Here is a 56169-nt window from a genome sequence, read left to right on the forward strand (position 1 = left end):
ACCTCACTGGCCACCACGGCGAAGCCCCGGCCCTGCTCGCCGGCGCGGGCGGCTTCCACCGCCGCGTTCAGCGCCAGGATGTTGGTCTGGAAGGCGATGGAATCGATCACACCGGTGATGTCGGCGATCTTGCGCGAGCTGTCGGTGATCTGCCCCATGGTGCTGACCACCTGCGACACCACGGCGCCGCCGCGCGCGGCCACCTCGGCCGCGGTGGTGGCGAATTCGCTCGCCTGGCGCGCGGACTGCGCGCTCTGCTGCACGGTGCTGGTGAGCAGCTCCATGGACGACGCGGTTTCTTCCAGGTTGGCCGCCGTCTGCTCGGTGCGCTGGCTCAGGTCGTGGTTGCCCGAGGCGATCTCGGTGCTGGCCGTGGAGATGCTGCCCGACGCTTCCTGCACCTGGCGCACCAGGCCGCGCAGCGAATCCTGCATGCGGCCCATGGCGGTCACCAGCTGGCCCACCTCGTCCTGCTGCGTGGCATGCACCTCGTGCGACAGATCGCCGCTGGCGATGCGCTCGGCCAGATCGCGTGCCTGGGCCAGCGATTGCGTGATGGAGCGCACGCTGAAGAAGGTCAGCGGAATGAGCACCGCCAGCCCCAGCAGGAGCCCGCCGCCGATCGCGGCCGACATGAAGGCCGTGCGCGCTTCCACGCCCTGGCGCGCCTCCTCCATCTGCTGTCGGGCGGTGGTGGCCAGGCTGGCGAACAGCTGGTCGGTGGCCTCCATGTGCTGCTTGAGGCGGTCGGCATAGGCGCCGCCGCCGGCCCCGTCGATCTGCGCGCGCTCGATCTGCTCGAAAATGGGCGAGATGCCGGTCTCGTACTGCTTGATCTCGGCGAGCGACTTGTCGATGCCTTCGACGAAGGCGGCATCCCCGGCCTGGGCCTGCCGCACGTCGGCCAGGCTCTTGCGCAGCGCGGCGAGCGTCTTGCCCCAGCTGTCGCGCAGGGCCGACACCTCGACCGAGTTGTTGAAGTTGATGATGATGTCCTTCTCGGCCCGGCGCAGATTCCCCAACGTGGTGCGCAGTTCGGCCATGTCGGTCAGGGTCTGCACGCGCTGCGAAAACAGCACCTGCAACGTGTCCCGCGTGCGGTCCAGGGCCAGATAGCCCATGGCACCGATGACGACGAGGAGCACCAAGGAAAAGATCGTCCCGAAATACAGGCGGGTGCGAATCGACAGGCGGCCCAGAGCGTTCATGGCTCTCCTCTACAAAATGTTACTTGAGCGTTAGCAATAACCACGCCACCGAAAAAACCGGCCTCGTGGGCCGGATGGGCGATCACTATATGCGGCGCCCTGCCAATAGCCGACGGGGTATTCACCGAGGTGCCAACCCAGGGTGCCATGCCCTCACGTGATGCGATGGAAAACAAATTGTCACATGTGGAGGGCACAGTCACCCCATCGCGAATGCGCCGGCCCGCGCCTTCCGGCCCCGCCCTGGCGCCCTCCACACCTCTGCACTCCACATGGCACACCCCTTCACTGCTTCCCCTGCCTCCACCGCCGCCCGTCCGGGCACCGGCTCGCTGAGCCAGCGCCTGCTGACCGTCTTTCTCGCCGTGCTGGCGCTGAGCCTGGTGGGCTCGGCCATCGGCATCTGGTCGCTGCACCACATCGGCCGCGCCACGGACGCCATGGTGCAGCGCAGCGTCGCGACCGAGCGCCTGGTGGCCGATGCGTACCGGCTGCAGGCCATCAACGCCGAGCGCTACAAGGCCGTGGCGCTGAGTTCCGAACCCGAGGTGGGCGAGATCCTCGGCGCAGACATCGCGCGCACACAGCAGCAGTACGACGCGCTGGTCGCCCAACTGGCCCGGCGGCTCGAAGGCACCGAGGACATGCAGCAAGTGACGCAGGTGCGCACCATGGGCGCCACCTTCCTGGCCGCGCGGACGGAGCTGGTGGCCGCGCGCGATTCGGGCCTCACCGAACGCATCCGCAAGGTCTATGGCGAACGCTTCCTGCCCTCGGCCACGGCGCTGCTCCAGGCGCTCGAAGCGCTCTCGCAATCGCAGCGGCAGGACATCGACGAAGCGGCAGCGCAGGTCGCCCGCCTGAGCGGCATGGCGCGCTGGGCGCTGGTGGCCTTCGGCGCGCTGTCGCTGGCCCTGGGCACCCTGCTGGCGCTGTGGCTGGTGCGCAGCATCACCCGCCCGATCGCCATCGCCAGCGCCACGGCCGACCGCGTGGCGGGGCTGGACCTGCGCCAGGACATCGCCGGCCACGAACGCGACGAGACCGGCCGCATGCTCACCTCGCTGTCGGTGATGCAGGGCGCGCTGCGCAGCCTGGTGCACCGCGTGCAGACCCTGGGGCAGAGCATCAGCGCCGCCTCGACCGACATCGCGGGCGGCAACGCCGACCTGTCCAACCGCACCGAGGAAGCCGCCGCGCGGCTGCAGGAAACCGCGGCCTCGCTGGAGCAGGTCACCCGCCGCGTGGCGGATGCGGCGGCGTCCGCCGAGCGCACGGAAGCCCTGGCTTCGCAGGCCGCCAGCGTGGCGCAGGAAGGCAGCGGCGTGGTCACGCAGGTCGTGGACACCATGGACCGCATCGCCACGGGCTCGCGCCGCATCGCCGACATCACCGGCGTGATCGACTCCATCGCCTTCCAGACCAACATCCTGGCGCTGAACGCCGCCGTGGAGGCCGCCCGCGCCGGCGACCAGGGCCGGGGCTTCGCCGTGGTGGCGTCCGAAGTGCGCAGCCTGGCCAACCGCTCGGCCGAGGCCGCGAAGGAGATCAAGGCGCTGATCGCCGATTCCGTGCAGCAGGTGGCCTCGGGCGCCAGCCTGGCCGGGCACGCCGGCCGCACGATGGAGCGCGTGGTCTCCACGATCCAGCACACGGCGCAGACCATGGGCGAGATCCGCAGCCACACCCGGTCGCAGAACCAGGACATCGCGGCCATCCACGCCGCCATGTCGCGGCTGGACGAGATGACGCAGCAGAACGCGGCGCTGGTGGAACAATCCGCCGCCGCGGCGGAAAGCCTGCGCGGGCAGGCCCACGATCTGTCGGCGGTGATCAGCCGCTTCGCGCTGCCGCATTCCACGGCGGCGGGCGAGGTAGCGGGCCTTCTCTCCGTGCCCGCGCCGGCAACGGTCCCGGGGGCGCGGGCCCTGCGCCTGGGCCACGCCTGAGGTTCGCGCCGCGGCACGCCGCCTTGCCAGGCGGCGTGCCCTGCACCCATACAGGGCCGATCAGCCCACCGGCTGGATCGGCACGTACAGCTCGCCGCCCGTGCCGCGGAACTCCACCGCCTTTTCCTTCAGGCCCTTGGCGGCGAACTCGCGCACCTCCTGCGTGATCTTCATCGAGCAGAACTTGGGGCCGCACATCGAGCAGAAGTGGGCGACCTTGGCGCTGTCTTTCGGCAGCGTTTCGTCGTGGTATTCCTGGGCCGTCTCGGGGTCGAGGCCCAGGTTGAACTGGTCCTGCCAGCGGAAATCGAAACGCGCCTGGCTCAGCGCGTCGTCGCGCGCGCGGGCGCCGGGGTGGCCCTTGGCCACGTCGGCGGCGTGCGCGGCGATCTTGTAGGCGATGATGCCCTGCTTGACGTCGTCGCGGTCGGGCAGGCCCAGGTGCTCCTTGGGCGTCACGTAGCACAGCATGGCCGTGCCCATCCAGCCGATCATGGCCGCGCCGATGGCGCTGGCGATGTGGTCGTAGCCCGGGGCGATGTCGATGGTCAGCGGGCCCAGCGTGTAGAACGGCGCTTCGTGGCAGGTCTTGAGCTGCTCGGTCATGTTGGCCTGGATCATGTGCATGGGCACGTGGCCGGGGCCTTCGATCATGGTCTGCACATCGTGCTTCCAGGCGGTCTGGGTGAGCTCGCCCAGCGTGTGCAGTTCGGCGAACTGCGCCTCGTCGTTGGCATCGGACGCGCAGCCGGGCCGCAGGCCATCGCCCAGGCTGAACGACACGTCGTACGCCTTCATGATGTCGCAGATGTCCTCGAAGTGCTCGTACAGGAAGCTCTCCCGGTGGTGCGCCATGCACCACTTGGCCATGATGGAGCCGCCGCGCGAGACGATGCCGGTGCGGCGCTGGGCCGTGAGGTGGATGTAGGCCAGCCGCACGCCCGCGTGGATGGTGAAGTAGTCCACGCCCTGCTCGGCCTGCTCGATGAGCGTGTCGCGGAAGATGGCCCAGGTCAGGTCTTCGGCCACGCCGCCGACCTTCTCCAGCGCCTGGTAGATGGGCACCGTGCCGATCGGCACCGGCGAGTTGCGCACGATCCAGTCCCGCGTGGTGTGGATGGCCTTGCCGGTGGACAAATCCATCACGTTGTCGGCGCCCCAGCGGATGGCCCACACCAGCTTTTCCACTTCTTCCTCGATGCTGGAGGTGACGGCCGAGTTGCCGATGTTTGCGTTGATCTTGACCTTGAAGTTGCGCCCGATCGCCATCGGCTCCACCTCGGGGTGGTTGATGTTGGCGGGAATGATCGCGCGGCCGCGGGCCACTTCATCGCGCACGAACTCGGGCGTGATGATCTTCGGGATGCTCGCGCCCATGGGTTTGCCCATCAGGCGCTGCTCGCGGCCCGCATCCTGCATGTACTGCGCCATCCATTCGCGGCGGCCGTTCTCGCGGATGGCCACGTATTCCATCTCGGGCGTGACGATGCCGCGGCGCGCGTAGTGCATCTGCGTCACGTTGGCGCCGCTCTTGGCGCGCAGCGGCTGGCGCTGCAGCGCGGCGGCCTCGGCCCGGAGCTGGGCCAGGCGGGCGGCGTCTTCGCTCTTTTGGCCATCGTCCAGCGCCACGGGTGGGCGGCCTTCGTAGTGCTCCACATCGCCGCGCGCCGTGATCCAGCCGCCGCGCACGCTGGCCAGGCCCTGGCGCACGTCGATCACGGCCTCGGGGTCGGTGTAGGGGCCGGAGGTGTCGTACACGCTGACCTGCTCGCCGTTGGTGAGCGCGATGTCGCGCACCGGCACGCGCAGATCCGCGTGCGTGTGGCCGGGCAGATAGGCCTTGCGCGATGCGGGAAAGGGCGCGCGGGTGAGCGCGAGCAGTTCGGCGAATTTTTCGCGGGCGAGGGGTTCGGGTGCGTTCATGGGGCAGGTCTCCTGTTTCCGGGGGCGGTGGGGCTGCTCCGGAAATGGACCTGTGCCTGGAACGCAGGCGCATGGCGCCTGGTGAAGCGGTGCGTGCCACGCGGGTGCGGGCACGGTCACGGGAGGTCGGCTCTTCTTCCGCCGGTATGAACCGGATCAAGTTCGTCGGGTTCGCAAGCCAGCCTGACATTCGTCAGGCCGCCCGCATCTCAGCGCATCAGCACACCCCGGAGCAGGCGCCAGTATAGGCCAGCCCCCTCGCCCGCCACCATCCCTCCCTGTCGGTCAGGCGATGCGCCCCAGGATGAGCACGGCGAAGAACACGAAGCCGGCGATCACCGTCCACTTCAGGATGATGAGCCCCCAGCGCTTGTAGCGCGCCTGCCCCGTGCCCACGTAGAACGCGAACGACACCGCTGCCATGAGCAGCAGCAGGGTGGCGATCCAGCGAAAGATCAGCATGCCGCGCGCCCCTTGCGCCGCCCTACCACGCGGCGACCGGCTGCGCGAAGCCGGCGGGCGCCTGGCGCTCGTTGTCGAACGTGGCGATTTCCCAGGCATCTTCCTGCGCGAGCAGTTCGCGCAGCAGCAGGTTGTTCATCGCGTGGCCCGAGCGGAATGCGCTGTAGGCCGCCAGCAGCGGCTTGCCGACGAGGTACAGGTCGCCGATGGCATCGAGGATCTTGTGCTTCACGAACTCGTCGTCGTAGCGCAGGCCGTCGCTGTTGAGTACCTTGTAGTCGTCCATGACGATGGCGTTGTCCAGCCCGCCACCCAGCGCCAGGCCGCTGGCGCGCATCATCTCGACGTCCTTGGTGAAGCCGAACGTGCGCGCGCGCGCGATGTCGCGGGTGTAGTTGCCGGAGCCGAGGTCGAACTCCACGCTCTGTCCGGTGGAATCGACCGCCGGGTGGGCGAAGTCGATCTCGAAGCGCAGCTTGTAGCCGTGGTACGGGTCGAGCCGCGCCCACTTCGTGCTCGGGCCCGTGCCCTCGCGCACCTCGACCGGGCGCGTCACGCGGATGAAGCGCTTGGGCGCCTTCTGCAACTCCACACCGGCACTTTGCAGCAGGAACACGAACGAGGCGGAGGAACCGTCGAGGATGGGCACCTCTTCAGCCGTGATGTCGATGTACAGGTTGTCCAGCCCCAGGCCCGCGCAAGCCGACATCAGGTGCTCGACCGTGTGCACCTTCGCGCCGCCCACGCCGATGGTGGAGGCCATGCGCGTGTCCACCACGGCCATGGCGGTGATGGGAATGTCCACCGGCTCGGGCAGGTCCACCCGGCGGAACACGATGCCCGTGTCGGGCTGGGCGGGGCGCAGCGTCAATTCGACGCGCTGGCCGCTGTGCAGGCCCACGCCGACGGCGCGGGTCAGGGTCTTGATCGTGCGTTGCTGGATCATCGGTCGATTTTAGAGGGGGAGGCCCCATCATGGGGCATCGCTGCCGCTATGGGGGCAATAGGCCCACGCGCGCAAGAAAAAACCGCCAGCCCCTTGCGGAACATGGCGGTGTTGTGAACAAGAAAGGCCCGGCGGGCCTTCCCCGTCAGTCGGCCTGCTTGCGCAGGAACGCGGGGATTTCCAGGTCGTCCATGCCGCCCGAGGACAGCGCGTCCACGCGGGCTGCTGCCTGCGTGCGGTTGGTGCGCCACACGCTGGGCACGGACATGTTGCCGTAGTCCGCCTGGGCGGTGCCGCCACCGACGAGGCCCGCGCCCAGCGTCGCGCCGGACATGGGCATCTGGTAGGCCACGTTGTCCGTACCGGTGCGCAGGCCGCCCTGCACCACCGAGATGGGCTGGCGGCGTGCGTTCTGGCGCGACAGGCCGGTGGCCACCACGGTGACGCGGATCTCTTCGCCCAGGCTGTCGTCGTAGGCGGCGCCGTAGATCACGTGCGCGTCCGGCGAGGCGTAGGCATTGATGGTGCTCATGGCCAGGCGCGACTCGGACAGCTTCAGGCTGCCCTTGGCGGCCGTCACCAGCACCAGCACGCCCTTGGCGCCCGACAGGTCGATGCCTTCCAGCAGCGGGCAGGCCACGGCCTGCTCGGCGGCGATGCGGGCGCGGTCGGGGCCGGCCGCCGTGGCCGTGCCCATCATGGCCTTGCCGGGCTCGCCCATCACGGTGCGCACGTCTTCGAAGTCGACGTTGACGTGGCCGTATTCATTGATGATTTCGGCGATGCCGCCCACGGCGTTCTTGAGCACGTCGTTGGCGTGTGCGAAGGCCTCGTCCTGGGTGATGTCGTCGCCCAGCACTTCCAGCAGCTTCTCGTTGAGCACGACGATCAGCGAATCGACGTTGGCTTCCAGCTCGGCCAGGCCGTTGTCGGCATTGGCCATGCGGCGGCCGCCTTCCCAGTCGAAGGGCTTGGTGACGACGCCCACGGTGAGGATGCCCATCTCCTTGGCCACGCGCGCGATCACGGGGGCCGCGCCGGTGCCCGTGCCGCCGCCCATGCCGGCGGTGATGAACAGCATGTGCGCGCCGGTGATGGCGCTGCGGATGTCTTCCACGGCCGCTTCGGCGGCGTCGCGGCCCTTGTCGGGCTTGCTGCCCGCGCCCAGGCCGCTGCCGCCCAGCTGGATGGTGCGGTGCGCGGGGCTGCGCGTGAGGGCCTGCGCGTCGGTGTTGGCGCAGACGAACTCCACGCCCTGCACATTGCGCGCGATCATGTGGGCGACGGCATTGCCGCCGCCGCCGCCGACACCGATCACCTTGATCTGGGTGCCCTGATTGAATTCTTCGGCTTCGATCATTTCGATGGTCATGGTGGGTGCTCCTAGTCTTTCACGTGAATTGCATGGGGCCAAAACGGCTGGATGGTTGGAATCGGGTGGGACGCGGCCCGGGGCACGAAAGGGGGGCCGGTGCCCCGCCATCGTTGCCAGAACAGCGCATCGGGGCCGGCGCGAGCGAGCCAGTGCTGAGGGGACAACATGTCAGAAGTTCCCCACGATGAAATCTTTGAAGCGGCCGAACGCGGTCTTCACCGAGCCGCTCTTTTGCGCCACCTTGAAGCCGCGCAGGCGCGCCAGGCGCGCCTCTTCCAGCAGGCCCATGACGGTGGCGGCGCGCGGCTGGGCGATCATGTCGGCCAGCGCGCTCGAATACTTGGGAATGCCCCGTCGCACGGGCTTCAGAAAGATGTCCTCGCCCAGCTCGACCATGCCCGGCATGATGGCGCTGCCGCCCGTGAGCACGATGCCCGAGGACAGCACCTCCTCGTAGCCCGACTCGCGGATGACCTGCTGCACGAGCGAGAAGATCTCTTCCACGCGCGGCTCGATCACGCCGGCCAGCGCCTGCTTGCTGAGCATGCGCGGGCTGCGGTCGCCCAGGCCGGGCACCTCCACCTGCGCCTCGGGGTCGGCCAGCAGCTGCTTGGCATAGCCGCTTTCGACCTTGATGTCCTCGGCGTCCTTGGTGGGCGTGCGCAGCGCCATGGCGATGTCGCTGGTGATGAGGTCGCCCGCGATCGGGATCACGGCCGTATGGCGGATCGCGCCGCCGGTGAAGATCGCCACGTCGGTCGTACCCGCGCCGATGTCCACCACGGCCACGCCCAGCTCGCGCTCGTCGTCGGTCAGCACGGCCTGGCTGGAGGCGAGCGGATTCAGCATGAGCTGCTCCACCTCGAGACCGCAGCGGCGCACGCACTTGATGATGTTCTCGGCCGCGCTCTGCGCGCCGGTCACGATGTGGATCTTGGCCTCCAGGCGGATGCCGCTCATGCCGATGGGCTCCTTCACATCCTGCCCGTCGATCACGAATTCCTGCGGCTCCACCAGCAGCAGGCGCTGGTCGCTGGAGATGTTGATGGCCTTGGCCGTCTCCACCACGCGCGCCACGTCGGCCTGGGTGACTTCCTTGTCCTTGACGGCCACCATGCCGCTCGAATTGAGCCCGCGGATGTGGCTGCCGGTGATGCCGGTGTACACGCGCTGGATCTTGCAGTCGGCCATCAGCTCCGCCTCTTTCAACGCCTGCTGGATGCTCTGCACGGTGGCGTCGATGTTCACCACCACGCCGCGCTTGAGGCCGTTGCTGGGCGCCACGCCCAGCCCGGCCAGCTTGAGTTCGCCATTGGGCAGCACCTCGGCCACCACCGCCATCACCTTGGCGGTGCCGATGTCCAGCCCCACGACCACGTCTTTGTATTCTCTTGCCATATTCTGTGTCCTGCCCTCAGTGGTTCTGCCCTGTTGTTCTGGCGGGGCGCGCGCGCTGCGGTGCAGTGCGCGCGGGCGCCCGGGCGGCCGCCTTGGGGGCGTCGCCATTGACCGTGGTCACCCCGCGCAGCCGCAGCGCATAGCCGTCGGCGTGGCGCAGGTCGGCCGATTCGAGTGCATCCGCGCGCCGCCCGTACTGGCCCGCCACGCGCGCCAGCGTGCGCACGAAGCGCTGCGTGCGCTGCACCACGTCCTGCGGCGTGCCGCCGCCCAGCTCCACCACGGCGCCGCTGTCCAGCGTGGCGCGCCAGCCGCCGCGGCCGGTGAGCTCCAGTGCATCGACCTTGGTGTCCAGCGGCTCGAAGACGGGCTGCAGACGGTGGTACATCTGCAGCACCTCCAGCGACTGGCCCTGCGGGCCCTGCAGGCGGGGCAGGTCGTCCGCGTCCAGGTCGTCGCCGTTGGCCTCGAACACCTCGCCCTGGCTGTTGACCAGGGTGGAGCCCTCTTCGGCGCCCCAGTAGGCCGCAGCGTCGTGCTCCTGCAGCTCCACGCGCAGGCTGTTGGGAAACTCGCGCCGCACCATCGCGTGGCGCACCCAGGGCACCTGCTCGAACGCCTCGCGCACGGCGCGCAGGTCCACGGTGAAGAAATTGCCCACCAGGTGCGGCCCGACGTTGGCCCGCAGCGTGACGGCGTTGTTGTGCACCAGCTCGCCCTGCACCACGATGCGCCTGATCGCGAACGCCGGATGGCGCAGCATCCACGAGCCGCCCACCACCAGCACGAACGCGGCGCAGCCCACGAACAGGACCGTGGCGGTCAGGTTCATGAGCTTGACGTCAAGCGGTGCGGGCAGCGAGGCGGTCATGCGGCTCCCGGGGTTCCCGTGGGGGTGGCGTGGACGGTGACGCCGGCATGCCCCTGCAGCCCGTCGAGCGAGGCGCTCGCCAGGATGCGCAGGCACAGCGCCTCGTAGCTCACGCCGCTGGCGCGGGCCGACATGGGCACCAGCGAATGGCCGGTCATGCCGGGCGAGGTATTGATCTCCAGCAGGAAGGGCTTGCGGTCGCTGGCGCGGATCATGATGTCGGCGCGCGCCCAGCCCCGGCACTGGAGCGTGCGGAAGGCCTCGACCACCAGGCGCTGGATCTCGCGCTCCTCGGCCTCGGGCAGGCCGCTCGGGCAGTGGTACTGCGTGACGTCGGTGAAATACTTGTTCTGGTAGTCGTAGTTGCCGGCCGGCGCCACGATGCGGATCACCGGCAGCGCATGCGCATCCGCCCCCTGGCCCAGCACCGGGCAGGTGGTCTCGTCGCCCTCGATGAATTCCTCGCACAGCACTTCGGGGTCGTAGCGGGAGGCCAGCAGGTAGGCCTGTTCGCACTGCCCGGGCGAGGTCACCTTGGTCAGGCCGATGGTGGAGCCCTCGCGCGAGGGCTTGACGATCATCGGCGCGCCCAGCGCCTGCAGCGCCTGCGCGGTCTCGGCGGCGCTCGACACCAGGCGCCAGTCCGGCGTGGGCAGCCCCTCGAAGCGCCAGATGCGCTTGGTCATGATCTTGTCCATCGCGATGCTGGACGCCATCACGCCGGGGCCGGTGTACGGAATGCCGAGCAGCTCGAGCGCGCCCTGCACCGTGCCGTCCTCGCCATGGCGGCCGTGCAGGGCGATGAAGCAGCGCGCATAGCCGCCGTGCCGCAGCTCGGACAGGTCGGTCTGCGACGGGTCGAACGCATGCGCGTCCACGCCGCGGGCGCGCAGCGCCTGCAGCACGCCGCCGCCGGACATCAGCGAGACCTCGCGCTCGGCGGACGAGCCGCCCATCAGCACCGCGACCTTGCCCAGGGCGCGCACGTCGATGGCAGGGGTGTCTTCGTGGCTCATCGCGCGACCTCCGCCAACGCTGGCGCTTCTTCTTTCTGCAGCATTTCCACCACCTTCGCCGGCACGGCGCCGATGGAGCCCGCGCCCATGCACAGCACCACGTCGCCGTCCCGGGCGTTGTCCACGATCGCCTGCGCGAGCAGGGCCACGTCGTCCACGAACACCGGCTCGACCTTGCCCGCCACGCGCAGGGCGCGCGTGAGCGAGCGGCCGTCGGCGGCGACGATGGGCGCCTCGCCGGCGGCATACACCTCGGTCAGCAGCACGGCGTCCGCACTGCCCATGACCTTCACGAAATCCTCGAAGCAGTCGCGCGTGCGGCTGTAGCGGTGCGGCTGGAATGCCAGCACCAGGCGCCGGCCCGGGAAGGCACCGCGCGCCGCGGCCAGCGTGGCCGTCATCTCGACCGGGTGGTGGCCGTAGTCCTCGATCAGCGCGAACCTGCCGCCGCCCGGCGCGGCGATGTCGCCGTAGCGCTGAAAGCGCCGGCCCACGCCCTTGAACTGGGCCAGGGCACGCAGCAGCGCGTCGTCGGGAATGTTCAACTCCACCGCCACCGCGATGGCCGACAGGGCGTTCAGCACGTTGTGCTCGCCCGCCAGGTTCAGCACCACGTCGATGTCGGGCAGCGTGACGCCGTTGCGCCGCTGCACGCGAAAGCGCATCTGGCCCGCATCGGCCCGCACATCCACCGCGCGCACCTGGGCGTCTTCGGAGAAGCCGTAGCTCGTCACCGGGCAGGTCACGTCGGCCAGGATGTCGCGGATGGCCGGGTTGTCCACGCACAGGATCGCCGTGCCGTAGAACGGCATGCGGTGCAGGAACTCGACGAACGCGCCCTTGAGGCGGCCGAAGTCGTGCCCGTAGGTTTCCATGTGGTCGGCGTCGATGTTCGTCACCACCGCCATCACGGGCAGCAGGTTGAGGAACGAGGCGTCGGACTCGTCCGCCTCCACCACGATGTAGTCGCCGCTGCCCAGCTTGGCATTGGCGCCCGCGCTGTTGAGCCGCCCGCCGATCACGAAGGTCGGGTCGAGCCCGGCCTCGGCCAGAACGCTGGTCACCAGGCTGGTGGTGGTGGTTTTGCCGTGCGTGCCGGCGATGGCGATGCCGCGCTTCAGGCGCATCAGCTCGGCCAGCATCAGCGCGCGCGGCACCACGGGAATCTTTTTTTCGCGGGCGGCCAGCACCTCGGGGTTGTCGGCCTGCACCGCCGTGGAGGTGACCACTGCATCCGCCCCCTCGATGTGCGCGGCCGCATGGCCCACGCAGGTACGGATGCCCAGCGCCTGCAGGCGGCGCAGGGTGGCGCTGTCGGACAGGTCCGAGCCCGAAATGCCGTAGCCCAGGTTGAACAGCACCTCGGCGATGCCGCACATGCCGGCGCCGCCCAGGCCGACGAAATGGATGTGGCGAATGGCGTGCTTCATGCCAGCTCCTCGCAGGCAGTCGCCACTTCGCGGGTGGCGTTGATCTTTTGCATGTTTTTGGCCTTCCGAGCAATATCCACTAGGGCATCTCGCTCTGAATTTTGTAGCAACTGTGCCAACCACTCGGGGGTGAGGTCGCGTTGCGGCACGAGCCACCCGCCACCGGCGTCCACGAGGAAGCGGGCATTGGCGGTCTGGTGGTCGTCCACCGCATGGGGGAACGGCACGAACACCGCCGCCGCGCCCACGGCGGCGATCTCGGTGACGGTGCTGGCGCCCGCACGGCAGACGATGAGGTCCGCGTCGGCGAACGCCGCCGCGGTGTCGTCGATGAACGGCGTGAGCGTGGCCTGCACGCCCGCCTTCGCGTAGTGCTCGCGCAGCGCATCGATCTGCGCTGCGCCGCTCTGGTGGGTGACGACGGGCCGGCGGTCCGCCGGAATCAGCGCCAGGGCCTGCGGCACGATCTCGTTGAGCGCGCGGGCGCCAAGGCTGCCGCCCACGACCAGGAGGCGCAGCGGCCCCGTGCGGCCGGCGAAGCGCTCGGCCGGCGCGGGCTGCTGCGTGAAGGGGGTGCGCAGCGGGTTGCCCACCCACTGGGCCTTCTTGAGCACCCCGGGAAAGGCCGTGAAGATACGGTCGGCCACGCCGGCCAGCACCTTGTTCACGAGGCCGGCCACCGAGTTCTGTTCGTGCAGCACCAGCGGCTTGCCCAGCAGCACGGCCATCATCCCGCCCGGAAACGTGACATAGCCGCCCAGGCCCACGACCACGTCGGGGCGCACGCGGCGCACCACGGCCAGCGACTGCCAGAAGGCGCGCAGCAGGCGCAACGGCAGCAAGACCAGCGTGAGCAGCCCCTTGCCGCGCACGCCGGAAAAATCGATGGGCTCGAACGCGAACCCGCGTGGCGGCACCAGGCGCGATTCCATGCTGCCGGGCGTGCCCAGCCAGTGCACGCGCCAGCCGCGCGTGCGCAGCTCCTCGGCCACGGCCAGGCCCGGGAAGATGTGGCCGCCGGTGCCGCCGGCCATGATGAGCGCGGTTTTGGGTGCACTCATACGCGTCCACCCCTCATCGTGCGCTGCGCGCCCGGCATGGCTGGCGCCATGCGGTGCCTGTTTTGTTGAAACAAGCACCTCATACGCGGCCTCCGCGCATCGTGCGCTGCGCGCCCGGCATGGCTGACGCCATGCGGTGCCCGTTTTGTTGAAACAAGCACCTCATACGCGGCCTCCGCGCATGAGGTGCTTGTTTTCATAGTCAACCCGAAGCACCACGGCGATGGCCACCAGATTCATCAGGATGGCGGAGCCCCCGAAGCTCATCAGCGGCAGCGTCAGCCCCTTGGTCGGCAGTGCGCCCAGGTTCACGCCCATGTTGATGAAGGCCTGAAAGCCCATCCAGATGGCCACGCCCTGCGCCACCAGGCCGGCAAACACGCGGTCCAGCGCGATGGCCTGGCGGCCGATGTGCATGATGCGGCGGGTCATCCACAGGAAGAGCACGATGAGGATGAGCACGCCGACCAGGCCGAACTCCTCGCCGATCACCGCGAGCAGGAAGTCGGTGTGCGCCTCGGGCAGCCAGTGCAGCTTTTCCACGCTGCCGCCCAGCCCGACGCCGAAGATCTCGCCGCGGCCGATGGCGATCAGCGAGTGCGACAGCTGGTAGCCCTTGCCCAGCGCGTGCTTTTCGCTCCAGGGATCGAGGTACGCGAAGATGCGCTCGCGCCGCCAGTCGCTCATCATCACCATGAGCGCGAAGGCGCCCACCAGCACGGCGGCGATCAGGAAGAACATGCGGGCGTTCACGCCGCCCAGGAACAGGATGCCCATGGCGATCACGGCGATCACCATAAAGGCGCCCATGTCGGGCTCGGCCAGCAGCAGCGCGCCCACCACGGCCACGGCCGCGCCCATGGGCAGCACGGCGCGGAAGAAGCGCTCCTTGACCTCCATCTTGCGCACCATGTAGTCCGAGGCGTAGATGAGCACGGCGAACTTCGCCAGCTCCGACGGCTGGAAGTTCATGACCCCCAGCGAGAGCCAGCGCCGCGCGCCGTTGACCACCGTGCCCACGTGCGGGATCAGCACCGCGATGAGCAGGGCGATGGACAGCACGAACAGCCACGGCGCCACGCGCTCCCAGGTGGACATGGGAATCTGGAACGCCAGCAGGGCCGCGACGAAGGCCATCACCAGCGCCATGATGTGGCGCACCAGGAAATGGGTGGGAGCGATCTTGCCGAAGCGCGGGTTGTCCGGCATGGCGATGGACGCGGAATACACCATCACCAGTCCCCAGGCGAGCAGCGCCACCACGACCCACAGGAGGGCCTGGTCGAAGCCGAGCACGCTGGCCGGCGTGGTCGTGGTCTGGCGGTATTCGGTGCCGCCCACGCGCACCGGCAGCACGTCGGCGGGCTTGGCGGGCAGGCCACCGAACCAGCCGCCGAACTTTCCGCCGAATCTGGTGGACAGGCGCTGCAGCAGGCCGGGGGATGCGGGTGCGGTGCTCATGCGGAGCCCTCCAGGTCCTGGCCGCGATCGTTCGCAAGCGCTTGCACGGCTTCGCAAAACACGCGCGCGCGGTGCTCGTAATCGTTGAACATATCGAAACTGGCACAGGCGGGCGACATCAGCACCGCATCGCCGGCATGGGCGCGCTGCGTGGCCAGGTCCACCGCCTGCGGCAGCGTCGGTGCGTCCAGCAGGGCCACGCCCGCGTCTTTCAGCGCGGCGCGGATCTGGGGTGCGTCGCGGCCGATCAGCACCACGGCGCGGGCGTAGCGCGACACGGGCGCGGCCAGCGGCGAGAAGTCCTGCCCCTTGCCGTCGCCGCCCAGGATGACGACCAGCCGGCGCTCCGCGCCCAGGCCGGTGAGCGCCGCCACGGTGGCGCCCACGTTCGTGCCCTTGCTGTCGTCGAAATATTCCACATCGCCGATGAGCCCCACGGGCTCCACGCGGTGCGGCTCGCCGCGGTAATCGCGCAGGCCGTACAGCATGGGGCCCAGCGCGCAGCCGGCGGCCTGTGCGAGCGCCAGCGCGGCGAGCGCGTTCACGGCGTTGTGGCGGCCGCGGATGCGCAGCGCATCGGCGGGCATCAGGCGCTGGATGTGCAGCTCTTCTTCCTGCGCACGCGAACGGCGCGCGGTTTCGTCGGCCTCCTGCGCCCGCACGAGCCAGGCCATGCCGTTGACGATCTCCAGGCCGAAATCGCCCGGGCGCTGGGGCATGTCGCCGCCGAACGTGACATGGGGACGCACCTGCACCTTCGGGGCCTTCGCGCGCCCGGTCGCCGGCCTGGCCGCGCTGCGCGCCAGCCCGGCCTCGGGCAACATGCCCATGACCTCGGGGTCTTCGCGGTTGAGCACCATCAGGCCGCTCTCGCCGAAGATGCGCGCCTTGGCGGCCGCATAGGCGGCCAGGCTGCCGTGCCAGTCCAGGTGGTCCTGGCTGATATTGAGGACGGCCGCGGCCGTGGGCTCGAAGCCCGCCACGCCGTCGAGCTGGAAGCTGGACAGCTCCAGCACCCAGACCTCGGGCAGGGTGCCCGCATCGATGTGCTGGCCCAGTGTGTCCAGCAGGGTCGGGCCGATATTGCCGGCCACGGCCACGGTCTTGCCGGCGCAGTCCACGAGCCGGCCGGTGAGCGAAGTCACCGTGGTCTTGCCGTTGGTGCCGCTCACGGCCACCACCGCCGGGGCGTAGCCGTGCGCGGCGCGCAACTCGCGCAGCGCCATGGCGTACAGGGCGAGTTCACCCTCCATGCGGATGCCGCGCGCCCGGGCCTCGGACGACAGGGCGGCCAGCGTGTCGGGACGCAGGCCGGGCGAGCGGTAGATGGCCTGCGGCGTGCGCCCTTCGAGCAGGGAGGCGTCGAACGCACCGGCCACGAAGCGCACCTGGGGCAGCTCAGCATGCAGCGTGCCGCGCTGCGGAGGCGCCTCGCGCGTGTCGGCCACGGTCACCTGCGCGCCGCAGCGCACGCACCAGCGGGCCATGGCCAGCCCGGAAGCGCCCAGGCCGAGAATGAGAATGTCCTGGCCTTGCAGCAGCGCAGCGCCCTCGCCCGGCCAGCCGGCCGGCACCGGCGTGGGGCCGGCCACCGGGCCGATGGCGCCGTCGGCCGGGGGCGCGTCATCGGAGGATGGCGCCGCGCCCGGATCGCGCGGACCGGCCGCGGTGGCGGACTCGGGCGAGCCCACGTCCGCGAAGATCTGCGCCACGAACGCCGCAGCGGCCGCAGCGGCCGAGACTGCGGGCGCGGTCATGCCGGCGAGCGTCTGCGCCATCGCGTCGTTCGCGGGGGCCGGTGCTGCCTGCGGGGTCGGTGCGGAGGATGCGTCCTCATCCTGCGGCGCCAGCGCCACGCTTTCGGGCATGCAGGGCACGTCGGGCGAATCGGGAGCGCCGGATGCGTCGGAGCGCGGCGGCATGGCGTCCATGCCCTGCACCGGCACAACCCCGGACGGCGAAACCCTGGGCGCGCTCTCCCCCTCGCCGGGGCCATCGGCACCCTGCGGCAGGCCTGGCGCCTCGCCAGGAAGAAGGGGGTCGTGCGGGTTCATCGCAGTTTCAGCGTGGTCAGGCCGATCAGGCACAGCAGCATGGTGATGATCCAGAAGCGCACGACCACCTGCGTCTCCTTCCAGCCGCTTTTCTCGAAATGGTGGTGCAGCGGCGCCATCTTGAGCAGCCGCCGGCCCTGGCCGTAGCGCTTCTTGGTGTACTTGAACCAGGCCACCTGCAGCATCACCGAAAGCGCCTCGACCACGAAGATGCCGCCCATGATGGCCAGCACGATCTCCTGGCGCACGATGACGGCGATGGTGCCCAAAGCGCCGCCCAGCGCCAGCGCGCCCACGTCGCCCATGAACACCTGGGCCGGGTGGGTGTTGAACCACAGGAAGGCCAGGCCCGCGCCGGCCATGGCCGAGCAGAAGATCAGCAATTCGCCCGCGCCCGCGATGTGCGGGAACAGCAGGTACTTGGAGTACACCGTGCTGCCGGCCACGTAGGCGAACAGCCCCAGCGCTGATCCCACCATGACGACCGGCATGATCGCCAGGCCATCGAGGCCGTCGGTCAGGTTGACCGCATTGCTCGATCCCACGATCACGAGGTAGGTCAGGATCACGAAGCCCAGCACGCCCAGCGGGTAGCTCACCTCCTTGAAGAACGGCACCAGCAGTCCGGCCTGCGGCGGCAGGTCCAGCGAGAAGCCGGACTGCACCCAGGTGATGAACAGCTCGAACACGCGCGAATTGGAGTTCTCAGAAATGCTGAACACCAGGTAGAGCGCCGCCAGCAGGCCGATGACGGACTGCCAGAAATACTTCTCGCGCGAGCGCATGCCTTCCGGGTCCTTGCGCACCACCTTGCGCCAGTCGTCCACCCAGCCGATGGCACCGAAGCCCAGGGTCACGGCCAGCACGATCCACACGAAACGGTTGGACAGGTCGAACCACAACAGCGTGGAGATCGCGATCGAACCCAGGATCAATACGCCCCCCATGGTGGGCGTGCCGCTCTTGGACAGGTGCGATTCCATCGCGTAGCCACGGATGGGCTGGCCGATCTTGAGCGAGGTGAGCATGCGGATCACCTTCGGCCCCGCCGCCAGCCCGATCACCAGCGCCGTGAGCGCCGCCATCACCGCACGGAACGTGAGGTACTGGAAGACGCGGAAGAACCCGAACTCCGGCGACAGGCCCTGCAGCCATTGCGACAGTATCAGCAGCATGTGGCGCCCCCGCGTGCGTTCTTCGTCGTGTCCGCACGGGCTTCCAGCACCTGTACCACCTGCTCCATCTTCATGAACCGAGATCCCTTCACCAGCACGCTGCCCACCTGGGGCAGGGCTTGCTGCACCGCTGCGAGCAGCGATGCCATGTCGTCGAAATGCCGCGCATCCGGCCCGTAGGCCTGCGCGGCGTGAGTGCTGAGCGCGCCCAGCGCGAACAGCCTGCCGATGCCGCTGGCGCGCGCCTGGGCGCCCGCCTCGGCGTGGAACTGCGGCCCCTGCTCCCCCACCTCGCCCATGTCGCCCAGCACCAGCAGTTGCGGGCCGGGCAGGCCGGACAGCACGTCGATGGCGGCGCGCATGGAGTCGGGGTTGGCGTTGTAGGTGTCGTCCACCGCCGTGACCACGCGCCCGTCCTGCGGCACGCTGAAGGCGCGCGAGCGCCCCTTGACCGGAATGAAGGCCGAGAGCCCACGAGCGACGGCGTCGAGCGGCGCACCGGCCGCCAACGCGCAGGCCGTGGCGGCCAGGGCGTTGGTCACGTTGTGCATGCCGGCAATGCGCAGCGTGGCATCGAAGCCGCCCTGCGGTGTGTCGATACGGATGCGCCAGGCGCTGCCCTCCCACTGTGCGGCGGTGCAGTGCACGTCGGCACCGTCCGCGCCGAAGGTGATGCAGCGGCGCCCCGCAGCCAGTTGCCGCCACAGCGCGGTGTAGGCATCGCCTGCCGGGAACACGGCCACGCCATCGGCAGGCAGGGCCGAGAGGCAGGAGCCGTTCTCTTCGGCCACGGCCTGCACCGTGTGCATGAACTCCAGGTGCTCGCGCTGCGCGTTGTTGACGAGGGCCACCGTGGGGCGGGCCAGGTCGGCCAGGTACGCGATCTCGCCCGGATGGTTCATGCCCAGCTCGATCACCGCCGCCTCGTGCGCCGCGTTGAGCCGCAGCAGCATCAGCGGCACGCCGATGTCGTTGTTGAAGTTGCCTTGCGTCGCAAAGGCCGCAGGGCCCTTCCAGGCCTGCAGCACCGCCGCGATCATCTGCGTGACGGTGGTCTTGCCGTTGCTGCCGGTCACCCCGATCAGCGGCAGCCGGAACTGGGCACGCCAGCCAGCGGCCAGGGCGCCGAGCGCCGCGAGCGTATCAGGCACCTCGACGCCGGGCAGGCCAGCGGCCTCCAGGCCACCGTGGGCCACGGCCGCAACGGCGCCGGCCGTGCGCGCATCGGCCAGAAAGGCATTGGCGTCGTAGCGCTCGCCCTTGAGCGCCACGAACAAATCGCCCGCCTGCAGCGTGCGCGTGTCGGTGTGCACGCGGAACAGCGGCAGCGCGCCCTCGCCCACCAGCCGGGCCGTGGGCACGCGCGCCTGGATGAACCCCAGCGCCTGCTGCAGCGTCATCATGCGCGGCCTCCCCGGGCGGCCAGGCCGGCCTGGGCGTGGGCCATGTCGGAGAACGGCCGGCGCTCGCCCGCCACCTCCTGGTAGTCCTCGTGGCCCTTGCCGGCGATCAGCACCACGTCGCGCGGCCCGGCCTCGGACAGCGCCAGCGCGATCGCCGCGGCGCGGTCCACCTCGGCGCGCACGGTGCGCCCGGCCACGGTGCCCTGCAGGATTTCGTGAAGGATGTCCGCCGGCACTTCGCCGCGCGGGTTGTCGCTGGTGATGATGACCGCATCGGCCCGCTGCTGCGCGACCGCGCCCATCAGGGGCCGCTTGGTGCGGTCACGGCTGCCGCCGCAGCCGAACACGCACCACAGCCGACCGCCGCGCTCCGCCGCGATGGGGCGCAGCGCCTGCAGCGCCTGGTCGAGCGCATCGGGCGTATGGGCGTAGTCCACGGCGACCAGGGGCTGGTGCGGCACATGGATCTGCTCCATGCGGCCCGGCACCGGCGACAGCTGCGCGCAGGCGTAGAGCGCATGCTCCAGCGGCACGCCCAGCGCCCGCAGCGTGGCCATCACGAGCAGCAGGTTGCCCACGTTGTATTGGCCGATGAGCCGCGTCTGCAGCACATGGCTTTGCGCGCCTTCGGCCACGGTGAACGACAGGCCGCCATCGCCCCAGGCGATGTCCCGGGCCTGGAGCCGTGCGGGCCCCTGCAGGGAGACGCTCCACAGGTCCAGCGGCTGGTGGGACAGCGTCTCGTGCAGTTCGGCGCCGCGCCGGTCGTCGATGTTGACCACGGCGATCTGCAGCCCGGGCCAGTCGAACAAGGTGCTCTTGGCCTGCCAGTAGGCGGCCATGCTCGGGTGGTAGTCCAGGTGGTCCTGGGTGAAATTGGTGAACAGGGCCGCCCGCACCCGCGTGCCGGTCAGGCGGTGCTCCGCCAACCCGATGGACGAAGCCTCGATCGCGCAGGCCACATGGCCTTCTTTGGCGAAATGGGCGAAGGCGCGCTGCAGGCGCACCGGGTCCGGCGTCGTGAGGCCGGTGGACTCGAGCGCGGGCGGCACGCCGGCGCCCAGCGTACCGATCAGCGCGCAGCCGCCGGGCGCCGCCAGTTCGTTGCGCGCCAGCAGGTTGAGCGCATCGGCCAGCCACCAGCTGACGCTGGTCTTGCCGTTGGTGCCGGTCACCGCCAGCACGTCGATCGACTGCGTGGGGTGGCCGAACCACTCGGCCGCCAGCGTTCCGGTGATGGCCTTGAGCCCGCGCAGCGCGGCCACGGGCGCGTCCGCGAAATGGAAGGCCTCGATGCCTTCGTGCTCGACCAGGCAGGCCATGGCGCCACGCGCCAGTGCGTCGCCCACATGGGGGCGGCCATCGGTGGCGGCGCCCGGCCAGGCGATGAAGCCGTCGCCAGGCTGGATCAGCCGGCTGTCGGTCTGCAGCGTACCGGTCACCCGGGCGGCCAGCCATTGCACGGCGTCGTGCACCGAAGTGAGCAGCGGGGTCGTCGTCATAGCGATTCCTCCACGGTGTTGGCCACGATCTGGGGCTTGACGGCCATGTCGGGCTGCACGCCCATCATGCGAAGGGTCTGCTGCACCACGGCGCTGAACACCGGCGCGGCCACCGCGCCGCCGTAGAACACGCCGTTGCTGGGCTCGTCGATCATCACCGCGACGATGATGCGCGGCTTGTCGATCGGGGCCATGCCGGTGAACCACGCCCGGTACTTGCCCGAGGCATAGCTCTTGCCCACCTGCTTGCGCGCGGTGCCGGATTTTCCGCCCACCGAGTAGCCCACGGTCTGCGCCTGCTGGCCCGTGCCGCCGGGGCCCGCGGCCATCTGCAGCATCTTGCGGATCTGGTCGGCCGTGCGCTCGGAGAACACGGGCACGCCGACCGCCGGCTCATGGCTCTTGAGCATGGTGGCCGGAATGATCTTGCCGCCGTTGGAGAACACGGTGTACGAGCGCGCCATCTGGAACAGGCTGGCCGAAAGCCCGTAGCCGTACGACATGGTGGCCTGCTCCACAGGGCGCCAAGTCTTGTAGGGACGCAGCCGTCCGGTGACCACGCCAGGGAAGTGGATCTGCGGCTTCTGCCCGAAGCCGGCCGCAGAGAACGTCTCCCACATCTCCTTGGCGGGCATCTGCATGGCGATCTTGGTGGTGCCCACGTTGCTGGACTTCTGGATCACGCCTTCGACCGTCAGCACGCCGTGGTTGCTCGTGTCGGAGATCGTGGAGCCGGTGATGGTGACACGACCTGGGTTGGTGTCGATGATGGTGTCCGGCCGCACGCGGCCGGTTTCCAGCGCCAGTCCAATGGTGAACGGTTTCATCGTCGAGCCGGGCTCGAATACGTCGGTGAGGGCGCGGTTACGCAATTGCTCGCCCGTCAGGTTTTGCCGCTTGTCGGGCACGTAGCTCGGGTAATTGGCCAACGCCAGCAACTCGCCGGTGTGCGCATCCAGCACCACCACGCTACCGGCCTTGGCTTTGTGCAGCGCCACCTGGTCACGCAGCTTCTGGTAGGCGAAGAATTGCACCTTGCTGTCGATGGACAGCTGCATGTCCTGGCCATCCACGGGCGGCACCTCGGCGCCGATGCCCTCCACCACCCGGCCCAGGCGGTCCTTGATGACGCGGCGCGAACCGGCCTTGCCGGCCAGCTGCTGGTCGAAGGCCAGCTCCATGCCCTCCTGGCCATGGTCTTCCACGTTGGTGAAGCCCACCACGTGCGCGGCCGATTCGCCTTCGGGGTACTGGCGCTTGTATTCCTTGCGCTGGTAGATGCCCTTGATGTCGAGGGCGGCGATCTGCTGGCCGACCTCCCAGTCGAGCTGGCGCTTGATCCAGACGAAGGTCTTGTCCTCGTCCGCGAGCTTGGTCTTGAGCGCGGGCAGCGGCATCTCCAGCAGCTTGGCCAGTTGCTGGAGTTTTTCGCGCACCTCGGGCTTGTCCTGCTCCACGTCTTCCGGAATGGCCCAGATGCTGGCCGCCGGCACGCTGGAGGCCAGGATCAGCCCGTTGCGGTCCAGGATGCGGCCCCGGTTGGCGGGCAGCTCCAGCGTGCGGGCGAAGCGCACCTCGCCCTGCCGCTGGAAGAACGCATTGCCGAACACCTGCACGTAGGCCGCGCGGGCGCCCAGGCCCACGAAGCCCAGCGCCACCATGGCGACGATGAACTTGCTGCGCCAGACCGGCGTCTTGCTGGCCAGCAGCGGGCTGGAGGTGTAGTTGACGCTGCGGCTCATCGGCGTACGCTCCCCGCGCCACCCGGCGTGGCCGGCACGGGCGCTGCCGTGGCGGCCGTGACCACCGGCGTGCCGTCGTCGGCGACGTACTGCGTGATGGCCGGTGTGGCCGTGCGCATCTGCAGGCGGTCGCGGGCGAGCTTTTCCACCCGCAGCGGCGTCGCCTGGGCGCGCTTTTCGACCTGCAGGCGCTGGTGTTCGGTCTCCAGCCGGCGCGACTCGGCCACCGCGCGGTCCAGCTCGGTGAACAGGCGCCGCGACTCGTACTGCATGTGCACGAGGTACAGCGCGCTCACCATCACCCCCAGCAGCAGCACCAGGCTCAGGCGCGTCATACCGGCACCTCCGTGCGCTCGGCCACGCGCATCACCGCGCTGCGGGAGCGGGGATTGGCCTCGATCTCGGCCGCGGTAGGCTTGATGCGGTCCAGCGCCTTGAGCCGCATGGGCTGCGGCTGCGCAAATGGCGCGCGGCGGTCGAAGACCTCCTTGGAATGCTGGGCGATGAACTGCTTGACGATGCGGTCTTCCAGCGAATGGAAACTGATCACCACCAGCCGGCCACCGGGTGCGAGCACCCGCAGGCTGGCCTCTAGCGCCTGTTGCAGCTCTTCAAGCTCGGCGTTGATGAAAATCCGAAGAGCCTGAAATGTGCGCGTTGCAGGGTTCTGGCCTGCTTCGCGGGTCTTGACCGCGCCAGCCACGAGTTGGGCCAGTTCAGCGGTGGTGGCAAGAGGGCCCCGCTCCTCGCGACGAGCAACAATCGCCTTTGCAATGGGGCCAGCAAACCGTTCTTCGCCGTAGTCACGTATCACCTCCGCAATCTGCCCGACCTCGGCCGTGGCCAGCCAATCGGCCACGCTCTCGCCGCGCGTGGTGTCCATGCGCATGTCCAGCGGGCCGTCGAAACGAAAGCTGAAGCCCCGGTCGGGGCTGTCGATCTGGGGCGAACTCACGCCCAGGTCCATGAGGATGCCCGCGGCGCTGCGCTCGGGCAGTTCGGCCAGATGGCGGAATCCTTCGTGCCGAATGGAAAAGCGCGCATCGGTGATGCGCGCTGCTTCTGCGATGGCCTCGGGGTCCTTGTCGAACGCCACGAGGCCCCCGCCCGGCCCCAGCCGGTCCAGTATCTTGCGGGAGTGCCCGCCACGGCCGAAGGTGGCATCGATCCACACGCCAGCGGGCGCGGGGCCGGCGGCGCCCAGCAAGGCGTCGACCGCCTCGTCCAGCAAGACCGTGGTGTGTTGCAGCGGTGCGTTCACCATGGCCTCAGAAAGAAAAGTCCTGGAAAGCGGCCGGCATCTCGGCCTGCATGGCAACAGCCTCCTGAGCCTCGTAGGTGGCCTTGTCCCACAGCTCGAAGTGGTTGCCCATGCCGAGCAGCATCGTGTCCTTGGTGATGCCGGCGGCCTGCCGCAGTTCGGGCGAGACCAGCACGCGGCCGGTGCCATCCATGTCCACGTCCATCGCGTTGCCCAGGAAGATGCGCTTCCACCACTGGGCGGACATGGGCAGTTCGGCAATGCGCTCGCGGAATTTTTCCCATTCGGGGCGGGGGAACACCATGAGGCAGCCGTGCGGATGCTTGGTGATGGTGAGCTGGCTGTTGGCGGTCGCCGCGAGGACGTCACGATGCCGGGTAGGCACGGAAAGCCTTCCCTTCGCATCCAGACTCAGCGATGACGCCCCTTGAAACACGGAATCGAACCCCAGCTCGTTGTCGCGCCTGCGCATCCGGAATGGACGCACGAGGGCACTTTTCACCACTTAATTGCACTTTTTTGCACTGTAGCAGGAAAAAAATACCGAGCCCCGCCAGGTGCAACAAAGTTTTGCAATGAAATCAACGACTTAGCACCGAAAGTGCCAGTGGAGAACGCCCAAAATGCTTTACTGAATAAGCACTTAGCCCAGGCTATGCAAGTGATACCTGAAGGCTATCGGGCAACCCGGAATCCGGGCAAGAATCCAGGGGCCCGCAACACGCCGGAATCTTTTACAAGATATAGCGCGACAAATCCTCGTCCTGGCTCAAGGACTCGAGCCGCGCGTTCACGTACGCGGCATCCACCACCACCGTCTGACCGGACAAACGGGCGGCATCGAAGCTCACTTCGTCCAGCAGCCGCTCCATCACCGTGGACAGCCGGCGCGCGCCGATGTTCTCGGTGCGCTCATTCACCTCGAAGGCGATGTGCGCCAGGCGCGTAATGCCCTCGGGCGCGAATTCGAGCGTGACGCCTTCGGTGGCCAGCAGGGCCTGGTACTGCTTGACCAGCGAGGCATGCGTCTGCGTGAGGATGGCTTCGAAATCCTGCACGGACAGCGATTCGAGTTCGACGCGGATCGGAAAGCGCCCCTGCAGCTCGGGGATCAGGTCGCTCGGCTTGCTCAGGTGGAACGCGCCCGAGGCGATGAACAGGATGTGGTCCGTCTTGACCATGCCGTACTTGGTGGACACGGTGGTGCCCTCGACCAGCGGCAGCAGGTCGCGCTGCACGCCCTGGCGCGAGATGTCCGAGCCGCTCGATTCCTGCCGGGTGGCCACCTTGTCGATCTCGTCGATGAAGACGATGCCGTTCTGCTCGGCGTTCTGCACGGCGCGGGTCTTCACCTCGTCCTCGTTCACGAGCTTGGCGGCCTCCTCGTCGATGAGCAGCTTGAGCGCCTCGGCGATCTTGAGCTTGCGCGTGCGGCGCTTTTCCTGGCCCATCTGGCTGAACATGCCGCGCAGCTGCTCGGCCATCTCTTCCATGCCCTGCGGGCCCATGATCTCCAGCTGCGGCCGGGCGTCGGCCACGTCGATCTCGATTTCCTTGTCGTCCAGCTGGCCCTCGCGCAGCTTCTTGCGAAAGACCTGGCGGGCGGTGTTGTCGGCGGGCGCGGCCGCATCCTGCGCGGTGTTCCGCGCAGGCGGCACCAGCACGTCGAGGATGCGGTCCTCGGCCGCGTCTTCGGCGCGGGCGCGGCCCTTCTTCATGTCGCTCTCGCGCGCCTGCTTGACGGCCATCTCGACCAGGTCGCGGACGATGGAGTCCACGTCCTTGCCCACGTAGCCCACCTCGGTGAACTTGGTGGCCTCGACCTTGATGAAGGGCGCATCGGCCAGCCGGGCCAGGCGGCGCGCGATCTCGGTCTTGCCCACGCCGGTCGGGCCGATCATGAGGATGTTCTTGGGGGTGATCTCGTGGCGCAGGCTGCCTTCCACCTGCTGGCGGCGCCAGCGGTTGCGCAGCGCGATGGCGACGGCGCGCTTGGCGCTGGCCTGGCCGACGATGTGGTGGTCGAGTTCGGAGACGATTTCCTGGGGGGTCATGGACGACATGGGGACCTGCAATCAAATCAGCCGTCAGCACATATTCTTCTAGGGCAGAAAGCTATCAAAATAATAGTAACCACCGGGGCGCTCAGAGCGTCTCGATGGTGTGGTTCATGTTGGTGTAGATGCACAGTTCGCCGGCGATCTCCAGCGACTTCTTGACCACTTCCTGCGCGCTGAGCTCGGTGTGGTTCAGCAGCGCCTTGGCCGCCGAGTGCGCATAGGCGCCGCCCGATCCGATGGCCACGATGCCCTGCTCGGGCTCCAGCACGTCGCCGTTGCCGGTGATGATGAGCGAGGCGCTGGTATCGGCCACGGCCAGCATGGCCTCCAGACGGCGCAGCACGCGGTCGGTGCGCCAGTCCTTGGTGAGTTCGATGGCCGCGCGCGTCAGGTGGCCCTGGTGCTTTTCCAGCTTGGCCTCGAACCGTTCGAAGAGCGTGAACGCATCGGCCGTGGCCCCGGCGAAGCCCGCCAAGACCTTGCCGTGGTAGAGCTTGCGCACCTTGCGCGCGGTGCCCTTGACCACGATGTTGCCCAGGGTGACCTGGCCGTCGCCGCCGATGGCGACCTGGATGCCGTCCGCCGTCTGGCGGCGGACGCTGAGGATGGTGGTGCCGTGAAACTGTTCCATAGCGTTGGCATGTGGGGATGCCTGCACGGTTTGCAACGGCCCCAGCGCACGGCGCTGCACGGGGCATGAAGAGCGGCCAGCGCGCCCTGCCGGCGCCGTGCGCCCGAGGGTCAGTTCTTGCGCGGAACGACCCAGGCGTGTTCGTTCACGCCGATCACGTTGAAGAACACCGCCACCAGCCGCTGCAGGTTGACGAAGTGGACCGCATGGCCGTGGGCCTGCTGCTCGGCCGCCCAGTTGAGCACCGAGCCGGCCGCCGCGAAGTCCACGCGCACCAGGCGGTCGCACGCGATGATCAGCGGCGCGCCGGGCTTCACCTGCTCCTCGAACGGCGCCAGCAGCGGCACCGCGTCGCCCTCGATGTGGCCGGACAGCGAGGCCGAAGGCTCGGCGCTCTCCAGGCCCGCCGGCATGGACGAGGGATCGCCGTAGCCGGAGGCATGCAAATCGGAGGACGTGGCATCTTCGGGCACCGGGGCCCCGCCGTCGTCGCTGGAATAGCTGCATCGCGGCGAGATCCACGATGGCGGCGAGACCTCGTAGGTCACGCAGTAGTCGAGTGCCACGAGTTCGAACTCGTCGGGTCGGCCCATGAGGCGCAGCGCCGCCATGCGCAGGCGCCACCACTCGGGGGACGTATCCCGGTCGCCGGACTGGGTGCGGGCTTCCAGCACCGTGTTGAGCGCTTCCACGCCGAAGAACGTCAGCTGCACCTCCTGCTCCGCCCACTGCGTGAACAGGTTGGCCAGCAGCGGCACGGCCGCCTCGTCGATGGCGGCCAGGCGCGACCAGGTCAGCGTCCAGGGCGGGGCGGCGCGGGCGAGCGACGCCTGCAGCGCCACCACCGATTGCGCGGCCAGCGTGGTCGGCGAGTTCCAGCTGAACTCGCGCTGCGCGAAGCCCGTGGCGGCCGGCGCGGGCTGCGCCTGCAGGCCCAGCAGTTCGGGCATGGAAAACCACAGCGGCGCCGAGCGGCTGAACCGGGCCGCGTAGTCGATCGCCAGCGCATCGAAGCGCTCGTGCTCCCCGATGGCGCGGTACAGGTCGAACAGCGTCATCCAGATCTCCAGTTGCTGCTGGGGATCGTCCTGCTCGTGCTGGGCCAGCACTTCGAGCAGGCCGGACTCCGCGCCGGCATGGTCGCCATTGGCAAAGCGGATGGCGGCTTCCTCGAGGTCGGGTTCGTGCACGAATTCCTCCGGTTCTGCGGGGGCCACCTCGGGGGCCGGTGGCGGGGCGTATGCAGCAGCGGCTGCCGGCACCGCCTGCGAAGGCGATGGCGCCGCGCCGGCTCCCTCGGGCGCGCCGGAGGGCAGCAGGCTCTCGCCCGAAAACAGCGGCTGCACGGCGGTCGGCGCCGACAGCACGCCAGGCAGGCTGGCGGGTGCCGTGGGGGCGAAGGCCCGGTCGTGGGCCGCGGCGATGGTGGAATCGGTGGCGGTGGCGGCGGAGTCACCCAGTTCGCTGGGCGTGGGGGTGTTCTTGCTCTTCCACCACTGCTGGGACATCTGCGCTTCGATCTCGTCGATCTTCTTGAGCGTGACGGCCCGGTCGTCGGGCGATGCCATGCTGCTCTGGAAGAACGAAGGCCGCGCGGTCGGGTCTTCGGTGCGCTGGCCCTGCAGGGCCTCGCGCTTGCGCAGCTTGCGCAACTGATCGAACTCCCGGCGCCGCACGAAATCGTTGCGGCGCTTGCGCTCGATCATCTCCTTGAGCATCTGCTTGCTGTACTGGCTTTCGCGGTCGGCATCGATGGAATCGAGATCGGTCCAGTTGACCGTGGGGTTGCGGACGAACCGAACCATCTTGGACAACAGGCCGGGGGAAGACTCTTCCTTGCTCATGGATGGTGGGTCAGGTCGCTCGCCGCGCAAAAAAGGGAGGGCAGGATCGGCCGGTCAGTCCCCGAACATCTTTTGCTTGAGTTCGCGGCGCTGCTGCGCTTCCAGCGACAGCGTGGCCGTGGGGCGCGCCAGCAGCCGGCCGACGCCGATGGGCTCGCCCGTCTCGTCGCAGTAGCCGTAGTCGCCCGCATCGATGCGGCCGATGGATTGCTCGATCTTCTTGAGCAGCTTGCGTTCGCGGTCGCGCGTGCGCAGTTCGAGGGCGTGCTCTTCTTCGATGGTGGCGCGGTCGGCGGGGTCGGGCACGACCACGGTGTCTTCGCGCAGGTGCTCGGTGGTTTCACCGGCGTTGTTGTGCATGTCCTGCTTGAGCTGCACCAGCTTGTGGCGGAAGAACGCCAGCTGCTTTTCGTTCATGTACTCGCTGTCGGGCATGGCGAGCACTTCGGCATCGCTCAACTCTTCGGCGGACTTGGTTTTCCAGTTGCCGGCCAGCTTGGGATCTTTCTTGGCGGCCGCGACGGAATTTTGCGGTTGCAGGGTCGTAGGCATGGTGTGTGTATAGCTGGCTTTGGCGGCGGTGGAGGCCACCGCGGGTGCCATGGATGGTACGGTCAATTGGGCCAAACGGGAAGAAGGCCGGGGACTGCGCGCGGGTTCGCTCGAAGGCCCCGCGGAGGCAGGCACCGGCACGGCGGCTTTGGACTTGGCGGGCGCCTTGGCGGCCGCGCGGACGGTGCCGCTGGAGGGTGCCTTGGCATCCGCCTCGGGTTTGCTGGGTTCGGCTTTCACTTCCTGTCTCCTCGCAGTAGGGGCGGGCCCTGAGCACGCGACGCGGCTCCAGGGGCAGTAGCAGGCCTTCCGGCGTTTTACCGGGGCGCGATTGTATCGATCCGGGCCCGGCGCGAACTGGAAAGTAGCAGATATCACACAAGCCGGTGCGGCAAGCCCCAAACGGGGTCCTGTCCTACTCGGCCAGGCACTGTTCCAGGCCCTGGAGAAAGATGTCCTTGGGCAGGTCGATGCCGATGAAGACCATCTTGCTCAGGCGCTGCTCGCCCTCGGCCCACTGCGGGCCCAGATCGCTGCCCATGAGCTGGTGCACGCCCTGGAAGATCACCTTGCGCTCGGTGCCCTTCATGTTCAGCACACCCTTGTAGCGCAGCATGCGCGGGCCGTAGATGTTGACGATGGCGCCCAGGAAGTCTTCCAGCTTGGCGGGATCGAACGGGCGCTCGGCGCGGTAGACGAAGCTCTTGACGTCATCGTCGTGGTGATGGTGGTGGCCGTGTCCCTGGCCTTGCTGGTGCGAGGGGTGGTCGCAATGCTCGCCATGCGCGTGGTCGTGATCGTGGTGGTCATGCCCATGGTCGTGGCCATGGTCATGCCCGTGGTCGTCTTCCTTGAGGAAATCCGGGTCGATGTCGAGCTTGGCGTTCAGGTTGAAGCCGCGCAGGTCCAGCACCTCGGCCAGCGGCACCTCGCCGAAATGCACGGCCTTGATCGGCGCGCGCGGGTTCATGTGCTTGAGGCGGTGGATCAGGGCGTCGGCCTCTTCCTTGCCCACGAGGTCGGTCTTGGACAGGAAGATCTGGTCGGCGAAGCCCACCTGGCGGCGCGCTTCCTGGCGGTCGTTGAGCTGCTGGGGGGCGTGCTTGGCGTCCACCAGGGTGATGATGGAGTCGATGAGGTAGGTCTCGGCGATCTCCTCGTCCATGAAGAAGGTCTGCGCCACGGGGCCGGGGTCGGCCAGGCCCGTGGTCTCGATCACGATGCGGTCGAAGTCGAGCAGGCCCTTGCGCTTCTTGGCGGCCAGCAGCTGCAGCGTCTCGCGCAGGTCCTCGCGGATGGTGCAGCAGATGCAGCCGTTGCTCATCTGCACGATCTGCTCCTTGGACTCGGTGACCAGGATGTCGTTGTCGATGTTCTCTTCGCCGAATTCGTTTTCGATCACGGCGATCTTCTGGCCGTGGGCCTCGGACAGCAGGCGCTTGAGCAGCGTGGTCTTGCCCGAGCCCAGGAAGCCGGTCAGGATGGTGGCGGGAATGAGGGACATGGAGAAAAGCCTTGGGTGAAACAGCGGGTGCCGCAACGCGGAAAGAAAGAAAAAGCACGGCGCGCCGGCCTCTGCAGCGCGGCCGCGAAGGCGGCTGCAGGACCATCATCCAGTGTAGCGGCGCTGTCAAGCACCCCCATCGAGCGCAACACCGTCATCGGCCTGCTATACAGTGACTATCGAAGAAGCTTTTTGATACGTTTTGGCCATGGACTACCGCCTGACCGCCACGCTGCTCGATTCCCTGGGCATTGCCCTGTGCGTCTTCGACGACCAGCACCGCACCGTGCTGTGGAACCAGAGCTTCCTGCGCTTCTTTCCAGAGCACGACGGCCACGTCCACGCCGGCGAGCCGTACGCGGACAACCTGCGCCGCTTCTACCGCCAGCGCTTGGCCCCGGACGACCTGCGCTACCTGGAGCGCCATGTGGCCGACGGCATCGCTCGGCACGTGCAGCAGACGCGCCCATACGTCTTCCAGCACCGGGGCCGCTGGCTGCGGGTGGCGGCGTCCTCCATGGGCGATGGGCACCGCGTGCGCATCTGGCTGGAGGTGGCCGAGGCCGCCCTTCCCATGCCCACCCAGGCGCCCGCACTGCCTCCCGCCGACCGGCCGACCGACGATGCGCTGCAGATGCTCGAACACGCGGGCGACGGCGCCTCGGTGCAAAGCGGCGACGGGCGGATCGTGTTTGCGAGCGACCACTTCCTTGCCATGTACGGCCTGCCCTCGAAGGTGGCGGCGCTCGGGCGCAGCTACGCCGAGGTGGTGCGCCAGCATTGGGCGTCGGCCTGCGCCCCGGACGAATACGCGGCGCGCGCCGAAGACATCGTCGCCGCCCTGCACGACAGCCTGAACTTCGCCGGGGTGCCGTTCGAGGTGCCGCTGCCCGGCGGCCGCTGGGTGCGGGTGGCCATGAACCGCATGGCCGACGGGCAGACCTGCGCCTTCCACACCGACATCAGCACCGACAAGCGGCGCCAGGACGAACTGCGCGCGCTGACGGACCAATTGCGCGAGGAAAGCCTGCACGATGCGCTCACAGGCCTGCAGAACCGGCGCGGGCTGCACTCGATCGTGCAAACGCTGTCCGGCCAGCCCGGGCCGCATGCCCTGCTGTACATCGACCTGGACGGTTTCAAGGCCGTGAACGACGCGGCGGGCCACGGCGCGGGCGACCAGGTGCTGTGCCAGGTGGCCGTGCTGCTGCGCCAGTCGGTGCGCATGGCCGACACGCTGGTGCGCATCGGCGGCGACGAGTTCGTCGTGGTGCTGCAGGCCTGCGAGACGCAGCAGGCGCAGGCCGTGGGGACGAAGATCGTCCAGGCCATCCACCAGCAGGACTTCGCCGCCGAAGGCGCCCGCTTCCGCGTGGGCGCCAGCGTGGGGGTGCGCGTCTTCTCCAGCCACAGCGACAGCCCCGACGTGGTGCTGCACGATGCCGACGTGGCCTGCTACCGGGCCAAGCACAACGGCCGCGGGCGCGTCGAGGTGTTCGGCGCGGGCGGCTGAGCGCGACCGGCTATTTGCGCATCACCGCCAGGCCCTTGAGGTATTCGCCCTCGGGAAACTCCAGCGTCATGGGGTGGTCGGGCGCGCCGCCCAGGCGCTCCAGGATGAAGCCGTCCACCCCCGCGTCGGCCCCGGCCGAGGCGACGATCTTGTGGAACAGGTCGGCGCTGATGCCGCCCGAACACGAGAAGGTGTACAGCATGCCACCCGGCTCCAGCAGCTGCAGCGCCAGGCGGTTGATGTCTTTGTAGGCGCGCGCGGCCCGGTCGGCGTGCGCGGCGGTCGGTGCGAACTTCGGCGGGTCCAGCACGATGGCGTCGAAGGTGCGCCCTTCCTTGAGGAACTGCCGCAGCGAGGCGTTCACGTCGGCATCGAGGAAATCCGCGCGGCCGGCCTCGAAGCCGTTCAGGGCGACGTGCGCCCGGGCGCGCTCCAGCGCCGGGCCGGACGAATCGATCGAGGTCACGTGCCCCGCCCCGCCCGAGAGCGCCGCGACGGTGAACCCGCCCGTGTAGCAATAGCAGTTGAGCACGCGCTGGAAGCCCAGGCGCTGCGTGGCGTCGGCGAAGCGCTTGCGGCTGTCGCGCTGGTCCAGATAGAAGCCGGTCTTGTGGCCTTCGGCGATGTCCAGCGTCAGGCGCCAGCCGTGTTCGCGGATCGACAGGCCCGTCTCGCCTTCGCCGCGCAGCCAGCCGGTGGCCGGCTCCAGCCCTTCCAGCCCGCGCACGCTGGCATCGGAGCGTTCGTAGAGGCGCGCCAGCCCGGTCTCCTGCAGCAGCGCGTCGGCGATCACGGCCTTCCAGCGCTCGGTGCCGGCGCTGGTGAACTGCGCCACCAGGGTGTCGCCATAGCGGTCCACGATCAGGCCGGGCAGCCCGTCGGACTCGCCGTGCACCAGGCGCACACCATCGCTTTCAATCCCGAATCGGCCTCTGGCGCATATGGAACGCCGGCATGCTGCTATGAAAAAAGAAGCATCGATGCGCTGGGTTTCGTCGAAGCTCCACACGCGTGCGCGGATGCGCGAGGTCGGGCTGAACGCGGCCCAGGCGAGGAACTGGCCTTCGTGCGATTCCACGCGCACGGTCTCGCCGCTGTCGCCGCCGCCCTTGGCGATGGCCGATTCGAAGATCCAGGGATGGCGGCGCAGCAGGGAGCGCTCTTTGCCGGGTCGAAGGCGTAGGGTTTTCATGCCCGCGATTGTGCGATGCCCGTGCGCCGCCCCGGCCACACCCATGGCGCGGGCCCGATGGCAAGCGGGGCGCGCCGGGAGGACGCAAAGCAACATTTGAGCATTGTTGAGAAACATCCGCTCACAGATTCCTACAATCCCCCCATCTCCAGCCCCCTGGCGGGAGACGCACACCCAAGCCCACAAGCATTCCAACAATTTCAGGGAGAAAACACCACATGCTGCACTTCGGTCCTTTGAAAGTCGCCACCCGCCTGGCCCTGCTCCTGGCCCTCCTGTGCCTGCTCGCCGCCGGCGTCGGCGCCGCCGGCCTGCTGGGCATGGCGGGCTCCAATGCCGCACTCGTGTCGGTCTATCACGACCGTGTCGTGCCGCTCAAGCAGATCAAGATCGTGGCGGACGCCTATGCCGTGAACGTCGTGGACACGGCGCACAAGGTGCGCGACGGCGCCATGACGCCCCGCCAGGGCCTCGACTCGATCGCCAGCGCACGCAAGGACATCGACGCCCAGTGGTCGGCCTACCTGTCCGCCCCGCTGATCGGCGAGGAGCGCCGGCTGGTCGCGCAATTTCGCCCGCTGCAACTGGCCGCCGATGCGGCGGTGGCGCGGCTCGAAGGCCTGCTGCACGCCGGCGACATCCCGGGGCTGACCGCCTTCGCCGCCCGCGAGATGTACCCGGCGCTCGACCCGCTGCAGACGGTGCTGTCGTCCCTCACGCAGGTGCAGCTGGACACGGCGCAGGCCGACTACGAAGCCGCCGAGGTGGCCTTCGCCGACACCCGCCTGGGGATCGTGGTGGCCGTGGCGGCGGGCGTGCTGGCCGCGCTCGGCTTCGGCTACCTCGTGGCGCGCAGCATCCTGCGCGAACTGGGCGCCGAGCCCGCCACCGCCGCCGCCCTGGCGCGCAGCGTGGCCCAGGGCGACCTCACCGTGGCCATCGCCCTCGCCCCCGGCGACGACACCAGCCTGATGGCGCAGCTGCGCCACATGCGTGACCACCTGGCCACCGTGGTGACCGCCATCCACGAGGGCGCCGAGAGCGTCTCGGCCGCTGCGGCGCAGATCGCCCAGGGCAACGGCGACCTGTCGGCGCGCACCGAGGGCCAGGCCGGCGCGCTGCAGCAGACGGCGGCGTCCATGGAGCAACTGAGCGCCACCGTGCGCCACAACGCCGACAGCGCGCGGCAGGCCGACCAGCTGGCGCAGACCGCGTCCGCCGTGGCCCGCGAGGGCGGCGCGGTGGTGTCGGACGTGATCCAGACCATGCGCGGCATCAACGACAGCAGCCGCCAGATCGCGGACATCATCGGTGTGATCGATGCCATCGCCTTCCAGACCAACATCCTGGCGCTGAACGCCGCCGTGGAAGCGGCCCGCGCCGGCAACCAGGGCCGGGGTTTCGCCGTGGTGGCGGGCGAGGTGCGGAACCTGGCCCAGCGCGCGGCGCAGGCGGCCGGCGAGATCAAGGGCCTCATCACCGCCAGCGTGGACCGCGTGAACGCGGGCACGGCCCTGGTGGACCGCGCAGGCCAGACCATGGGCAGCGTGGTGAGCAGCATCGGCGGCCTGACCGGCCTGGTCGGCGAGATCACCGCCGCCAGCCGCGAGCAGAGCGAGGGCGTGGACCAGATCAACGGCGCCGTGACGCAGATGGACCAGACCACCCAGCACAACGCCGCCATGGTCGAGGAAATGGCCGCGGCCGCGGCCGCCCTGAGCAGCCGAGCCCGCGAACTGCTGGCCTCGGTGGCGGCCTTCAAGCTGCCCCAGCACCCCGTCCTGGCGGCACCGCGCATCCCGCGGCGCTTGGTGCGCGGCTGATCCCGCCCGGCGGCCGGCCGCCGGCCTCCAGGCCCGGCGCCAGCGGCCGGCCCCTCAGTCGTCGGATTTCTTGCGGGCGCGCGGATGGGCCGCGTCGTACACCTTGGCCAGGTGCTGGAAATCGAGCCGCGTGTAGACCTGCGTGGTGGTGATGTTGGCGTGGCCGAGCAGCTCCTGCACCGCGCGCAGGTCGCCGCTCGACTGCAGCAGGTGGCTGGCGAACGAGTGGCGCAGCATGTGCGGGTGCACGGGCGTGGTCAGCCCCGCCTGCTGGCTGCGCTGGCGCAGGCGCAGCCAGATCGACTGCGCCGTGAGCCGTTGGCCGCGCTGGCCCACGAACAGCGCCGCATCCAGCCGCGCCGAAGCAGCGCCGCCAAAGGGCTGCGGGCGCTGCGCCAGCCAGGCCTGCAGCGCAGCCAGTGCGGCCGTTCCCACCGGCACGCTGCGGCGCTTGGAGCCCTTGCCGAACACATGCGCCTCGCCGGCCTCCAGGTCGATCCAGCCGCGGCCCTGGCGCTGGGTGTGGGGGCCGGGCGCGGCATCCAGCCCCACCAGCTCGCCCACCCGCAGGCCGCAGCCGTAGAGCAACTCCACCATGGCGGCGTCGCGCGCCTCCAGCCAGGGGTCGCCGCCCGCGTGCTCGAACTCGGCCAGGCGCACCGCATCGTCCACGGGCAGGGCCTTGGGCAGCGGCTTGGGCGCGCGCGGCGCCCGCACGCCCTGCACGGGGTTGTGCGGCACCAGGCCCTGCTGCCCGGCCCAGGTGAAGAACCCGCGCCATCCCGAGAGGATGAGCGCGATGCCGCGCCCGCTGCGCCCGCCGCTGTGCATCTGCGCCACGAAGCGGCGGATGTGCGCGGTGGCCATGCCCAGCAGCGGCACGCCCGCGCCTTCGGCGAAGCGGGCGAGCTTTTGCAGGTCCAGCGTGTACAGGGCCAGGGTGCGGGCAGCCAGGCGCTTTTCCACGCGCACGTGCTCCAGGTAGCGCAGCACCGCCGGATCGGTGGGCGCGGTGGCGGCCGGTGCCGGCTCGGCATCGGCGGTGGGCACCGGTTCGGTCATGGCAGGCGGCGATGCAGGGGAAAAGAAAGGCAGAAGGCACCGGCGGGCAAGGGGCCGGCGCCGCCGCTCAGCGCAGGCGCGAAAGCGCGCCGCTCGCCAGCTCCGCCATGCGGGCGAGAAAATCCGTGCCCATGGCGGCATCGAAGCGGTGCGGATCGGCCGAGCCCAGCACCAGCAGACCGAAGGCCGGCTCGGTGCTGTCGATCGCGCCTTCGCGCAGCGGCAGCAGGGCCAGCGACTGCACCTGCGATGCATCGGGCAGCCACGCCGTGGGCTCGAACCCCAGGTTGGGCCCGCAGAACGGCATGGTCAGCGACGAGGCGAAGGCCCGCGCATCCTCGCTCGCGCCCTGGGCATAGGCCGCACCGGCATAGGTGGGGGCCACGTCCCACAGGCGCAGCGCGGCCTGGGGAACGTCGAACAGGCGGCGGATGCCCTCCTCCACCACGTTCGGCAGGCTGGAGGGGTTGCGGGCCTCGGCCAGCTCGCGCGTCCAGCGGTGGATCTTGTGGGCGATGGCGGCGTTCTCGTTGCTGTTGCGCACCATTTCCATGATGCGCTGCTCCAGGCCCTTGATCTTCTCGCGCAGCATCTCGGCCTGGCGTTCCTGCAGGCTCACGGCCCGCTGGCCGTGGGGGCTGGTGATCTGCACGCTGGCCAGCACCTCGGCGTGGCGCTCGAAAAAGCCCGGCGTCTGCGCCAGGAACTCGGCGATGTCGTCTTCGGTGATGGGGGGAACCTGGGTGCTGTGGGGAATGGTCATGGTGTGTCGGGAATGTCGATCTGGCCTTCGAAGACGGTGGTGGCGGGACCGGTCATGAAGACCGGGTCCGTGTCGCCGCCGTTCCAGGCAATGGTGAGGAGGCCGCCACGGGTCTGCACGTCCACGCGCGCATCGAGCAGCCCCAGGCGGATGCCCGCCACCACGGCGGCGCAGGCGCCCGTGCCGCAGGCCAGCGTCTCGCCGGCGCCGCGCTCGTACACGCGCAGGCGCACCCGGGCGCGGTCCACGATCTGGAGATAGCCCGCATTCACGCGCTGCGGAAAGCGCGCATGGCGCTCGATGAGCGGGCCGGTCTGCGCGACGGGCGCGGTGTCCACGTCGTCCACGAGCTGCACCGCGTGCGGATTGCCCATGGAAACGACTGCTACAAAAATAATAGCATCATGCCCTAGTGAATCATGCGCCAGAGGCCATTTTTGCCCCAAGCCCTGCATGATGGGGGTGAGGCCCGTGGTGTCGAACGGCACGCGCGCGGTATCGAGCACCGGGCGGCCCATGTCCACCGTCACGCGGCCGTCGGGGGTGAGTTCGGGGGCGATGTCGCCAGCGCGGGTGCGCACGCGGATGCGGTCGCGGGTGGTCAGGCCCTTGTCGCGCACGAAGCGGGCGAAGCAGCGCGCGCCGTTGCCGCACTGCTCCACTTCGCCGCCGTCGGCGTTGTGGATGACGTATTCGAAGTCGATGCCCTCGGCGGGCGAGGGACGGACGGTGAGGATCTGGTCGGCGCCCACGCCGAAGTGGCGGTCGCCCAGGAAGCGGTACTGCGCGGCGGTGAGGCCGAGGCGGCCCTGGGTTTCATCGATCACGACGAAATCGTTGCCCGCGCCCTGCATCTTGGTGAAGCGGATGTGCATGGGGCCGGATTATCGTCCCCCCGACCGGGCCGCCATGTAACGGTTCATGCGGTTTGGCCTTCCGCCGGAACACCCGGCGGGAAGCCGCAGACAGTGCCGGAGCACGGCCAGGCGAACCAACGGAGCGAGACGGTTGAAGGCCGATCCATCTCAGCCGCTCGCCACCGCCAGCGCCGCATAGTCGCCCACCTGCAGGCCCAGGCCGGCCGGCACGAGCTGCACCCCGGCCGTGAGCGCCGGCAGGTACGCCGACACCTCGGCCTGCAGCGGCGGCAGCAGGTAGTCCTGATGGTGCAGGAACACGCTCCCCCCGAGGCTGATGCGCTGCAGATCCAGCGTGGCCACCAGGTTGTAGAGCATGCGGCCCAGCACGCGGCACATGCCCGCGACCGCGGCGTGCGCGGCGGCATCGCCCCGCTTGGCCGCATCGACCAGTTGTTCGGCGTCGTGGCCGAAGCGGCGCGGCATCGAGCTGCCGGCCACGAGCGACTCCACGTCGCCCACGTTGCCGCAGCCGCACAGGGCGTCGCCCGGCCCGTCGCTGGAAAAACTGTGGCCCGCATGGCCCGCGTTGCCGTTCTTGCCGCGCAGCACCCGGCCGTCCACGCACAGGCCCACGCCCACGCCGGTGCTCCAGGTCACGTAGGCGCAGTGGTTCAGGCCCTGCAGCGCGCCCCAGCGGCGCTCGGCAAGCAGCGCGGCGACGGCGTCGTTCTGCGCATGGACAGTGCCCAGCGCGGCCGCCAGCGGCGCCTGCAGCGGGATCTGCATCCAGTCGTTCGGCGCGTCGCGCCCGGGGCCGGCCAGGCCGCCGCAGATGTTGGGGGTGGCCAGCTCCACCTGGCCGTCACGCAGCGCGAAGGGGCCGCAGGCCGAGACGCCGGTGGCCTGCAATTGCGCGCGGGTGATGCCCGCTTCGGCGCAGGCCTCGTCCACCATGCGCAGGGCCTGCCGGGCCAGGGCGTCGGGTGCGCCGGTCTTGGCGGTGGGCTCGGTGCGGCGCGCCACCAGTTCGGCCAGGCCGGTGCCCGCGGGCGCCAGGGCGACGGCGATCTTCGTGCCGCCGATGTCGATGCATGCTCTCATTACCACCTCGCGTTCGTGCAGGGCCTGGGCCCGGCCGGCCCGCAAGGGCGGCGGTCAACGGACGCAGGCGTTGCCCGCCAGTATCGGCGGGGCGGCGGCGGCGGCATGTAGGCCAGGGCCGACCGCCGGCGCGCCCGGCGGGGACCTCAGATGGAGTAGCCCAGGACCATCGCCACGCCCGGCTCCTTGTTCGGGCGGCTGAAGCTCTCGCGGCTCAGGCGCGCCATGGGCAGGTTGAACTGCGCGGTGGCAAACCATTTCTTGTACAGCGGGTCGATCTCGCGGCTCGAGAACAGGCGGTTCAGCGTGCGGTCCACCACGGCGCCCAGCTCGGTATCGCCCTTGCGCATCATGATGGCGTAGGGCTCCACCGACAGCACGAACTTGCTCAACTCCACCTTGTCCGCGGCCTTGTTCTTGGCGGCCATGCCGAGCAGCAGCGAATCGTCGTTGGCATAGGCGCGCACGGTGCCGTCCTGGAAGGCCTTGTAGGCCTCGGTGTCGGACGCGAACACCTTGAGCTGCATCTTCACCTCGTTGACGGCGAGCTGGGTCAGGAGCTTTTCGGACGTCGTGCCCTTGCTCACTGCCACGGGCAGTCCGGCCAAGTCCTGCAGCACATCCATCTTGACGCCCTTGGGCACCAGAACGCGGATGCCCGCCACGAAGACGGTGTTGCTGAACGCCACGCGATCCTGCCGCGCCTTGGTGTTGGTGGTGGAGCCGCATTCGAGATCGATCTCGCCGGCTTCGAGCTTGGGGATGCGTTCCGTGCCGCTCACCACCTTGTATTTCACGTCCAGCTCCTTGAGCTTGAGCGTGCGCTTGATCTCATCGACCGCGGCCAGGCACAGGTCCACGGAGTAGCCCGCGGGGGCCTTCTTGTCGTCCAGGAACGAAAACGGCCAGGCCGCTTCGCGCACGCCCAGGGTGATGGAATGGGTTTCCTGGATGCGTTGCAAGGTGTTGGCCGGGCCCTGGGCCATGGCGGAAAACGGCGCGATGGCGCAGGCGAGCAGCGGCAGCAGCCGGGCGATAGAGCGGAACATGGGAAAAACGACTTTCAAAGGGGCGGCCGGGACATCGGGCGCGCCCAGTGTGACAAGGGCAGATGGAAAATCCGTGACAGGCGACGCGCGGGCCTCACACCCACTTGGCGATCAGGCTCGCCAAGGCGCTGAGCAGCAGCGTGCTGGTGAGTGGAATGAACCACTCGCGACCGAACAGACGGAACCGGAAGTCCCCCGGCAGACGCCCCATCCCCAGGCGCTGCAGCAGCGGCGTGAGGCCGTTGATGAGCACCAGCGCGAGAAAAACGACGATCAGCCAGCGAAACATGGGCTGCAAGTGTAGGGCTTGCGGATTTTCGCCCCCCGGATCGGCCGGCCAGGGGCCTGAAAGCCCAGGGGCATGGCCCCCGCCCGCACGCGCCCCCGTGCAGCGGGCCGTTCGGTCAGCGCTGCACACCCCAGCGGCGCACCGTCAGGCGCTCCAGGGTGTGAAAGCCCAGCGTCTCCACCAGCAGCCCGATGAGGATCACGAGCGCCAGGCCGGCGAACACCTTGTCGGTGTAGAGCTCGTTGCGGTTCTGGAAGATGTACCAGCCCAGCCCCCCCTTGCCCGACGACGCGCCGAACACCAGCTCGGCGGCGATCAGCGTGCGCCAGGCAAAGGCCCAGCCGATCTTCAGGCCCGACAGGATGGACGGCAGCGCCGCCGGCACCAGGATCTGCAGCACGTAGCGGATGCCCGTGAGGCCGTAGTTGCGCCCGGCCATGCGCAGGGTCTCGGGCACGCCCTGAAAGCCCGCGTAGGTGGCCAGCGACAGCGGCCACAGCACCGAGTGCACCAGCACGAACACCAGGCTGCCCTGCCCCAGGCCGAACCACAGCAGCGCCAGCGGCAGCAGCGCGATCGCGGGCAGCGGGTTGAACATGGCGGTCAGCGTGGACAGCAGATCGCGCCCGAACTGGGTCGAGACCGCCAGCGTGGTCAGCACGAAGGCCCCCGCGATGCCGGCCAGGTAGCCCTTGAGCAGCACCGACAGCGAGATCGCGGCCTTGGCCAGCAGCTCGCCCGACGCCAGGCCTTCGGCCAGGGCCCGGGCGGTCTGCACGAAGGTGGGCAGCAGCAGATCGTTGTCCTGCCAGCGCGCCAGCAGCTCCCACAGCACGGCCAGCACCGCCAGGATGGCGAGCCGCCGCACGGCCTGCTGCTGCCAAACGCGGGCGAACAGCGGCAGCGGCTGCTGGGGCGCAATGCCTTCGAGCGGCGCGAGCGGGCCTTCGAACTCCGGCCGCACGGGCGGCTCGGGCCGCGCACGGGGCGCGGCGTCCATGGGAGGGGTGAGGGCAGCGGTCATACGGAAATCTGAAAAGGCAGGCCGCTGATCGGCCGCGCCGCGGCAGAAGGCACGGCCCGCTCGTGCGCCTGCACCTCGGCCTGCACCGGCCCGGCAGCGCCGCCTCCGGGCGCCGGCTCGTCGAACAGCAGCCGGTGGATGCGCTGGGCCGTGGCCTGGAACGCCGTGCCGCCCAGGCTGTGCAGCCCGAACTGGTGGCAGTTGACCTCGGCGCGCAGCCGCCCCGGGTGCGGCGACAGGATGGCGATGCGGTTGCCCACCACCAGCGCTTCTTCGATGGAATGGGTGACGAAGATCAGCGTGAAGCGGAACTCGTCCCACAGCCCCAGCAGTTCCTCCTGCATGCGGCGGCGCGTGAGCGCATCGAGCGCGGCGAAGGGTTCGTCCATCAGCAGCACGCGCGGCTGCATGGCCAGGGCGCGGGCGATGGCCACGCGCTGCTTCATGCCGCCCGACAGCTGGTGCGGGTGCGCATCGGCGAACCGGAACAGCCCCACCTTGTCGAGGTAGAGCGCCGCGCGTTCCGCGGCTTCGGCGCGGCTGGCGCGGCGTGCGGCCAGCAGCGGGAACATGACGTTCTCACGAACGGTCTTCCAGGGCGGCAACTGGTCAAATTCCTGGAACACCACCACGCGGTCGGGCCCGGGCCGCGTGACGGGCTGGCCGTCGAGCACGATGCGGCCTTCGCTCGGCGGGATGAAGCCCGCAATGGCCTTGAGCAGCGTCGATTTGCCGCAGCCCGAGGCGCCCAGCAGCACGAAGCGGTCGGCCGCATGCACCTGGAAATCCACCCGGTGCGTGGCCCGCACCACGGTGTCGCGCGTGCGGTAGTCGATGCTCACGCCCTCCACATGCAGCAGCGCCGAGGGGTCCGCCGCGCGGGTGGGCAGAGGCCCGGCCGCCGGGGCCGCGCCGCCGGTCTCGGGCTCCAGGCGCTCCATCAGCGCGGGGGAAAGGGGTCCCAGCCGCATGGCGCGCTTCAGTTGCCGCCCGCGGTGTGGGCGTCTTCGAAGAAATAGTCCTTGAGCGTGGTCGGCGCGTTCTTGATGGCGCCCACGCGGTGCAGGAACTGGCCCATGCCCAGCGTGTTCTCGGGTCGCACCTTGAACTGGACTTCCGGGTTCTTGATGATCTTGAGCAGCAGGTCCCGGTCGGTCTTGGCACCGGTCACGCGTAGGTAGATGTCCGCCGCTTTCTCGGGGTGGGCGGTGATGAACTTGGCGGCCTCGTCCAGGCCATCCAGAAACGCCTTGTAGGTCTTGGGGCTCTCGCGGCGGAATTTCTCGGTCGCGTACAGCACGGTGGCCGACGAAGGCCCGCCCAGCACGTCGTAGGAGTTGAGCACGATGCGCGCGGCCGGGTTGCCGGCCAGTTCCTGTTCCTGGAACGGCGGGTTGCCGAAATGGCCCGTGATCTCGGTGCCGCCCTTGATGATCGCGGCGGCGGCATCGGGGTGCGGCAGGGCCACCTGGATCTTGTCCAGGCGGTTGAACTCCTTGTCGCCCCAGAGCTTGGCCGAGGCCATCTGCAGCACGCGCGACTGCACCGACACGCCGACGGCGGGCAGCGCGATGCGGTCCTGCTCGGTGAAGTCGGCCAGCGTCTTCACCTTGGGGTTGTTGCTCACCAGGTAGTACGGAAAGTTGCCCAGCGAGGCCACGCCCTTCACGTTCTGGCGGCCCTTGGTGCGGTCCCACAGCGTGAACAGCGGGCCCACGCCAGCACCTGCGATGTCGATGTCGATGTTGCCGGACAGCAGGGCATCGTTGACCGCCGAGCCGCCGGACAGCTGGAGGTAATCGACCTGGATGTCGATGCCCGCCGCCTTGCCGTGCTTTTCGATGAGCTTCTGATCCTGCGCCACGTTCAACAGCAGATACACCACGCCGAACTGCTGCGCGATGCGCAACTGGCCTTCGGCCGCGTGCGAAGCGGCGGGCAGCCCCAGGCCGCAGGCGATGAGGCCGGCAGCGGCCAGGGCGGCAAGGGTGCGGCGGGCGATGCCGCGGCGTGAAGACTGGTGCATGGTGGGCATTTCCTGGCGCGAGAAGCGAGAAGCAACGAAGAAGGGGAAGGGAGGAACGCAGGGCGAAGGCGGCGGCCGTTCAGAACGGCAGGTCGCCCTCGACCGTGGTGCGGTAGAGCTTGCGGCGCTCGCTGTCGGGCGTGCCGGCCGCCAGGTGCATGACCGAGCGGTTGTCCCAGAACACGAGGTCGTGCGGCAGCCAGCGGTGCCGGTACAGGAACTCGGACCGCACGCTGGCGGCGAACAGTTCGTCCAGCAGAGCGCGGCTTTCATCGTCAGGCAGGCCGACGAGGCGCGTGGTGAAGTGCTCGCTCACGAAGAGCGCCTTGCGGCCGGTTTCGGGGTGGGTGCGCACCACCGGATGCACCGCAGGCGCCACCTCGTCGATCTGCGCCTGCGTGAGCTTCGGGCGCCAGGGGCTGCGAGCGCGCAACGCTTCGTACTTGGCCAGGTAGCTGTGCTCGGCCGACAGCGGGGCGATGGCGTTCTTGAGCGCCAGGGGCAAGGCATCGTAGGCCGCGTGCTGGTCGGCGAACAGCGTGTCGCCGCCCTCTCCGGGCAGCTCCTGCGCATGCAGCAGCGAGCCCAGGCTGGGCTTTTCCTTGTACGACAGATCGGAATGCCAGTAGTGGCCCGCATCGCCCAGCCCGATGGGCTGGCCGCCTGCGTCCTTGATGTTGGAGACGATCAGGATCTCGGGGTGATCGGCCAGCTGGAAGTTCTTCAGCACATGGATCTGCAGCGGGCCGAAGCGGCGGCTGAAATCGATGTGCTGGCGCGGGGTGATGCGCTGGTCGCGGAACACCAGCACGTGGTGCGCAAGGTGCGCGCGGTGGATGCGGTCGAAGTCCTGCGCGCCGAGGGGCCGCGACAGATCGAGGCCCACCACCTCGGCGCCCAGCGGGCCCGCGGCGCCGGCCACCGGGCGGATATCGAAGGGCTGCGGCGCGGCATCATCGTCCAGGGCGATGGCCGTCGCGGAAACCGGGGCGTGGGACAGAACTGCCGACATGGTGAACCACCTTTGAACGGGCCCGGCGGGGCCCTCTGGGTTGCCACTTTATTCAGCACACCTCCAAACCGGAACGAATGATTTATGCATTGCTAACTACAAAATCATCTATCGACACGGTGCCCCCACTGCTTGCCCAGTGCTGGCACCCGTCACGAAACGGACGCCTGACCTTGGCATATTGGGTGCTTGTGCCCTTTCAAGCAAAAGATAACACTGGGCACCCATGCCCCCCATCGCACCGACCGGGGCCGCACGGAACACGCACACGCACACCCCCTCCCCCGTTCTTTCGCGATGCTCCAGGACACCGGCGCCTGCGGGTGAACGGAGCCACCCGGCACCACCGGACCGCGGGCACGGCCCCTGCGCTATCCCCACCCGCGAACGAACCGACACGACAGGATCACAGGACATGCTGCAGGAAGAACGATTCATCCGCATCCGCACGCTGCTGGCCACGCTCACCCGCGTGAGCACCGAGCGCATCGTGAAGGACCTCGACGTTTCGCGCGAGACCGTGCGGCGCGACCTCGTCGAGCTGGAGGCGCAGGGCGTGCTGCGCCGTGTGCACGGCGGCGTGGTCGCGCCCGGCCCGGCGCCCGAACCCCCGCTGGCCGTGCGCCAGGCGGTGCGCGAGCGCGAAAAGCGCGCCATCGCCCGCGCCGCGCTGCGGCAGCTGCAGCCGGGGCAGACGCTGTTCCTCGATGCCGGAAGCACCACCACCCTCCTGGCGGCGGAGCTGTCGTCCCTGTCGGGCATGACGGTGGTGACCAACAGCCTGAACGCCGCGCTCCAGCTGGCCGGGGCCGACGCCGGCCGCCCGGCGCGCAACGACGTCATCCTGCTGGGCGGCCGCACCGACCCCGGGGTGCGGGCCACGCACGGCGACATCACGGTGGCCGAGATCCACCGCTACCGCGCCGACGTGGCGCTGCTCTCGCCCGTGGGCATCCACTGCCTGCACGGGGCCACCAGCTTCGACCACCACGAGGCGGCCATCGCCCGCGCCATGGCGGCGCAGGCGCAGCGGCTCATCGTGCTGGCCGACCACAGCAAGATCGGCCAGGCCAGCCGCGTGGTGTATGCAGGCCTGCCCGAGATCGATACCATCGTGACCGATGCGGGCTCGCGCGCGCTGCCCGGCCTGTCGGCGTTGCAGGCGGCCGGCAGCCACGTCATCGTCGCCTGACCGTCCACGAAAGGCCCCCGACGCCCCATGCCCGCCAGCCGCTACCACCACACCGCCGGCGGACAGCGCTGGCAGTTCCGCGACCTGGGCGACGTGATGGCCAAGGCCACGCCGGCCCGGTCGGGCGACGTGCTGGCGGGCATCGCGGCGGGCACGGCGGTGGAACGCATGGCCGCGCGCATGTGCCTGGCCGATGTGCCGCTCGACCGCTTCCTGAGCGAAGCGCTGGTGCCCTACGAGGACGACGAGGTCACCCGCCTCATCATCGACACGCACGATGCCGCGGCCTTCGCGCCCATCGCCCACCTCACCGTCGGGGGGCTGCGCGACTGGCTGCTGGCCGCGGACAGCGCCCTGCTGACCGCCGTGGCGCCGGGCCTCACGCCCGAGATGGCGGCGGCCGCGAGCAAGCTCATGCGCAACCAGGACCTGGTGGCCGTCGCGCGCAGGTGCCGGGTGACCACGCGCTTTCGCAACACCCTCGGCCTGCCCGGGCACCTGGCCGTGCGGCTGCAGCCCAACCACCCCACGGACGACCTGCGCGGCATCGCCGCCTAGATGATCGACGGCCTGCTCTACGGCGCGGGCGACGCGGTGATCGGCATCAACCCGGCCACGGACAGCATCGCGGCCCTGACGGGGCTGGTGCACCGGCTCGACGAGGTGATCGCCACGCTGCGGATTCCCACGCAGTCCTGTGTGCTCACGCACGTGACCCACACCCTCCAGATGATCGAGCAGGGCGCGCCGGTGGACCTGGTGTTCCAGTCCATCGCCGGCACCGAAAAGGCCAACGCCGGTTTCGGCGTGAACCTGGCCCTGCTGCACGAGGCGCGCGAGGCGGCCCTGTCGCTCCGGCGCGGCACGCTGGGCGACAACGTCATGTATTTCGAGACCGGCCAGGGCAGTGCCCTGTCGGCCGACGCCCACCACGGCGTGGACCAGCAGACCTGCGAGGCACGGGCCTACTGCGTGGCGCGCGCGTTCTCGCCCCTGCTCACCAACACCGTGGTCGGCTTCATCGGGCCGGAATACCTGTACGACGGCAAGCAGATCATCCGCGCGGGCCTGGAAGACCACTTCTGCGGCAAGCTGCTGGGCGTGCCGCTGGGCTGCGACGTCTGCTACACCAACCATGCCGAGGCCGATTCGGACGACATGGACACGCTGATGACGCTGCTGGGCGTGGCGGGCCTGACCTTCATCATGGGCGTTCCGGGTGCGGACGACATCATGCTCAACTACCAGAGCACCTCGTTCCACGACGCGCTGTACCTGCGCGAAGTGCTGGGCCTGCGGCGCGCACCCGAGTTCGAGGCCTGGCTGCAGCGCATGCAGCTGACCGACGGGGCCGGCCGCCTGCTGCCCGCCGCGCAGCAGCGGCCCGCGCTGGCGCAGTTGCGGCGCATCGGAGGGGCCGGGTGATGGCCGACACACCCGCCACTCCGGACGCCGGCCCCCCGCCCGATCCCTGGGACGACCTGCGCGCCCACACGGCGGCGCGGCTGGCGCTGGGGCGCGCAGGCACCGCCATCCCCACGCGCGAACTGCTGGACTTCGGCATGGCCCACGCCCAGGCACGCGATGCCGTGCACCGGCCACTCGATGCCGAAGGCCTGGCCACGCAGCTCGCCCCGGAAGGCGGCACCCCGCTGCAGGTGGCCAGCGCCGCCACCGACCGTGCCACCTACCTGCTGCGCCCGGACCTGGGCCGCCGCCTGGGCGATGCCGATGCCGAGCGCCTGCGAGGCCTGGGTCGCCAGGGCGATGGCGGCACCCCGCAGGCGGGATGCGACCTGCTGCTGGTGGTGGCCGATGGCCTCTCGTCCCTGGCCGTGGAACGCCATGCCGCGCCGCTGGTGCACGCCATCCGGGGCACGGCACCGCAGGGCTGGCGCATCGGCCCTTTGGTCATTGCCACGCAGGCGCGCGTGGCGCTGGGCGACGAGGTGGGCACACTGCTGGGCGCACGCCTGGTGGCGGTGCTGATCGGCGAACGCCCGGGCCTGAGTTCGCCCGACAGCCTGGGCATCTACCTCACCTGGCATCCGCAGGTGGACCGCAGCGATGCGCAGCGCAACTGCATCTCCAATGTGCGGCACGAAGGGCTGGCACCGGCCGCGGCGGCGGCGCGCCTGTGGTGGCTGTGCCAGGAGGCCCGGCGCCTGGGGCTCACCGGCATCGGGCTCAAGGACCGCAGCGATGCGGCCACCCTGGACGCCGCACCGGCCAAGGGCACGCTGACCGACGGGTAACGGTAACGGGTAACGGGCCGGCAGCGCACTTCCATCTTTTCGGCCTATGGATATGGCCCGATGTTCGGGTCGCTTGCATATCCGATTTGGTCGCTTCGCGTCCGCCATGGCGGTCTCCAGAATCGGGCCATCACCCTTTCCCCGCTGGAGCTGCCCGTGAGCGAAACATCCCCATCCCGGTTCGATACATCGTTTGGAAACCTGCGCATCCGCCGCGTGGCGGGCAGCCTGGGCGGTGAAGTGCTCGGCCTTCAACTGTCGGGCGAACTGGACGACGCGACCATCGGCGACCTCACCGCCGCGCTGGTGCGCCACAAGGTGCTGTTCTTCCGCGGCCAGACGCACTTGGACGATGCCGCGCACCAGGCGTTCGGCGCGCGCCTGGGCAAGACCGTGGCCCATCCCACGGTGCCCTCGCCCACGGGCACGCGCATCTTCGAACTCGACGCCTCCAAGGGCGGTGGCCGTGCCGATTCGTGGCACACCGACGTGACCTTCATCGACGCATTCCCCAAGTACGGCATCCTGCGCGGTGTGACCATTCCGGCCTACGGCGGCGACACGGTGTGGGCCAACACGGCCGCGGCCTATGCCCGCCTGCCCGAAGATCTCCAGCGCCTGGCGGACGGCCTGTGGGCCGTGCACAGCAACGACTACGACTACGGCGCCGAGCGCGTGGTGGTCGAGGAGGAACGGCTGAACCACCACCGCAAGGTGTTCGTGTCCTCCGTGTTCGAGGCCGAGCACCCCGTGGTACACGTGCACCCCGTGTCGGGCGAGCGCGCGCTGCTGCTGGGCCACTTCGTCAAGAAGATCGCGGGCTTTTCCAGCACCGAATCGGCACGCCTCTTCGAGATCCTGCAAAACCGCGTGGTCCGCCTGGAGAACACCGTGCGCTGGCAGTGGCAGCAGGACGACGTGGCGATCTGGGACAACCGGGCGACGCAGCATTTCGCGATCAACGACTACGGCACGCAGGCCCGCGTGGTGCGCCGCGTCACGGTGCACGGCGAGCCCGCCGTGGCGGTGGACGGGCGCCGCAGCCGCACCCGCGTGCGGCCCGAAGCCACCAACGACGCGCAGATCGACAGCGTCATTACCGCGACCGCCTGACGCCACGGAGCCATCGACATGACCCAACGACGCCAGTGGCTCCAGGCCGCATCGGCCCTGGGCGCCACCGCCCTGCTGCCCGGCTTTGCGAAGGCGCAGAGCGGTGCGAAGAAGTTCCAGGGCGTGACCCTGAATGTCTCGACCTTCAGCGCGGCCTACCCCAAGCTGCTGCAGCAGTACCTGCCCGAGTTCGAGTCGCTCACGGGCGCCAAGGTGAACTTCGACACGCCCTCGTTCCCGGTCTACAACCAGCGTGCCGACCTGGAGCTGTCCACCAAAGGCTCGGCCTACGACGTGGTCAACGTGACCTTCATCTACTCGAGCCGATGGATCCACTCGGGCTGGCTCGCGCCGCTCGACGATTTCATCAGGAACCCCAACCTCACGCCCGCCGACTGGGACGTGAACGACTTTTTGCCCGGCGCGCGCGCACCCGAGACCGGCAAGGACGGCAAGCTCTACGGCATTCCCTGGACGGCCGAGGCGCTGCTGTCCGCCTCCTCGCGCTTCGATCTGGTGCAGCAGGCCGGCCTGGCCTACCCCGACACCACGGACGACCTGGTGAAGGTGCTGCGCGCCGTGAACAAGAAGGAGCGCGTGGCGGGCTTCGTGTCCGACAGCCACTACGGCTGGACCTTCGTGCCTTATCTGCATGCCTTCGGTGGCGACGTGTTCCGCAAGGCACCGGACGACCTGTACCCCACGCTGGACACGCCCGAAGCCATCGCAGCGGCCGAGTACTACGCCAGCCTGCTGCGAGAGTTCGGGCCCGACGGTGCCATCACCTACACGCCCGACCAGGTGACCCAGGCGCTCAAGCTCGGCCGCGTCAATTTCACCGATGCGGGGCAGTTGCATCTCGCGCAACTGGGGGACCCTGCCTCCAGCAAGACCTTGAAGACACTGCAGTTCGGCCAGGTGCCCAAGGGGCCTGCAGGGCGCTTTCCGGGCACGGCCGTGCATGGCCTGGGCATTCCGACGGGGTCGAAGAACAAGGAGGCCGCGTGGGCCTTCATCCAGTGGGCGCTGTCCAAGCAGACCACGCGCAAAGCGGTGCTGGCCGGCTACGGCTCGCCCGCGCGCCGTTCGGACATCGACTCCCGGGAGTTCCGCGCCAGGCAGGTCATCAACGGCAACGACCTGGCGCAACTGGCACTGGACTCGATCGAGCTGGCCTCCAAGACCGGGCACATGAAGTACCGCACGGTGTCGGTCTACCCGCAAGTGGACCAGCAGCTCAACAAGGCGATCGCGCTGATCGCTTCCGGCCAGGCCAGCGCGCGGCAGGCGCTGCAGCAGGCGCAGGCCCAGTCGATCACCGAGCTCCAGCGCGCCGGGCTGAAGCTGTGAGCCGGCAGTGAGCACCTTGACTCTGCGCCCCGGCCTCGGCTGGGAAGCGGCGCGCCGCCGCGCCTTCCTGTGGGGCCTGCTGCCCTCGCTGGCCGTGCTGCTGGTCATCACGCTGGCGCCGGCCACGGCACTGCTGGTGACGAGCTTCACGCCCCTGAGCCTCACCGACGCGGCCGGCACTTTCCGCTTCGACGATCCGCTGGTGAACTACCGCCACCTGCTGCAGGACACGCGCTTTCTGCGCTCCATCGCCACGCAGTTGCAGCTGTCGGTCTCCAGCGTGGCGCTGCAACTGGGCGTGGGGCTGGGCCTGGCGCTGCTGCTCAATGGGCGCTCCAAGCTGCTGGGCGCCACGCGCACGGCGTTCCTGATCCCCATGGTGTTGCCGCCCATCGTGGTGGCGCTGATCTGGAAGATCCTGTACACGCCCGACGTGAGCCCGCTGCACCGCGCGCTGGAGGCGGTGGGCCTGCCGGTGCGCTCACTGATCGCCAACCCCGACACGGCCCTGTGGGCCATCTCCATCGCCGACACCTGGCAGTGGTTTCCGTTCACCCTGCTGATGGTGCTGGCCACGCTGCAGATGGTGCCGGACGACCCGCTGGAGGCCGCGAGCCTGGACGGCGCCAACCGCTGGCAACTGTTCCGGTACATCGTGCTGCCCTACCTGCGGCCGGTTCTGGTGGTGTGCGGCCTGTTCCGGCTGATCGACAGCTTCAAGGCCTTTCCGCTGATCTACGTGCTGACCGATGGCGGCCCGGGCACGGTGACCGAGGTGACCAACTACTACGGCTTCATCCAGGCCTTCAATTTCTCCTACTGGGGCTATGCCAGCGCCATCGCGATGGTGATTCTCGCGAGCGTGTTCGCGCTCAGCTGGCTGGTGGGCCGACTCGGATGGAACGACCATGACAAACGCTGAAGCCGCCCTGCCCCTGCCCTCCACGTTCACGCCGCCCCCTGCCGCGCTGCGCTTGCCAGATGCACGCCGCGCCGGCTGGCTGCGCCGCCACGCGCGCGGCCTCGTGGCCGTCGCTCTGCTGCTGGTGGTGGTGTTCCCCTTCCTGTGGCTGGTGCAGTTGGCCTTCCGGCCCAGCGCGGACATCTTCGAGGACCGCCTGCTCTTCACGCCCACGCTGGAGGGCTTTCGCAGCCTGCTGCAGGGCAACTTCCTCAAGTCGTTCTGGAACAGCCTGGCGGTCAGCACCCTGTCCACCGGCCTGTCGCTGCTGATCGGCGTGCCGGCCGCCTATGCACTCACGCGCTGGCAGTTCCGGTGGCGGCGCCAGGTGGCCCTGTGGATCCTGGTGACGCGCATGGCGCCGCCCATCGCCTTCACCATCCCGTTCTTCCTGGCCTACCGCTGGCTCGGCCTGCAGGACACCATCGTGGGCCTGGCCATCGTCTATCTCACCTTCAACCTGGCGATCGTGATCTGGCTGATGCAGACCTTCTTCGAAGCGGTGCCCACCGCGCTCGAAGAGGCGGCCTACATCGACGGCTGCGGCGTCTGGCAGGCGTTCTGGCGCATCACGCTGCCGCTGGCGGCCCCCGGGCTGGCGGCCACCGCCGTGCTGTGCTTCATCTTTTCCTGGAACGACTTCTTCTACGCGCTGATCCTCACGCGCACGAATGCCATCACCGCCCCGGTGGCCATCGTCAACTTCCTGCAGTACGAAGGCTGGGAGTGGACCAAGATCGCCGCGAGCGGCACGCTGGTGATGTTTCCGGTGGTGATCTTCACGGTGCTCGTGCGCACCTACCTCGTGCGCGGGCTCATGGCCGGCGGCGTCAAGGACTGACATGGCCGAACTGTCCCTTCACCAGATCGTCAAGCACTACGGCGGCACACCCGTGATCCACGGGGTGGACATCGACATCCGCGACGGCGAGTTCGTCGCGCTCGTCGGGCCCTCGGGCTGCGGCAAGTCCACCCTGCTGCGCGCCATCGCGGGGCTCGAAACCATCACCAGCGGCGAGATCCGGCTGGGCGGGCGCGTGATCAACGACGTGGCGCCCAAGGACCGCAACATCGCCATGGTGTTCCAGAACTACGCGCTCTACCCCCACATGACGGTGGCGCAGAACCTGGGCTTCTCGCTGAAGCTGCAGGGCGAGAGCCAGGCCGCCATCCGGCGCCGGGTGAACGAGGTGGCCGCCATCCTGGGCCTGGAAGCCTTGCTGAACCGCACGCCGCGCCAGCTCTCGGGCGGCCAGCGCCAGCGCGTGGCCATGGGCCGCGCCATCGTGCGCCAGCCCGATGCCTTCCTGTTCGACGAGCCGCTGTCCAACCTCGATGCCAAGCTGCGCGTGCAGGTGCGCACCGAAATCAAGGCGCTGCACCAGCGGCTGGGCACCACCACGGTGTACGTCACGCACGACCAGGTGGAGGCCATGACCCTGGCCGACCGCATCGTGGTGCTCAAGGACGGGGTGATCGAGCAGGTGGGTGCGCCCCTCGATCTGTACGACCGGCCGGCCAATGCGTTCGTGGCGGGGTTCATCGGCTCGCCGGCCATGAATTTCATTCCCGGCCGGTTGCATCTGGAGGGCGAGGCCAGCGTGGTCACCGACGACGGCTTGCGCCTGCCCCTGGCCCGCCCGCCCCGCGGGCGCCAGGGCGACAGCGTGCTGTACGGGGCCCGGCCCGAGCACTTCGCGCTGGACACCAGCGGCGCGGGCCTGCCGGCCCAGGTCGTCGTGGTGGAGCCCACGGGCTCGGAAACCCAGGTCGCGCTGCGGCTCGATGGCCGGCACGACATCCTGGCGGCGTTCCGCGACCGCATCGACGTGCGGCCGGGCGACGCGCTTCAGTTGCGGCCCGTGGCGGCGCAGGCGCACCTGTTCGATGCGGCCAGTGGTCTGCGGCTGAATTGATGCCCTGTTCTGGTCGGAGAGATTCGAAGGATTCGAATTCGGCAATGTCCGACACCGTGATTCGCTACCGAATTGATAATCGCCAATATAAATATTGATAGGTGATTTGAAATGATTCAGAAGAATTCAGTTATTTTCAGAAATCACCAACAATTCATCACAAATTACCACCACCCGTCCTGATATTCCCTATTGCATTCAATATTCCTCCCACCAGAATGGCGTGTCGGCCAAAAACATATGGCACGACAAATCCACAATACACGGAGGTTTAGCAATGACTGCATACGTAATCCAGAGCCTGCAAAATACCAACCTTTGCATCGGCGTCACCAGCCCCTCGGCAGGTTCGCTGGTCACCCTGAATGTGCTGTCCGGGGTCGGTGGGACGACCTCTCAATGGAACATGGACCCCAACAGCGGCTTCATCACGCTGGTGGCGAACCCCAGCCTCTGCCTCGACGTTCAGGGCTATGACGGCCAGCAGGGCCAGGTCATCGTGGCCAACCTGGTTCTCGGACGGACCAGCCAGCAATGGAACTGGGTGGGCCGCGCACCCACCATTTCCAACGTCCAATACCCCCAGATGGTTCTGGACAATGCCAACAACAACCCCACCCCCGGCAACCCGATCTTGATCTGGCCCTATAACGGCGGTCAGAATCAAAAATGGAGTTCCCTGCCGGTTCCTGCCTTGTCCAAGATGCTGGAATTGGCAGAAGCCTGATATCCATGCCTTGGCGGGGTCCCTATTTTCCCGCCATGGCATCGGATTATCGGTTTCCCGGCGAAGGCCGCCTGCCTGTGCGCAGGCAGTAAGCTGAGCCGCATCACGCCGTCCGCCCCATCAGGGTCGGGACGGCGTGATGCATTGAAGGGCAGCACTTCAAAGCCGGTGGGACCGGTCCCCTTGCGAAAAGCCGATGGGCTCCCACGGTTCGCCCGTGCCCAGGGCCAGCACCTTGAACAGCTCGCCCATCTCGTGCTCCATGACCAGCTTGGCGGCCGTCGCGCGTTCGAGCAGGGGCAACTCCACCATGCGCTGGGCCAACCCGCAGTTGATGAGAAAGTGCGCCTGCGTGGTGTAGCCCAGCACCTGCAGGCCCGCGTCCTGCGCGGCCAGCGCCATGGCCGTGAAGTTGACGTGCGCGGTGATGTCCTTGCGGCCCACCGCCACCAGCGGATCGCTGTCGGCCAGGTGCCCCTGGTGGCACATCACCGTGCCCATGTGGCGCTGGGGGTGGTAGTACTCCGCCTCGCCGAACCCGTAGTCCAGCAGGAAGGCTGCGCCGCGCTCCAGCCGGTCGGCCAGGGTGCGGATGAAGCCCTCGCCCTGCGGGTGGATCTCGGTCAGGTAGTCGTGCGGGCCTTCCACCTCGACGGGCGGGCGCAGATCGGTGGGCCGGTCGGCCCAGGCGAAGGCATCGCCCTGCAGCACCACGCCGCGTTCATGCCACACGCCGCCCGCCTGCCCGCCGTGGCGGGCCAGCAGCTTCACAGGCATGGCGTCCAGCACCTCGTTGCCCACCACCACGCCCGCGAAGCGATCGGGCAGCGCATCCACCCACCGCACCTTGTGCGCATGCGGGGACAGCAGCACCTGCTGGCGCGCGCGCAGGCTGCCGGACAGATCGACGATGGTGTAGCGCTGCACCCCCTCGCCCAGGGCATCGAGCAGCTGCAGCGCCAGGGCGCCGGAGCCCGCGCCGAACTCCCACAGCTCGTGCGTTCCGGTCCGTGCGAGGGCCTCTCCCACCTGCACGGCCAGGGTCTGGCCGAACAGGGGGCTCAGCTCGGGCGCGGTCACGAAGTCGCTGCCCGACCCGGGCAGCAGGCCGAACTTGGTGGAGTCGTTGGCGTAGTAGCCCAGGCCGGGCGTGTACAGGGCCAGGGCCATGAAGCGGTCGAAACCGATCCAGCCGCCGGCCTGCGCAATGGCCTGGCCAATGTGGGCCGCCAGGGCGGTCGTTAAACTTGGGGGTTCTGTCGTCGTCACGGTCCCGATTGTCCCCGATGCCCTCCCCCTCCCGTCCTCGCACCGTGCTGGTGACCGGCGCCGCCAAGCGCCTGGGCCGCGACATCGCGCTCGCGCTGGCCGCCGGCGGCTGGCAGGTGGCCGTCCACTATCGGCATTCCGAGCAGGATGCTATTGAAACCGTAGCAGCATGCCGGCGATTTTCTTGCGCCAGCGCCCATTTCGATGCCGATTTCCAGGACGAGGCCGCCGTGCGCGGCCTGCTGCCCCGCGTGGTGCAGCATTTCGGCGCGGTGGATGCGGTGGTCAACAGTGCCTCGCTTTTCGAGCACGACGATGCCGCGAGCTTCGGCTTTTCCACGCTGGAGCAGCACCTGCGCAGCAACACCGCGGCGCCCGTGCTGCTGGCCCAGGGCCTGCATGCGCATCTGGAACAGCGGGCCGCAGGCGATGAGGGCGACCAGGGCGAAATCCACGGCGCCGTGGTCAACCTGCTCGACCAGAAGCTCTGGAACCAGAACCCCGACTTCCTGAGCTACACCCTCTCCAAGGCAGCGCTGGAAGCGGCCGGCACCATGCTGTCGCTGGCCCTCGCGCCCCGGGTGCGGGTGGTGGGGGTGGCGCCGGGCCTCACCCTCACCAGCCACCTGCTGGAAGACGAGAAATTCCGCCAGCTGCACGCGTTGAGCCCGCTGGGCCGGTCTTCCACGCCCGCCGACGTGGCCGCCACCGTGAAGTTCGCGCTGGAAAACCGCTCCATCACCGGCACTACGCTGCTGGTGGATGGCGGCCAGCACCTGATGCGTTTCGAGCGCGACTTTTCGATGATGTGAGCGCAGGCCGGCTCCGCCCTCCCCCTTTCCTT

The 56169-nt window shown here is 69.1% G+C and carries 47 protein-coding genes, 2 pseudogenes and 1 riboswitch (1 of these 50 only partly in view); of the genes and pseudogenes, 13 read left to right on the forward strand and 36 right to left on the reverse strand.

Going from position 1 to position 56169, the window contains the following annotated elements; translation table 11 throughout:
• Positions 1-1208, reverse strand: a pseudogene (locus tag AVMA1855_RS11820) (methyl-accepting chemotaxis protein); it reaches 457 nt to the left of the window's first position.
• Between the two features lie 272 nt (positions 1209-1480).
• On the opposite strand from AVMA1855_RS11820, the gene AVMA1855_RS11825 reads away from it, so the two are divergent.
• Positions 1481-3157, forward strand: coding sequence for a methyl-accepting chemotaxis protein (locus AVMA1855_RS11825; protein WP_284425850.1), 1677 nt, complete (start codon positions 1481-1483; stop codon positions 3155-3157).
• A 60-nt stretch (positions 3158-3217) separates the two neighbouring features.
• On the opposite strand, the gene thiC is transcribed toward AVMA1855_RS11825, so the two are convergent.
• From thiC to AVMA1855_RS11940, 23 genes are all read right to left on the reverse strand, one after another.
• A complete protein-coding gene (gene thiC, locus AVMA1855_RS11830; RefSeq protein ID WP_284425851.1) occupies positions 3218-5080 on the reverse strand; it encodes a phosphomethylpyrimidine synthase ThiC in 1863 nt (620 codons plus the stop codon).
• Between the two features lie 116 nt (positions 5081-5196).
• A riboswitch (TPP riboswitch) is annotated at positions 5197-5320 on the reverse strand.
• A gap of 45 nt (positions 5321-5365) precedes the next feature.
• Positions 5366-5542 carry a hypothetical protein gene (locus tag AVMA1855_RS11835; RefSeq protein WP_272567221.1) on the reverse strand — a complete coding sequence of 59 codons (177 nt, stop codon included), beginning with the start codon at positions 5540-5542 and terminating at the stop codon, positions 5366-5368.
• 22 nt (positions 5543-5564) lie between these two features.
• Positions 5565-6488: a UDP-3-O-acyl-N-acetylglucosamine deacetylase gene (gene lpxC / locus AVMA1855_RS11840; RefSeq protein ID WP_284425852.1), complete on the reverse strand. Its 924-nt coding sequence runs from the start codon at positions 6486-6488 to the stop codon at positions 5565-5567.
• Between the two features lie 145 nt (positions 6489-6633).
• A complete protein-coding gene (gene ftsZ, locus AVMA1855_RS11845) occupies positions 6634-7860 on the reverse strand; it encodes a cell division protein FtsZ (protein WP_272567219.1) in 1227 nt (408 codons plus the stop codon).
• Between the two features lie 171 nt (positions 7861-8031).
• On the reverse strand, positions 8032-9261 hold the full coding sequence (ftsA, locus tag AVMA1855_RS11850; protein WP_092741824.1) for a cell division protein FtsA: 1230 nt from the start codon (positions 9259-9261) through the stop codon (positions 8032-8034).
• A 16-nt stretch (positions 9262-9277) separates the two neighbouring features.
• Positions 9278-10132, reverse strand: a complete 855-nt coding sequence (locus AVMA1855_RS11855; RefSeq protein ID WP_284425853.1) for a cell division protein FtsQ/DivIB — start codon at positions 10130-10132, stop codon at positions 9278-9280.
• The gene (locus AVMA1855_RS11860) at positions 10129-11148 is read right to left on the reverse strand and encodes a D-alanine--D-alanine ligase (protein WP_284407988.1); all 1020 of its coding nucleotides are present in this window, start codon (positions 11146-11148) and stop codon (positions 10129-10131) included. Before AVMA1855_RS11860 ends, AVMA1855_RS11855 begins: the two co-directional genes overlap by 4 nt.
• Positions 11145-12578, reverse strand: coding sequence for a UDP-N-acetylmuramate--L-alanine ligase (murC, locus tag AVMA1855_RS11865; RefSeq protein WP_272567214.1), 1434 nt, complete (start codon positions 12576-12578; stop codon positions 11145-11147). Before murC ends, AVMA1855_RS11860 begins: the two co-directional genes overlap by 4 nt.
• Complete coding sequence (murG, locus tag AVMA1855_RS11870; RefSeq protein WP_284425854.1) at positions 12575-13639, reverse strand: undecaprenyldiphospho-muramoylpentapeptide beta-N-acetylglucosaminyltransferase; 1065 nt, start codon at positions 13637-13639, stop codon at positions 12575-12577. Before murG ends, murC begins: the two co-directional genes overlap by 4 nt.
• A gap of 162 nt (positions 13640-13801) precedes the next feature.
• Entirely contained in the window at positions 13802-15100 is a 1299-nt protein-coding gene (ftsW, locus tag AVMA1855_RS11875; RefSeq protein WP_284425855.1) for a putative lipid II flippase FtsW, read from the reverse strand.
• Positions 15097-17154, reverse strand: a complete 2058-nt coding sequence (gene murD, locus AVMA1855_RS11880; protein WP_284425856.1) for a UDP-N-acetylmuramoyl-L-alanine--D-glutamate ligase — start codon at positions 17152-17154, stop codon at positions 15097-15099. Before murD ends, ftsW begins: the two co-directional genes overlap by 4 nt.
• Entirely contained in the window at positions 17151-18329 is a 1179-nt protein-coding gene (gene mraY / locus AVMA1855_RS11885; RefSeq protein ID WP_284393025.1) for a phospho-N-acetylmuramoyl-pentapeptide-transferase, read from the reverse strand. Before mraY ends, murD begins: the two co-directional genes overlap by 4 nt.
• Positions 18320-19732, reverse strand: coding sequence for a UDP-N-acetylmuramoyl-tripeptide--D-alanyl-D-alanine ligase (locus AVMA1855_RS11890; protein ID WP_284425857.1), 1413 nt, complete (start codon positions 19730-19732; stop codon positions 18320-18322). Before AVMA1855_RS11890 ends, mraY begins: the two co-directional genes overlap by 10 nt.
• A complete protein-coding gene (locus AVMA1855_RS11895; protein WP_284425858.1) occupies positions 19729-21234 on the reverse strand; it encodes a UDP-N-acetylmuramoyl-L-alanyl-D-glutamate--2,6-diaminopimelate ligase in 1506 nt (501 codons plus the stop codon). The genes AVMA1855_RS11890 and AVMA1855_RS11895 overlap by 4 nt, the downstream gene beginning before the upstream one ends.
• A complete protein-coding gene (locus AVMA1855_RS11900) occupies positions 21231-22976 on the reverse strand; it encodes a peptidoglycan D,D-transpeptidase FtsI family protein (protein WP_284425859.1) in 1746 nt (581 codons plus the stop codon). Before AVMA1855_RS11900 ends, AVMA1855_RS11895 begins: the two co-directional genes overlap by 4 nt.
• Positions 22973-23311 (reverse strand): cell division protein FtsL, encoded by a 339-nt coding sequence (gene ftsL, locus AVMA1855_RS11905; protein ID WP_284405268.1) that lies wholly within the window; start codon positions 23309-23311, stop codon positions 22973-22975. Before ftsL ends, AVMA1855_RS11900 begins: the two co-directional genes overlap by 4 nt.
• Positions 23308-24237, reverse strand: a complete 930-nt coding sequence (gene rsmH, locus AVMA1855_RS11910) for a 16S rRNA (cytosine(1402)-N(4))-methyltransferase RsmH (protein ID WP_284425918.1) — start codon at positions 24235-24237, stop codon at positions 23308-23310. The genes ftsL and rsmH overlap by 4 nt, the downstream gene beginning before the upstream one ends.
• A gap of 7 nt (positions 24238-24244) precedes the next feature.
• Entirely contained in the window at positions 24245-24673 is a 429-nt protein-coding gene (mraZ, locus tag AVMA1855_RS11915) for a division/cell wall cluster transcriptional repressor MraZ (RefSeq protein WP_272569587.1), read from the reverse strand.
• A gap of 298 nt (positions 24674-24971) precedes the next feature.
• A complete protein-coding gene (gene hslU / locus AVMA1855_RS11920; protein WP_284425860.1) occupies positions 24972-26300 on the reverse strand; it encodes an ATP-dependent protease ATPase subunit HslU in 1329 nt (442 codons plus the stop codon).
• Positions 26301-26382: 82 nt separating this feature from the next.
• Positions 26383-26928 carry an ATP-dependent protease subunit HslV gene (gene hslV, locus AVMA1855_RS11925; RefSeq protein WP_272567200.1) on the reverse strand — a complete coding sequence of 182 codons (546 nt, stop codon included), beginning with the start codon at positions 26926-26928 and terminating at the stop codon, positions 26383-26385.
• Positions 26929-27038: 110 nt separating this feature from the next.
• On the reverse strand, positions 27039-28772 hold the full coding sequence (locus AVMA1855_RS11930) for an STAS domain-containing protein (protein WP_284425861.1): 1734 nt from the start codon (positions 28770-28772) through the stop codon (positions 27039-27041).
• Between the two features lie 54 nt (positions 28773-28826).
• Positions 28827-29564, reverse strand: a complete 738-nt coding sequence (gene dksA / locus AVMA1855_RS11935) for an RNA polymerase-binding protein DksA (protein ID WP_272567197.1) — start codon at positions 29562-29564, stop codon at positions 28827-28829.
• Between the two features lie 175 nt (positions 29565-29739).
• Positions 29740-30828, reverse strand: coding sequence for a CobW family GTP-binding protein (locus AVMA1855_RS11940; RefSeq protein ID WP_284425862.1), 1089 nt, complete (start codon positions 30826-30828; stop codon positions 29740-29742).
• Positions 30829-31036: 208 nt separating this feature from the next.
• On the opposite strand from AVMA1855_RS11940, the gene AVMA1855_RS11945 reads away from it, so the two are divergent.
• The gene (locus AVMA1855_RS11945) at positions 31037-32341 is read left to right on the forward strand and encodes a sensor domain-containing diguanylate cyclase (protein WP_284425863.1); all 1305 of its coding nucleotides are present in this window, start codon (positions 31037-31039) and stop codon (positions 32339-32341) included.
• A gap of 10 nt (positions 32342-32351) precedes the next feature.
• On the opposite strand, the gene AVMA1855_RS11950 is transcribed toward AVMA1855_RS11945, so the two are convergent.
• Complete coding sequence (locus tag AVMA1855_RS11950; protein ID WP_284425864.1) at positions 32352-33533, reverse strand: class I SAM-dependent rRNA methyltransferase; 1182 nt, start codon at positions 33531-33533, stop codon at positions 32352-32354.
• A gap of 218 nt (positions 33534-33751) precedes the next feature.
• On the opposite strand from AVMA1855_RS11950, the gene AVMA1855_RS11955 reads away from it, so the two are divergent.
• Positions 33752-35356 carry a methyl-accepting chemotaxis protein gene (locus AVMA1855_RS11955; protein WP_284425865.1) on the forward strand — a complete coding sequence of 535 codons (1605 nt, stop codon included), beginning with the start codon at positions 33752-33754 and terminating at the stop codon, positions 35354-35356.
• Between the two features lie 54 nt (positions 35357-35410).
• Here the strand turns inward: AVMA1855_RS11955 and AVMA1855_RS11960 are convergent, their stop codons facing one another.
• The 10 genes from AVMA1855_RS11960 to AVMA1855_RS12005 all read right to left on the reverse strand — a co-directional run bounded on the left by AVMA1855_RS11960 (position 35411) and on the right by AVMA1855_RS12005 (position 44542).
• Complete coding sequence (locus AVMA1855_RS11960; protein ID WP_284425866.1) at positions 35411-36418, reverse strand: tyrosine-type recombinase/integrase; 1008 nt, start codon at positions 36416-36418, stop codon at positions 35411-35413.
• A 67-nt stretch (positions 36419-36485) separates the two neighbouring features.
• Complete coding sequence (locus tag AVMA1855_RS11965) at positions 36486-37181, reverse strand: DUF484 family protein (RefSeq protein ID WP_272567184.1); 696 nt, start codon at positions 37179-37181, stop codon at positions 36486-36488.
• Entirely contained in the window at positions 37178-38056 is an 879-nt protein-coding gene (gene dapF, locus AVMA1855_RS11970; RefSeq protein ID WP_284425867.1) for a diaminopimelate epimerase, read from the reverse strand. The genes AVMA1855_RS11965 and dapF overlap by 4 nt, the downstream gene beginning before the upstream one ends.
• Before the next feature lie 150 nt (positions 38057-38206).
• The gene (locus AVMA1855_RS11975; RefSeq protein ID WP_284425868.1) at positions 38207-39142 is read right to left on the reverse strand and encodes an ROK family protein; all 936 of its coding nucleotides are present in this window, start codon (positions 39140-39142) and stop codon (positions 38207-38209) included.
• 146 nt (positions 39143-39288) lie between these two features.
• Entirely contained in the window at positions 39289-40191 is a 903-nt protein-coding gene (locus tag AVMA1855_RS11980; RefSeq protein WP_284425869.1) for an amino acid ABC transporter substrate-binding protein, read from the reverse strand.
• Between the two features lie 94 nt (positions 40192-40285).
• Positions 40286-40480, reverse strand: coding sequence for a DUF2905 domain-containing protein (locus AVMA1855_RS11985; RefSeq protein ID WP_272549218.1), 195 nt, complete (start codon positions 40478-40480; stop codon positions 40286-40288).
• Positions 40481-40595: 115 nt separating this feature from the next.
• A complete protein-coding gene (locus AVMA1855_RS11990; RefSeq protein ID WP_284425870.1) occupies positions 40596-41504 on the reverse strand; it encodes an ABC transporter permease in 909 nt (302 codons plus the stop codon).
• The gene (locus AVMA1855_RS11995) at positions 41501-42475 is read right to left on the reverse strand and encodes an ABC transporter ATP-binding protein (RefSeq protein ID WP_284425871.1); all 975 of its coding nucleotides are present in this window, start codon (positions 42473-42475) and stop codon (positions 41501-41503) included. The genes AVMA1855_RS11990 and AVMA1855_RS11995 overlap by 4 nt, the downstream gene beginning before the upstream one ends.
• Before the next feature lie 8 nt (positions 42476-42483).
• The gene (locus AVMA1855_RS12000) at positions 42484-43530 is read right to left on the reverse strand and encodes an ABC transporter substrate-binding protein (RefSeq protein WP_284425872.1); all 1047 of its coding nucleotides are present in this window, start codon (positions 43528-43530) and stop codon (positions 42484-42486) included.
• Positions 43531-43609: 79 nt separating this feature from the next.
• Positions 43610-44542, reverse strand: coding sequence for a TauD/TfdA dioxygenase family protein (locus tag AVMA1855_RS12005; RefSeq protein ID WP_284425873.1), 933 nt, complete (start codon positions 44540-44542; stop codon positions 43610-43612).
• Positions 44543-44957: 415 nt separating this feature from the next.
• On the opposite strand from AVMA1855_RS12005, the gene AVMA1855_RS12010 reads away from it, so the two are divergent.
• From AVMA1855_RS12010 to AVMA1855_RS12050, 9 genes and pseudogenes are all read left to right on the forward strand, one after another.
• Complete coding sequence (locus AVMA1855_RS12010; protein ID WP_284405254.1) at positions 44958-45734, forward strand: DeoR/GlpR family DNA-binding transcription regulator; 777 nt, start codon at positions 44958-44960, stop codon at positions 45732-45734.
• Between the two features lie 27 nt (positions 45735-45761).
• A pseudogene (locus AVMA1855_RS12015) lies at positions 45762-47159 on the forward strand (ethanolamine ammonia-lyase subunit EutB).
• Positions 47159-47989: an ethanolamine ammonia-lyase subunit EutC gene (eutC, locus tag AVMA1855_RS12020; RefSeq protein ID WP_284425874.1), complete on the forward strand. Its 831-nt coding sequence runs from the start codon at positions 47159-47161 to the stop codon at positions 47987-47989. The pseudogene AVMA1855_RS12015 and the gene eutC overlap by 1 nt, the downstream one beginning before the upstream one ends.
• Positions 47990-48145: 156 nt before the next feature.
• On the forward strand, positions 48146-49102 hold the full coding sequence (locus AVMA1855_RS12025) for a TauD/TfdA dioxygenase family protein (RefSeq protein WP_284425875.1): 957 nt from the start codon (positions 48146-48148) through the stop codon (positions 49100-49102).
• Positions 49103-49120: 18 nt separating this feature from the next.
• On the forward strand, positions 49121-50452 hold the full coding sequence (locus tag AVMA1855_RS12030; RefSeq protein WP_284425876.1) for an ABC transporter substrate-binding protein: 1332 nt from the start codon (positions 49121-49123) through the stop codon (positions 50450-50452).
• Between the two features lie 7 nt (positions 50453-50459).
• Entirely contained in the window at positions 50460-51374 is a 915-nt protein-coding gene (locus tag AVMA1855_RS12035; protein ID WP_284425877.1) for a carbohydrate ABC transporter permease, read from the forward strand.
• Entirely contained in the window at positions 51361-52254 is an 894-nt protein-coding gene (locus AVMA1855_RS12040; protein ID WP_284425878.1) for a carbohydrate ABC transporter permease, read from the forward strand. Before AVMA1855_RS12035 ends, AVMA1855_RS12040 begins: the two co-directional genes overlap by 14 nt.
• 1 nt (position 52255) lies before the next feature.
• On the forward strand, positions 52256-53329 hold the full coding sequence (locus AVMA1855_RS12045) for an ABC transporter ATP-binding protein (protein WP_284425879.1): 1074 nt from the start codon (positions 52256-52258) through the stop codon (positions 53327-53329).
• 277 nt (positions 53330-53606) lie between these two features.
• Entirely contained in the window at positions 53607-54056 is a 450-nt protein-coding gene (locus tag AVMA1855_RS12050) for an RICIN domain-containing protein (RefSeq protein ID WP_284425880.1), read from the forward strand.
• Between the two features lie 159 nt (positions 54057-54215).
• Here the strand turns inward: AVMA1855_RS12050 and AVMA1855_RS12055 are convergent, their stop codons facing one another.
• Entirely contained in the window at positions 54216-55334 is a 1119-nt protein-coding gene (locus AVMA1855_RS12055; protein ID WP_284425919.1) for a class I SAM-dependent methyltransferase, read from the reverse strand.
• 8 nt (positions 55335-55342) lie between these two features.
• Between AVMA1855_RS12055 and AVMA1855_RS12060 the strand changes: the two genes are divergently transcribed.
• A complete protein-coding gene (locus AVMA1855_RS12060) occupies positions 55343-56137 on the forward strand; it encodes an SDR family oxidoreductase (protein ID WP_284425881.1) in 795 nt (264 codons plus the stop codon).
• Positions 56138-56169: the final 32 nt, after the last annotated feature.

Origin of the sequence: Acidovorax sp. SUPP1855 (assembly GCF_030158955.1) — a bacterium.
In the GTDB taxonomy this organism is placed as follows: Bacteria; Pseudomonadota; Gammaproteobacteria; order Burkholderiales; family Burkholderiaceae_C; genus Paracidovorax.

What these genes read in the sequence shown, in the direction of transcription:
- hslU (WP_284425860.1), bottom strand. Translation starts at nt 26,300, where the DNA reads ATGTCGTCCATGACCCCCCAGGAAATCGTCTCCGAACTCGACCACCAC.
- AVMA1855_RS11860 (WP_284407988.1), bottom strand. Translation starts at nt 11,148, where the DNA reads ATGAGCCACGAAGACACCCCTGCCATCGACGTGCGCGCCCTGGGCAAG.
- AVMA1855_RS11990 (WP_284425870.1), bottom strand. Translation starts at nt 41,504, where the DNA reads ATGACCGCTGCCCTCACCCCTCCCATGGACGCCGCGCCCCGTGCGCGG.
- ftsW (WP_284425855.1), bottom strand. Translation starts at nt 15,100, where the DNA reads ATGAGCACCGCACCCGCATCCCCCGGCCTGCTGCAGCGCCTGTCCACC.
- murC (WP_272567214.1), bottom strand. Translation starts at nt 12,578, where the DNA reads ATGAAGCACGCCATTCGCCACATCCATTTCGTCGGCCTGGGCGGCGCC.
- AVMA1855_RS11950 (WP_284425864.1), bottom strand. Translation starts at nt 33,533, where the DNA reads ATGAAAACCCTACGCCTTCGACCCGGCAAAGAGCGCTCCCTGCTGCGC.
- AVMA1855_RS11945 (WP_284425863.1), top strand. Translation starts at nt 31,037, where the DNA reads ATGGACTACCGCCTGACCGCCACGCTGCTCGATTCCCTGGGCATTGCC.
- AVMA1855_RS12005 (WP_284425873.1), bottom strand. Translation starts at nt 44,542, where the DNA reads ATGTCGGCAGTTCTGTCCCACGCCCCGGTTTCCGCGACGGCCATCGCC.
- thiC (WP_284425851.1), bottom strand. Translation starts at nt 5,080, where the DNA reads ATGAACGCACCCGAACCCCTCGCCCGCGAAAAATTCGCCGAACTGCTC.
- AVMA1855_RS11995 (WP_284425871.1), bottom strand. Translation starts at nt 42,475, where the DNA reads ATGCGGCTGGGACCCCTTTCCCCCGCGCTGATGGAGCGCCTGGAGCCC.
- AVMA1855_RS11980 (WP_284425869.1), bottom strand. Translation starts at nt 40,191, where the DNA reads ATGTTCCGCTCTATCGCCCGGCTGCTGCCGCTGCTCGCCTGCGCCATC.
- AVMA1855_RS11890 (WP_284425857.1), bottom strand. Translation starts at nt 19,732, where the DNA reads ATGATGACGCTGCAGCAGGCGCTGGGGTTCATCCAGGCGCGCGTGCCC.
- hslV (WP_272567200.1), bottom strand. Translation starts at nt 26,928, where the DNA reads ATGGAACAGTTTCACGGCACCACCATCCTCAGCGTCCGCCGCCAGACG.
- AVMA1855_RS11900 (WP_284425859.1), bottom strand. Translation starts at nt 22,976, where the DNA reads ATGAGCCGCAGCGTCAACTACACCTCCAGCCCGCTGCTGGCCAGCAAG.
- AVMA1855_RS11975 (WP_284425868.1), bottom strand. Translation starts at nt 39,142, where the DNA reads ATGAGAGCATGCATCGACATCGGCGGCACGAAGATCGCCGTCGCCCTG.
- murD (WP_284425856.1), bottom strand. Translation starts at nt 17,154, where the DNA reads ATGAACCCGCACGACCCCCTTCTTCCTGGCGAGGCGCCAGGCCTGCCG.
- lpxC (WP_284425852.1), bottom strand. Translation starts at nt 6,488, where the DNA reads ATGATCCAGCAACGCACGATCAAGACCCTGACCCGCGCCGTCGGCGTG.
- AVMA1855_RS12045 (WP_284425879.1), top strand. Translation starts at nt 52,256, where the DNA reads ATGGCCGAACTGTCCCTTCACCAGATCGTCAAGCACTACGGCGGCACA.
- AVMA1855_RS11965 (WP_272567184.1), bottom strand. Translation starts at nt 37,181, where the DNA reads ATGACCATTCCCCACAGCACCCAGGTTCCCCCCATCACCGAAGACGAC.
- ftsZ (WP_272567219.1), bottom strand. Translation starts at nt 7,860, where the DNA reads ATGACCATCGAAATGATCGAAGCCGAAGAATTCAATCAGGGCACCCAG.
- AVMA1855_RS11895 (WP_284425858.1), bottom strand. Translation starts at nt 21,234, where the DNA reads ATGACGACGACCCCGCTGCTCACTTCGGTGCACGACGCCGTGCAATGG.
- murG (WP_284425854.1), bottom strand. Translation starts at nt 13,639, where the DNA reads ATGAGTGCACCCAAAACCGCGCTCATCATGGCCGGCGGCACCGGCGGC.
- AVMA1855_RS12010 (WP_284405254.1), top strand. Translation starts at nt 44,958, where the DNA reads ATGCTGCAGGAAGAACGATTCATCCGCATCCGCACGCTGCTGGCCACG.
- AVMA1855_RS11825 (WP_284425850.1), top strand. Translation starts at nt 1,481, where the DNA reads ATGGCACACCCCTTCACTGCTTCCCCTGCCTCCACCGCCGCCCGTCCG.
- dapF (WP_284425867.1), bottom strand. Translation starts at nt 38,056, where the DNA reads ATGCACATCCGCTTCACCAAGATGCAGGGCGCGGGCAACGATTTCGTC.
- AVMA1855_RS11985 (WP_272549218.1), bottom strand. Translation starts at nt 40,480, where the DNA reads ATGTTTCGCTGGCTGATCGTCGTTTTTCTCGCGCTGGTGCTCATCAAC.
- AVMA1855_RS12040 (WP_284425878.1), top strand. Translation starts at nt 51,361, where the DNA reads ATGACAAACGCTGAAGCCGCCCTGCCCCTGCCCTCCACGTTCACGCCG.
- AVMA1855_RS11955 (WP_284425865.1), top strand. Translation starts at nt 33,752, where the DNA reads ATGCTGCACTTCGGTCCTTTGAAAGTCGCCACCCGCCTGGCCCTGCTC.
- eutC (WP_284425874.1), top strand. Translation starts at nt 47,159, where the DNA reads ATGGCCGACACACCCGCCACTCCGGACGCCGGCCCCCCGCCCGATCCC.
- AVMA1855_RS11930 (WP_284425861.1), bottom strand. Translation starts at nt 28,772, where the DNA reads ATGAGCAAGGAAGAGTCTTCCCCCGGCCTGTTGTCCAAGATGGTTCGG.
- AVMA1855_RS12000 (WP_284425872.1), bottom strand. Translation starts at nt 43,530, where the DNA reads ATGCACCAGTCTTCACGCCGCGGCATCGCCCGCCGCACCCTTGCCGCC.
- AVMA1855_RS12060 (WP_284425881.1), top strand. Translation starts at nt 55,343, where the DNA reads ATGCCCTCCCCCTCCCGTCCTCGCACCGTGCTGGTGACCGGCGCCGCC.
- mraY (WP_284393025.1), bottom strand. Translation starts at nt 18,329, where the DNA reads ATGCTGCTGATACTGTCGCAATGGCTGCAGGGCCTGTCGCCGGAGTTC.
- AVMA1855_RS12050 (WP_284425880.1), top strand. Translation starts at nt 53,607, where the DNA reads ATGACTGCATACGTAATCCAGAGCCTGCAAAATACCAACCTTTGCATC.
- ftsA (WP_092741824.1), bottom strand. Translation starts at nt 9,261, where the DNA reads ATGGCAAGAGAATACAAAGACGTGGTCGTGGGGCTGGACATCGGCACC.
- AVMA1855_RS11855 (WP_284425853.1), bottom strand. Translation starts at nt 10,132, where the DNA reads ATGACCGCCTCGCTGCCCGCACCGCTTGACGTCAAGCTCATGAACCTG.
- AVMA1855_RS11960 (WP_284425866.1), bottom strand. Translation starts at nt 36,418, where the DNA reads ATGACCGAACCGGTGCCCACCGCCGATGCCGAGCCGGCACCGGCCGCC.
- AVMA1855_RS12030 (WP_284425876.1), top strand. Translation starts at nt 49,121, where the DNA reads ATGACCCAACGACGCCAGTGGCTCCAGGCCGCATCGGCCCTGGGCGCC.
- AVMA1855_RS11940 (WP_284425862.1), bottom strand. Translation starts at nt 30,828, where the DNA reads ATGTCCCTCATTCCCGCCACCATCCTGACCGGCTTCCTGGGCTCGGGC.
- ftsL (WP_284405268.1), bottom strand. Translation starts at nt 23,311, where the DNA reads ATGACGCGCCTGAGCCTGGTGCTGCTGCTGGGGGTGATGGTGAGCGCG.
- AVMA1855_RS11835 (WP_272567221.1), bottom strand. Translation starts at nt 5,542, where the DNA reads ATGCTGATCTTTCGCTGGATCGCCACCCTGCTGCTGCTCATGGCAGCG.